Here is a 57,671-nt window from a genome sequence, read left to right on the forward strand (position 1 = left end):
GTAATAATGAATTACGTTTTTTTTGGTTTTCTATGTAAAACCATTTAGTTAACCTCAACTCGGTTTAAGAAGTTAGCTAACGGTTTGAAATATAATTAAATAAATTTAATATATTATTCTAGCTAGAAGTTTTTTCTTAATTCAAGGTAAATTAGTGCGTCAATAGCTGGTCTATTGCAAACTAATTAAACGCAGAAGTAAGGAAAAACAGCAGCTAGAAAGCAAATTGTTAAACCGAGCTGAGGTTAGTTAATTTGCATTAGTTACTTTTAACGTCCAAACATGTTCAGCAGGTAACTTACCCGGCAACAAGGTCGGCAGTTCTACAACAATACCTGACTCTGTTTTTTGATAAGACAATTCACCATTGACTCCAAGCATGGTAACTACAGTATCTTTACTTGTGTTAATATCTTTAATAATTATCTTATTAGTAGTTGGCCATGAAGGCATCATTGCATAAACATTATTATCTTTTTGTGTAAAGAACAACTCTTTAACGGCATAGCCTTTAGGAGGATTAAGCGTTACAGCAAAGACATCGTAACCACCGTGACGTCTATCACCAAAGCTTTCTTCATCATTAAACCCCGGGTTTATGCCTTCAGACCATTGTGCATCATGTTTCCACATACGAGTACCGTATATTGCTTCACCATTGACCTTCATCCATTTACCCATCTCAATTAATCGATCTTCCATAATAACAGGAATGCGGCCGTCGGCTGTTGGGCCAATATCAAGTAAAAAGTTACCACCACGGCTAACAATATCTACTAGCATAAAAACCAATTTTTTAGCCGAGTTATAATCTTCCAAGGTTTCATTTCTGTTAAAGCCAAAGGAGAAACCAATACCTCTATTTTCTTCCCACGGTCTAGTATTGTCTGCTAAACCAGCACCGTATTCTGTCGTGTAATAGCCACCGTGATTCTTACGAACCTTGCCCCAACGATCATTAAATACGACGCTGTCTTTAACCGAAGACTCTTCAGTAAGCCAATCTAAAAATTCAAGACTACGCCATTTGGAATAATCCATGATCCAATCGCCATCAGTGAAAAATACTTCTGGTTTATATTTTTCAACTACCTCATACATTTGCGGTAACATGACTTCATCTACGTACTTTTCTTTACTTTGTTCCCAAACAGGGTTAAACCAATCCCAAAGAGAATAATAAAGGCCCATTTTTACGTCTGTTTTATTAACTGCATTGGTTAATTCACCGACTAAGTCACGTTTTGGTCCCACTTCTTGACTATTCCATGGCATTCCGAAACTGTCAGACGCATGTTTATTTGGCCACAAGGTATAACCATCATGGTGCTTACTGGTTAACACCACATACTTTGCTCCAGCATCCTGAAAAACATTCGCCCAATGGTCGGGGTCAAACATTTCAGCATTAAATTCTGGTGCAAATTCAGAGTAGTGTTTATCTTTGCCATAATTTTTATCATGAAATTCATTGGTTTTGTCATGACGAAGTTGTTTTTTCTTTTTAACCGGATAGCCATCTTTATTGTGCCAATACCACTCGGAGTATGTACCTTTTATTGCATATGAAGGCACTGAGTAAACTCCCCAGTGAATAAAAATACCAAACTTAGCATCTTGCCACCAAGCTGGAATGGGGCGACTATCAATATGTTCCCAATCTTTTTCAGCACGCTGCGAATCTGCATATTTCCCGGTTTGCCCTGCTTCTTGTTTAACCTTCTCCGCTACCACAGGGGTAGAAAGAAGTACTGCTGCTAACAAAACAACTGATTTCATAATTTAAGCCTTCGTTTGGAATTTATTTTATCTATTATTCATTTTCACAAACACCAAAAGTGTTTATTATAATTAATATACACAAGTAGTTTTAATTGGTAAACTCATTATTCATTTAAATAATTAATTGTTAACTATTGACCAAATTATTTTTCCGAGTAAACTATATTGAAAATTGTTAACAATCTACAAGTAATTTATGAAACGAAATAAAACCACTATCGTAGAAATAAACACTCAGTATTATCAAATACCATTAGCTGAGGTGCTAACAGATGCAATGCATGGCGATCATACCCATTTCGAGCTATTGGTTTGCACAATAACTTGTGACGATGGAAGTCAAGGTGTTGGCTATACCTATACAGGTGGAAAAGGTGGTCGAGCTATTTATTCTCTCTTGAATGACGAATTAACCCCTTTCCTTCTTAATAAAGATGCCAACGAAATAGAAAAGTTGAATGAGCAAATGCAATGGCACTTACATTATGTTGCAAGAGGTGGTCTAGTGTCATTCGCAATATCAGCCATAGATATTGCACTTTGGGATATTCGCTGTAAAAAATTGGAACAACCTTTATGGCAAGTTGCTGGTGGAGCAAATGATCGAACCAATGCTTATGCAGGTGGCATAGATTTAAACTTCTCCAAAGAGAAGCTATTAAAAAATATCCAAGGTTATTTAGACCGAGGGTTTGAAGCAGTAAAAATTAAAGTAGGCCATCAAGACCATGCTATTGATGTAGAGCGCATTGCTGCTGTTAGAGCACTAATTGGTCCTGATAGAAAGTTCATGGTTGATGCAAACTATGCATTAACAGTAGAACAAGCAATTAAAGCCTCAAAAGCGTTCGAACCCTATGATTTAACGTGGTTTGAAGAACCAACCATTCCAGATGATTATTTAGGATTTGCTGAAATAGCAGATAATACAAATATCCCTTTAGCCATGGGTGAAAACTTACATACATTGTATGAATTTGGTTATGCCATCGCACAATCAAAGCTAGGTTTTTTACAACCAGATGCCTCAAATATTGGTGGTATTACAGGTTGGTTAGCGGTAGCAAAACTAGCCAAAGAAAATAATTTACCTATTTGTAGTCATGGTATGCATGAATTACATGTGTCTTTATTAGCATCACAAACGCATGCAGGCTATTTGGAAGTACATTCCTTTCCTATCGATAAATACACGAAAGCACCACTGAAACTTGAGAATGGATTAGCTTTAGCTCCTAATACTGTCGGTCATGGTGTAATTTTTGACCAAGAGCTATTAAACCCGTATCAAATTAACCTTTAAAAACCAAAAAAGGATAAAATAATGCAAGCCGCATTTTACATAGGTAATAAAGAATTTTCCGTGTCCTCTGGTACGGTTATAGCACCAGAAAGTGATGAAGTAAGATTAAACGTTGGCTTTGTTGGTATCTGTGGAACAGATATGCACATATACCATGGCGTAATGGACCAGCGAGTCGCTCCGCCAAAAATCATTGGGCATGAATTATCTGGCACAGTAGTAGACATTGGCAGTAATGTAAAAAATGTCAGTGTAGGCGATCGTGTTGTTGTTCGTCCTTTGGATTACTGTGGCAAATGTCCCGCTTGTGATGCTGGGCACAGTCATATTTGTCATCAATTAAAGTTTATGGGCATTGACTCTCCCGGTGCATTTCAGCAATCATGGACTATAAAATCACGCACTTTACACAAATTACCTGATGCAGTTTCACTTGAACATGGCGCATTAATTGAGCCACTCGCTGTTGCTTGTCATGATGTCGCTCGCTCTCGACTAAAACAAGGTGAGCATGCCGTTATCATTGGAGGAGGCCCTATAGGTCAATTGGTGGCTCAAGTCGCTAAAAGCACCGGTGCTCATGTATTGATTTCAGAGGTTAATGAAAGTCGTTTGGCATTTGCTAAGAAAAACGGTATTAAAACAGTAAACCCTGTATCTCAAAATCTCAACGCTGAAGTACAATCATGGACCCAAGGTAAAGGTGCGGATGTTATTTTTGAAGTTTCTGGCGTACAAGCAGCCATTGACGCAATGACCGAAATCGCTGCAGTTAGAGCCCGAATTTGTATGGTAGCCATTCATAGCGAAAAACCACAAGTCGATTTATTTCAATTTTTCTGGAAGGAACTTGAGTTGTTAGGAGCTCGCGTATATGAAGGTCAAGACTTTGAAAAAGCAATCGACCTTATTGCAACAAAAGCCATAGATGTTGAACCTTATATCAGTTCAATATCACCTTTATCAGAAATAAATAGCGCATTTGCCAATATGGCTGACAACCCACAAGGCATGAAAGCACTTGTTGCTTGTCAAAACATAGGAAAACCAGAATGATTTTAGATAGCTTTAATTTACAAGGTAAAACAGCCTTAGTCACTGGCTGTAAACGCGGTATTGGTTTTGGAATGGCTGTCGCTTTGGCAGAGGCAGGAGCTGATATCATTGGTGTTTCAGCTTCTCTCGAGTCAAAGGGATCTGATATTGAAAAGGCTGTAACTGCCTTAGGGAGAGAGTTTACCGCTTACCAGTGTGACTTCTCCCAACGTGATCAACTATATACATTTATTGATAGAGTTCAAAAAAATCATGAAAAAATCGATATCCTTGTCAATAATGCAGGAACAATTTTAAGAGATCCTGCAGCAAATCACAGTGATGAATACTGGGATACTGTCATCGAAGTGAACTTAAATGCACAATTTATTTTGTCTAGAGAGCTTGGCAAAAAAATGATTGAGCGCCAATCAGGGAAGATTATATTTACCGCATCATTATTAACGTATCAAGGAGGGATCACTGTACCAGGCTATGCAGCCAGTAAAGGAGCAGTTGGACAACTTGTCATGGCTTTATCTAATGAATGGGCAAGTCAAGGAGTTAACGTTAATGCCATCGCGCCGGGTTACATTGCTACAGATAATACCCAAGCGTTAAGGGATGATAATGAGCGTTCATCGGCTATCTTAAGTCGTATTCCACAAGGGCGTTGGGGTGAAATCGAAGACTTTAAAGGGCCTGTGGTATTTTTAGCCTCACAAGCCTCTAATTATATGAATGGTAGTACTGTCCTAGTGGACGGTGGCTGGATGGGAAGATAATCATGATCACAATTAAAAATAACGTTAACTTTATAAATGGTAAGTATATTCCATCAAAAGTAGCAGGTGAAATACAAGTATTTACACCTAGTACTGGCGAGCTATTGGGCGCAATACCTTCAGGTTGTAATGAAGATGCCCAATATGCGCTAGAAGTGGCAAAAGAAGCTCAAATCAGCTGGCGTAAACTTCCTGCACGTCAGCGTGCTGAAATGTTAAGAAAGTTTGCAGCAGGCATTCGAGCGGAAACTGAAGAACTGGCAAAATTATTGGTCAACGAACAAGGTAAGTTGCTTTCATTAGCAAGAATCGAAGTTGATGCAACAGCAACCTTTATTGAATATGCCTGTGATAACGCCTTAACAATGGAAGGAGATATTCTCCCTTCAGATAATGAAAATGAAAAGATCTATATTCATAAATACCCTAAAGGTGTGGTGGTAGGTATAACTGCTTGGAATTTCCCTTTAGCTTTGGCAGGAAGAAAAATTGGTCCAGCACTTATCACTGGCAATACCATTGTAATTAAACCAACAGCTGAAACACCACTAACTACAATGGAGTTAGGCCGAATAGCAAACGATGCTGGTATTCCTGCTGGTGTTCTTAATATCGTCAATGGTAATGGTTCACAACTAGGGAAATATTTGTGTGAGAACCCTATCACTAAAATGATCACCATGACAGGTAGTACGAAAGCAGGACAAGCCATTTACCATAGTAGTGCCGAACATCTTACTCACGTCATGTTAGAGCTGGGTGGTAAAGCACCGTTTATTGTGATGAATGATGCCGATTTAGATGCTGCTGCAGAAGATGCTTTTTGGGCAAGGTTTGCTAACTGTGGACAAGTATGTACCTGTGCTGAGCGACTGTATGTTCATGAAGAGGTTTATGATGAATTTATGGAAAAATTCTTAGCAAAAGTATCTTCATTAAAAGTTGGGGATCCAATGGATCCAACCAGTGAAATGGGTCCTAAAGTCAATCAACGTGAAATTGATTTTATTGACTCGCAAGTTAAAACAGCTATTTCAGAAGGTGCCACCCTTTCCTATGGCGGAAAACCAGCTAAAGTTGCAGGACTTGAAAACGGTGCTTGGTATGAGCCAACAGTGTTAGAAAATGTCACTCAAGAAATGACCATAGTTAAGGAAGAAACCTTTGGCCCTGTATTACCGGTGATCAAAATTACTTCTATAGAAGAAGCCATTAAACATACTAACGACAGTGAATTTGGCTTATCTGCCTATTTATATACCAATAATATGCGTTGGGTAGAACAATCAATCAATGAAATGGAAGTAGGTGAAGTTTACGTCAACCGAGGTATTGGAGAACAACACCAAGGGTTTCATTACGGTTTGAAAATGAGCGGTTGCGGTGGTGAAGACGGTAAATATGGTTTAGAGCAATATGTAGATAAGAAAACAGTCTACTTAAACCATTGTTAACAATAGACAGTTTCCGTTATAATGGCTGTGATTGCTTGTCATTAACAATAATCACAGCTTACAAGGACTATATTAAGATATGTTAGATTCAGCTCCTATCGTTTCAGTAAGAGACCAAATAGCACAACAGCTTCGTGCAGATATCATCAACGGTGTATTAATGGAAAATACTAAGTTGAAAGAACAAGAATTAGCAAAGCGTTTTGGTGTGTCAAGAGGTCCCGTTCGTGATGTATTACTGCAACTGAGCAAAGAGGGTTTACTTGTTTCTAAAAACAATTGTGGTGTTTCTGTTAACTCTTCACCTAAAGAAGAATTGCAGCCTTTAATGATAGAAACCCGTATTAATATTGAAACGTTTGCAATGAAGTTGGTGGTTAATGAACTTGATGACGATGACTTTTCAAAACTTGAGGATTTACTCAGTAAGCTGAACCAAGCGTTCACCGATGAAAATTACTTTCTTGTTACAGAAATAGATATGGCTTTCCACCGTTTTTTTGTTCATAAGGCCGGTGGCGATGACTTAGTGAATTTATGGCAACCTTTTATTTACCGGATGCGTATGAACTATAAGCGGCTAACCAATGCTCAAGAGTGTTACGACGAGCATAAAACTATTTTAGATGCGATGAAAGCCAAAGATATTAAAACGGCGATCAGCGCCCTAAAAGGGAATATTAAATAACACGTCATTGCATTTTTTATAAACGTTTGGTTTCGTTCTAACCGAATTATCAAAGGCTGGAAAATCCAGCCTTTTTTATGACTGTTAATTATATTAATACCAATCCGTATAAGCTCTATTTTCCTGTGCAATTTAACATGGCTTTTCTTCAAATTTTAAATCATCAGCCTTTTTCTTCGCTAATCAGTCGCTCTTTAACATGTGATTCTAATTGCATCGTTTCCTGAAAAAAGGTGGCTTCGTCATAACGACCTACTTGATCCCTTGGATTTTTAAAATAAGGGTCATGATGTTTTTGGTGTAAGTCACAATCAAATCGTACTAAAAATGACTGACTTTCGACCACCCGACGAGGATCGTCAGGATTTAATGTACTTTGACTAATATGACTTAACCCCCAAGTAACTCCTTGCCCATCACCGCTGTCGGTAAACGCATCTGCACAATATGGCCCGCCTGCAACAGGTGGACATGTTACTGAAGACATGATTTCAAAATTTACTCCATCAGGCGCATATTGAATGGTATTTTTCTCTGGGCCATCTACACATAACATCGCCGCTATTCCCTCTTTATAAGGAAATAGAAATGTTTCATGGCCAGAATTCAACAAGGGGTTAACGGCAGGTTTTTTAAAAGGTCCTTCAGGACTATCAGCTATCGCTACACCTTGCGCTCTAACTAACCAGTCTTTATGTTTGGTCGCAGGTTGTCCTTTATAGAACAGCCAAATTTGCCCTTTATAAACTAATGGATAAGGATCATGAATTGCTCCCCCATCCCATTCATCTTCGTTACCAAGTGATAGTATTGTGTCCTCACATCGTGTCCAAGGGCCTTCAGGGGATTCAGACCACGCCATACTCACGTCACAATGATCGCCTTTATCATTCGAGAATATTCCTGTAAATGATTGAAAATATAAATAATACTTGCCCTTGTGTACTAGAATATCAGGCGTGGTTGCCGAACGATCGCCATAATTACCTGGAGCTGCCCTTTCAACCGCTACGCCTTGTTCTTGCCAATCAAAGCCATTGGTACTTGTTGCATACCAGATCTCAGCTAAGTCCCAGTCAACCGCAGGTAAGACATCACTGCAATTGTTCATACCTACAGGTTCACATATTGTTTCTCGTCGTGTATACCAAACATAATACAATCCATCTTCTTTAATGATCTTAGTTGGATCTCGTCGAGAGACCTTTTTATCTTTACCTACGCCTGAAATGTGGGAATATTTGAAGTTGGTAAAAAACTCATTTTCTCGATCATCCTGTGCAGGCCATACGTCATACAAACGTTGCATTGCTTTACTTAGCCCTTCAGGTTTATTTTTCGGTAACTTTCCTAACATCAGTTTAACCTTTGTCATATTTCTTTGAGGTTTATACTTTTCCCTGAACATCGTCGTTATTTGCCATCGACGTGCATTAATGCACTAAAACCGAGAAGGCATGAATGCCTAAATGCAGCTATAGCATCACAACATTACCTATAAAGTTGTAGATGCTGGTGATTTATCAGGAACAAAAACAATCCCCTTTCATCATAAAGATAAAATTCCAGCCCCCTCTCGAAGACTGAAATTTTATAAAGGGAGAAATTTAATACCCATTTATTATTGTAGTTAAATGAGTATGTTGTGTCTTAAAAAACAGCTCTTACACCTAAGCGTAGCGTACGACCATTATACGTTTGATTATAATTTCTATCAGTTGGTACGTTATCACCTTTGATTAAATTACCATCAGTACGTTCAGCAGAGAAGTACTCGGTACTTTCTTCTAATAAATTACTTACGCTGCCAATAACCTCAATGCTGTCGGTTACTTGATAACTAAATGAAGCATCTAATTGACCATATTCATCACGCCAAATTGCCATACCGTCTAAGCTATTAATAGGGTTCTCTAACGACTCTGAACGCCAGTTATAAGCAACACGTACCATTAAATCATCATCTTCATAAAAGCCCATAATGTTATAAGTATCTTCTGATTGATTTTGATAAGGTAAGTCGACTGAATCGTCACCAAATGACTCTCTAAAATAATCAGCTTCACTATCAGAATAGGTATAATTAGCTTGTATACCGAAGTTTTCAAAGCCTTCAATAAAATCAAAGTTAGTTAAGAAACCAAGCTCTACACCACTAATTCTACCGCCTTCACCGTTAATCGGCATAGAGACAGATTCAAAGAACAAAGGAAATTCTTGTGGTGAAGGTAAAGCACTTTCACCCTCTAAAAAGTCTTCTTCTGTATAGAATGGTTCGCGAGTACCTATTTCTGTTTCATAACCCTCAACTTTCACCTTACCTAATTCAACAAAGTTAAAAATATAGCTTTCTATATCTTTATAGAAGATACCAGCAGAGAACATACCGGTTTCGCTAAAGTAATACTCATAAGACAGATCAAACTGATTCGCTTCATATGGATCTAACTTAACATTACCACCTACAAATGAATCTTCATCGGCAACAGTCCAATCTGGATCGTCAATGCCATCAACATCATACCATCCGTCAGTTGTAGTGCTTGCTCCTGCTTTCGCTTGGTTAAAGTTAGGTCTCGCCATCACTTTTGCCGCAGCAAATCTAAGTACCATCTCATCATTTAATTTGTAACTTAAGTTAAGGCTAGGCAAGACATTGTCATAATCATGTTCTAATGAAATTTGGTCTAATTCCATACCATGTGTTGCTTCATAATAACCACCGGTCAATGCATCACTGGTTAGGTCTGTTTGAACATAACGAACACCAACATTACCCGTTAAGTTTCCATCCATCATATCGATATTTGCTTGAAAATATAATGCCATGGTCTCTTCTTCATTATCTGCGCTACCACGTCTATCAGGTGTCATGCCCATCGCATCAAACACACTATCAAAGTCAGTAAAATAAGGTGTTGAACCATCATCGGTAAAGCCAAACAGTCTATTCATATGCGCGGTATAGCTAGTAATTGCGTTGTCAAAACTATGAATGGCATTCCAACCTGTTGGCACGCCCGAGTTTGCATTGCCGCCCATAAAATTAATCGGATCAAAACGCTCGGCATTTACATCATGAAATAACGGTTCAGCTCCCCATAAACTCCAGCCGCCATTATATTCAGGGAATGAGATTTCCCATGGGCCTAAATGTTGCGAAGCATCTAAGGTTTCTTTAGTGCGTTTATTCCAACGAGCACCAATTTCAATAGAGGTGAACATTTCACTGTCATCTAATTCGTATTGAGCATCCACTTTAAATGATACATCTTCATCGGTATTTTCAACCGGCAAACGCATAATTGGTCCTTGGTTCAATCGGTTAAGATTGAAATGAACCATACCATCTTCTTCATAAGTTTCACCGGCATGATTATCAGTTTTACTGGCATCGTAATATTCGCTTCCCCACGGTAAATAAGAATATTGGCGATCCGAACCTAGTTTAAATAATGCATCATGTTGATCGCCATTTAACCACCAATGGTCAAAGTTATATAATTGTTGAGTCAGCTCTTCAGTTTCAGCTTTAGAATAACCAGCAGCGAATGAAAGTGTCCATTTTTCTAGCTCAATTTCTGCACCTAGTTGTACAGTTAAGGTATCAATATCAGCATCAATATTTTCATCCTGCGTTGATATATATAAGTTATCAACAGCAAATTCAGTCATGGTATTAGTACTAGGATCTGTGACAATGGAGTCGGCATTTATTGCGCCAAAACCATAAGGAATCCAACTGGTAAAGGCGTGTGTAAGAAAACTATCTTCCACTTTGCTATAGGTAACGTCTAGGTAGCTATCAATATTGTCCGCTGGTTGCCATTGAAGGTTAACTAATACAGAACTACGCTCCCGTTCACGCCCTTGCGCTGAAACACCCCAACGGGTTGGATAAAAACCTTGATCAGTGCCTTCCCAACTCCAGTTTGAAATTGCATCAGTGCGTGTATCAATTTGCTCATGTGAAACTGCAGCTGCAATACCAAAGCTATCACTTAGTGGTGTCATATAAGAAAAAGTAAAAGCTGGAGAGGTTTCTTCATTGTTTTCATTATAAACAGCTTCAACAAATGCAGTGCCTTTGGCTTCACCAACATCCAAAGGACGAGCCGTTAGAATATTAATAGTTCCACCAACACTACCTTCCATATGTTTAGCCATAGGAGACTTATAGACTTCTACGGCAGAGATCATCGAAGAAGGCATGCTGCTAAAATCAATCCCTCGCCCATCACCTGCTGAAGCAACGGTTTGGCCATTGATTAAGGTAAGGTTTAAATTATCAGTAATACCACGAATAGTGACGGAAGTTCCTTCGCCATTATCTCTTGCAATACTTACACCTGTGATACGTTGCAGCGCTTCGGCAATATTTCTGTCAGGCATTTTACCGATATCTTCAGCGACAATGGTATCTGATACTACATCACTAAAGCGTTTGCGGTTGACTGCTTCCGATAAAGAGCCTCTTAGCCCTGTGACTTGAATTACTTCAATTTCATCTTTTTCTGCTTCGTTAGATTCGGCAGCATACGTGTTTACCGATGCCAATGTCATTGACGCTAATGCGCTAATACAAGCTAAAGTAAGTTTATTTCTATGGAACTTTTTCATGAAAAGGCCTTAATGTTATATTTTTTCTTAATCAACTTTAGTGACGAATCAGATTCCATAACTCGTTAAATTGTCCCACCAACACTAATCATTGATCACATGATTTCAAATTGACTCTTTATCATTAACAAGCATTAAAACATAAAATTGTTAACAATATCCAATAAACTAAACCTTAAATTTTAAATTGTCAACAATTTACAGTTATCAATATTGATAATTTTTTTAAAGATAACTAAAAACGAATATTATATTTACACAACTAAATTAGCGTGCTACATTTTGTAAATTGTTAACAATATTGATTACAGATATTAAATAGGTAATTGAATGACAGCTTCGATACAACATATAAAGTCAAGTGAATTTCCAGATTACAAACTAGGTTCCATTACAAAGTTCAATTACGGTATAGGTGATTTCGGTAACAACATTATTTGGCATACCATGGGGCTTTGGTTAGCGTATTTCTACACTGACGTATATGGGTTAAGTGCGATACATGTTGGTACTATGTACCTAGTGGTAAGAATCTTTGACGCAATTACTGATCCTTTAGTGGGCTTATGGGTTGATAGGACACGCACTAAGTATGGGAGTTGTCGACCATTTATTCTTTACGGAACAATTCCATTAGCCATTACCTTTATCATGCTCTTTTACACACCTGATTTATCAGATACTGGTAAACTTATTTATGCGTACACAAGTTATGCGCTGTTAACCCTTGCTTATACCTTAGTCAATGTTCCCTTTTCATCAATGGCTGGCTTTTTAACTCGTGATTCAGACGAAAGAACTGTGTTGCAATCTTTTAGGTTTGGTCTTGGTATGCTGGCGTCGGTATTTGTTTCATATACAACCTTATCGTTAGTTGCATCATTAGGTGAAGGAAACGAGCAACAAGGTTTTTTCTATACCGCCATTGTCTTTTCTCTTCTAATCATGGCTTGTTTATATTATTGTTTTTTTACCGTTAAAGAAGTGTACCCTGCTCCCCCTCTTGGTAATAACAATACCAAGCCAATAAAACAGTTAGTGGCAGATATTAAAGCAGCTTTTAAGAACAAACAGCTTGTCATATTATTTTTAGGCAACATTCTCTTTTTTATTACCTTAACGCTAAAAGCTACTCCTTCTGTCTATTATGTAAAAGAAGTGCTAATTAATGCAGAACACTTGCTCACAACATTTATGACGTGGGGAACAGTAGGTGCAACATTAGGCGCCGCACTTTCCGCAGTATTATGGACTAGATTTGACAAAGTTCGTGCATATAAAGCGCTAATGTTTATTTGTGGCATATTAACAGCGATCCCTTACTGGATGTCGGGCACAGACTTTTTAGCTATTTTATCTTTAGGTGTCATCGTATCTTTTCTTTCTTTGAGTATGGTACCACTCATTTGGAGCATGCTAAGTGATGTCGTTGATTATCAACTATCACTTACAGGAAAAAATATGTCGGGGCTATTCTTTGCTTTATTCCTTTTTACTTTAAAAGTGGGGTTAGGCGTTGGTGGCGCACTGTCACTTTGGATCATGGGAGAAACAGGTTATATAGCAAATATCCCACAACAAAGTGCGGAAGTTGTCGAGAGTATTAACTTTATCAGTACGTTATTGCCGGGCATTTTGTTTATTTCTGCCGGTATGATCATGATGTTCTACACATTAAATAAAGAAAAAAGAACAGAAATAAAAATTAAGCTGTATGGAGAATAAGTTGGTGAACCAATTAAATACAAACATAAGTGCTGCAATGAAACGGCACAAGGTTGATGATAGTGAAAATGAATTATATACCCGTTTTCGTTATCAACCTATTACAGGGTTAGGCTACGAACCCGGCGTTAACCGTCGAGATCCAAGCACCATTATCAAAGCCAATAAAAAATACTACATTTGGTATACCCGCAATGAATGCACACAATCAAGCTGGCTAGATGCAGATATTTGGTATGCCACTAGCGATGACGGAATTGATTGGCATGAGCAAGGTGCCGCTGTTGTTCGTGGCGCGCCAGGTTCATGGGATGAATATAGTGTGTTCACCACCGAAATTTTGGTTGCCGAAGGTAAGTACTACTTGTGCTATCAAGCGAAAAAAAACAATGATCCACTTAATGTAGTTGGCATGGCGTGGGCTGAATCACCTGATGGACCATGGCAAAAGTTAGATGACCCTATTTTAACGCCGACGCCTGATGGCAAATTAATCAACCCTACTGAGCACGGTGACTCCAACTGGGGAGCCGCAACCGAGATTGGCTCATGGGACAGTGGTGCACTGCATGATCCTGGCATCATTAAATTTAATGGTAAATATTACTTATATTACAAAGGGCACGCCATTGGCGAGAAAATGTTTACCGATTCAAAATGGGGCGTGGCAATAGCTGACAAACCAGAAGGTCCTTACATTAGACACCCTGCAAACCCAGTTTCAAATAGTGGTCACGAAACTTGGGTCTTTCCATGGAAAACCGGAATGGCTGCCATAGTGGACTGGGCTGGCCCGGAGAAAGGTACCATACAATATTCAGAAGACGGTGTTAATTTTGACATAGTCACAACATTGGAAGACATTCCTCCTGCGGGCGGTGCATATGTCGCAGATAAGTTTTTAGATAATAAAGACGGACAAGGATTTTCGTGGGGTTTAGCGCATTACGGTGGTTCAGACTGGACTTTCTTAGTTGGTTTTACTTGTGATTTGACACGAGAGGGTGATAAAGATTTAGGTTGGCATAATTTTCCTCATTACAGCACCATCAGAGATGTTTTAAAAGACCCAGAAAAATTTGGTTTGAAGCGAAATAATCTCTTTAAAGGCTGTTAATTAGCAAGTTACCTTAAGCCAAATGAAAAACAAAGTGACTCTTTTACGAGTCACTTTTTTTACTTTAAAGAAATCCACATAAAAATGAACAAACATATGTCGTTTAGTTAACCAAGAGATCACTCATACTATTCATCCGTCTTATTTTTAATACAAGAGCTAGCAAAATAAGCAACCAGAAACTAAAACTTCCTCCACTTGATGTTGAAGCATCATTTTCGTTATTTTTTTGCTGTGGAATTGAAGACGACGATAGTGGGTCACTTCCAGCTGATACTTCAGTGCTATCTGAATAACCATCATTATCATCATCACTATCAGCATTATTGCCAATACCATCGTTGTCAGTGTCGATTGATTCTGAACTATCTAAAGGAAAAGCATCTTCATCATCTAATACACCATCGTTATCATCATCATTATCAGCATTATTACCAATACCATCGTTGTCAGTGTCTAGACATTCTTGCGGATCATTTGGAAAAGCATCATCAATATTTAAACACCCATCATTATCTGAATCTTCACTGGGTAAACTTGATGGCTTATAGGAATACACGTTGGCTAAACCCAGCTCATTAATTGACATTGTTTCGCTGCCATCTTCAAGCGCAATGACACCAAAACCAGAAATTTGTGTTAAATTTGGTACTCCTTCAACAGCAAAATTAACTTCGCCTTCACCACCATTGTCAACTTGCTCCATATCTTGTATACCTTCAGAGGATTGCTCACTGCTAAGCCATGTCAATTGACTGATATTGAACGAGGTCGTTCTGGTGGAATCCCAATCATTTTTAGGAACATTTAGGGCAGAAGATCGCCACCATGTGGTGTCATCACGTATTATCATTGCCCATTGTTGCGCAGGTGATTGAGAAACATTAAAAATTAAGTTCGCATCAAGTGAAGAAATATCTAGCAATTCGTTTGGCACATTGGCGTTATTCTCTGCCGTCAACTCGGTATTTTTATCAAAACGGGTATACAATCGAGAGTTTTTTTTTGCGCCTTGCTGGAATTGAACAATACCACCCCAGTTATTATTTTGACTAATAATACCGCCCGATGAAAATGCTCCCCAAGCCCAACCTTCGCCGAAGCGATGAATTTTCTCATTATCATCACCTTGGCTGTCAAGATAAACAAATCCTTCGTTGTCAGGCAGCTCATTTTGATCAAACTTGTCAGTGATTACCACTTTAATTTTAGGAGCAAATTCAGATTTATCTGGCATCGTTTCACTCGCAAATAACTCAATCACGCCCCAATTTACTAGCTTGGGGACATTAATGGTCGCAACACCATTTTTATATTCCACACTCAGTTTAATAACCTCTTGCCCCGGCTGATTAAAACGTGCTGACAACATACTTTTACCAAATAAAGTATCAGCAACGGTGATAACAATATTATCTTTAGTATTTATTGACTTAGTGTTTTTATTAAAGTCTCGATTAACAAGGTGGATAATATGAGGTGGGTTATTATGGGGAAAATCATGATTAACCCGAGGAAAAGTAGCGACTTTATCTGCATTCACAGTGATCTCAGTTGGCACTAGTTGCTGTAGTTGCGCTAAGTTTGGCCAAGAAACAAGCTTGTCTTTATTATAATCAAGGATCTGTTGCTGTGTGGTATCTAATGCATAGCCATTAAAGGGTGTTTGAATCAATACCTGATAGTTATCAATTTGGCTTATTTGATCCGTATCCATTAGATACTTAGGCCACCAGTCATCCCCGGCAACTAACAATTTAAAAGGAATATTTTGTTCCATCAACTCCGTCGCCGCAGAAAATATATCTAACTGATTATATTGGCTTTGGCGGTAAGCTGCATGGCTATAAACAAGTCCAACTTTGGCGACAGATTCAAAATCATCAAAAAGGTAGTTGTTTTCAGCAATCCACTGATAAATATAATCATAATCACCAGTTTGAGCGTTGTAATAGCGCTGTCCTTGATTATTATATGACCACATCTGTTCCGGTGCCATAAAGACAGCACCATTTGAGTAAGCCTGAGCTATCCATGCTTTAACAAGGTCAATCGCTTCAGGATTATCAACCATGTAATTCCAGTCAGTATTAGGTTGTCCGGTAAGTGCTAATGGTTTGCCTATTGCCTCTGCTAATTTATACATTAACATCACTTCGCTACTAACGGTTTCTAATTGCCCTTTATGGTTAAACTCTTGGACATAAAAATCGAACTCATCGATTGAAGCAAAACGAATACCTTTAAAATAAGGATCTAAAATGGGTGAACTCGTCCCTACCTCAATATAATCACCGTTGCTCTTTTTGGGGTAACCTTTATCTTTTGCAACCGCATCAGTAAAGTTCACTAAATCACTAAGGTAAGTGTTATTCCATTCTTTGAGAAACAATTTAAAAAACTCTGCAAGGGGAATTTTAGCACCACTTAGCGTCGCAGCCTCATACGTTTCAACTGTATAGCCTAAAGACTGCAAATATCGCCCGTAGTGAAATTCGGCCACATCATCAACCCCAATAGATTTAAGGTCACTTTTAGAATATTTTTTAATTAACCAATCCCGAAAGTTGCTCTGCGTATTTTCACTAAAGCCACCACCTAAATGATACTGTGCAGGAGAGGTATGTTGAGAATCAAATAATAAAGCACCAACCGTGTCTGGCCCTGTAGTTTCACCATAAAAGGCAATATCTTTAATTTGCCACTTGATATAATCCTGAAATAGCGGCGCATGAGTAGAAAAGTAATAATGGCCTGGAAACCACTTTATTTCTAGGGGAGAGCCATCAAGTCGTTTAACCATTGCTGATTGGTAGTTCTGCGGATATTTGGTTGTCATTCCTCGCCAAATAACATCCCACTCGATACGAGAAACCCATGCCACCCCTGCTTCTTTATGACTTGCAAGGCCATCAATATAATTTTGCATACTCGACTCAAAATCATTTTGCGCATCAAAGTTAGGGAAAGTAGGTGGAAGAAAACCCCACATGGTAGTGTCAACTTGGTATTTACTATATTTTCCATGATGTTGAGAATTAAGCTCGTGCCACAGGGGCTGCGTGAATAACACGTCGGATTCAACTAAAAAACGCTTTTGTTCGTCGGCATTAGTCATAGTGCTACACAAAACAATAACATTAATAATGAAGACGTTAATCCAGCCAAATTTCATAGTTATTCTGCTTTTTTCATCATTTTTATCACAGTGAAGTTAATAGATATATTAAGGTGTAGATAGGAAGTATGGCCGTATTCACAGCCATACCACTTAGGTTGTACTATTGAGCTGTTTTAGTTGTTTCTATTTTATAACTAATCGCCACCTTATTTGGCGCTTTAAATGGAGCGGTAATTTCTAACCCTTGCTCTGTCACTTTCCATTTTATCTTTTCTGGTGAGTCAACAACACTTACCTTGGTAACAGATAAGCCACCTAATTTTTCTTTCGAAAGGCTTTTAATTATTACCTTTTTATGGCTTCCCGGCCAACCCATTTGAATCGCATAAATACTGTTGCCGTTGGTAGTAAAGCGAATATTTTCTTGGTTATATGCGCCGTCCATTTCTACAAAATGACCTGACGATTTAAGGCGTTTAGGGCCTTCACCATAGACTTTATATGGTCTTGTATTGTAAATAGCTTCTCCATTTGCCCTTAGCCATTTACCTACACCTAATAAAGAATCCTTTTGTGCTTGCGGGATAACCCCATTGGCTTTAGGCGAAATGTTCAATAATAACTGACCATTTTTACTGACAATATCAACCAAGGTATGAATGATTTCTTTTGAGGGTTTAATGTCTAACTCTTCAGTATACGACCAGCTTCCTGTAGTCGTCCACGTACCGGCACTGATAGTATCGTCAGTTAACCAGCTATACGAAGTTAACTCATCTAATCGCCCTTTTTCAAAATCAACTACACCAACTGATTGCGGCATATCCTCTTGTTTATAGGTGATCATCACTTCTTTGTCCCAACCTTTAGCAGCATTGAGATAATACGCTGCAAATTCTTGGCGATTTTGTTCAGGGATCCTGTCAAGCCATGAATCAAACCAAATTAAATCAGGCTGATAATTATCTATCACTTCTTCTAATTTGCCGTTCCACATCCCAAGCCATTGTTGACGTTCCATAGAACCATAAAGTTTTTGCAACTCTTCAGAGTCCTTATGGCCAGGGTTGTTGCGAAGCATATACTGCTCACGACCATAATAATGCCATTGACGTCTTTTTTTGCCCGCTTCAATGCCAAAGTCACCGCCTTTGGCGTGATGAAATGTCGTAATAAATTTCATATCACGCTTACGAATAGCTTTTGCCATTTCACCAACAATGTCTCTTTTAGGGCCAGTATCAGCAGCATTCCATGGCGTTAATTCAGAATCCCACATCGCATAACCATCATGGTGTTCAGCCACAGGACCGGCAAATTTAGCACCTGATAAATAGAATAAATCAGCCCATTCTTCTGCATTAAAATTACTGGCAGTGAACATTGGAATTAAATCGTGATATTCAAAGTCTTTGGGCTCACCAAAAGCTTGCTTGTGATGTTCATGTTCTCGAAATGTTTGAAAACCGACACCTAAGTTATAGTTTCGCTTTTGTTTGTTTTCTACCGGTTTCTTACCACTTGGGTGGCCATACATGGTACGAGGATAGTGCTCATTTCCATAAGCAGGTACAGAATAAGGTCCCCAATGAAAATAAATACCAAATTTGGCGTCTTTAAACCACTCAGGTGCTTGCTGATGAGCAGATAAAGACTGCCAATTCGCTTGATAATCATTAGCAACTAACGTCAAAGATAAAGATGACGATAAAAACAACGTTGATGCCAACAGCAATGATTGTTTATTCATAATTAATACTCTGTTTTAATTCCTTTAAGGCTAGTTACCAACTGAAGTGAAATTCAGTCTCTTCAAAATACGTTTCATGAGGTAATAAAACACTTTTTGGTGATTGGCTAATATTAGGCCCATTTGGATATTTGGACGTCTCAAAACACATGGCACGATATTGACCATATTGCTGACCGGACTCTCTTTTAAGTTCATTAGAGGTAAAATGGCCGGTATAGAACAACATGCCTGGTTCACTAGATACGACTTTCATCACCCTGCCCGATTTAGGTTCAAACACTTGTGCAACCTGATGTTTAGCATGGTATGCCTTATCAAAAACATAATAATGTTCAAAACCAAATTCGAGTTGGTCTATTGAGTTACCTAGTCGCTTTTGTTCAATGAAATTTTCTATACCAGTAACGACCTTAGTAGGACCAACCGGCACATTGGTTTCATCAGGCAGCAGTATTTGATTCGATGCAATTTGCAACTCATGCCCTTTAATATCATCGTTAAAGCCGGTTAAGTTAAAATAACTATGATTAGTTAATGACAAAGGCGTTGCTGCATCAGTTGTCGCTTTGTAACTAATTTTAAATGCATTGGTATTGGTTAAACGGTATTGAACTTCAACCGATAAATTACCGGGGTATCCTTCATCACCATCAACTGAAACGAGTGATAATGACAAACCAATCTCATCAACCTCTTCAATTATTTTTGCTTGCCAAATCTGTTTATCAAATCCCACATTGCCACCATGGAGGTGATTGGGTGCATTATTTGTGGCTAAACTATATTGCTGATCATTTAACTCAAATGAACCGTCTTTCACTCTTGCGGCATAGCGACCAATAATGCCGCCAAAGTACGGCGCATTATTGATATATTCTTCGCTGAAATAGCTCGAAAGATCGTCAAAACCACAAACAATATCATCAATATTCCCTGCAGAATCGGGCACATTAAGTGATGTTACAATGCCGCCATAATTAGTGATTTTAATCGACATGCCATTATCATTAGTCAGCTGGTAAAGTTCGACTTCGTTACCGCCAATTTTACCAAATGGTTGCTGTGTAATTTTCATTATTAATCTCCTAGTTTTGGGCTCATTTAAAAGTTATTGCCCACAGAAATGATCAAAATACCAACAACCATACTCGCTAATCCCGAGTACATGGTACGTTTAGCTTTAACTGAAGCCTGACTCCATTCACCTGTGATTATGCCACTGACTATTGCGGTCACTACACATGCGGTATTAAAAATGGCATAACCCACCGTATTACCTGAAGCACCTAATTTAAAGGCTGCATAGGCAAACACCGCAGATGCCGCATAATGGAAAAACGCCATAATAAGGATTAACAATGCGTTCTTACTAAAATGGGGGGTTTTAAAAGAGGACCACGCTTTTTTACTTGATAATTGCCAAGCAAAATAGCCCGCCATAATTAAGCCACCACTAAGAAAGATAGGAAACATAACCGCAAGAGCCGTAACCCATTCCGGATTACCTTGTGCAAGGCTCGCCTCATGAAGAGGGGGACGACCAACAGCATTAGCTAAACTAAATCCGGTCGCCAATAAGCCACCAATAACCGCAATAGCAATACCTTTTGCCATAGAAGCACTTTGTTCATTAACTTCTTCTTGGTTATCTTTTTCTCGTAGAATTCCCGCCCGACCATTTGAAATAACACCAAATAATACAAAGCTGAGCCCAAGTACTATCGCAATAAGAGCGTTGCCTTGTGGTATACCATCAACAAAAAATGGCAATAACGAGCCAACAAGAATAACCGTACCTATAAAAAGGCTAAAACCTAGAGATAGACCAATATGATGAATCGCTTTACCCCACATCATCACACCTATACCCCATAAAATACTGGCGCCAACCATGGTCATTAATACATCAGATGAAATAGCGGCAAAGACTTCATTAGCTCCCTTCATAATGCCAAAAGTAGCAATAAGTGGTACAGCGAACATAGTGAGCATGAAGAAAAGTGCCCATGTATTCTCTTCTTTAAAACCTGTGGTATATTTTTGGGGTAGAGCGTACAGGCCAAGCATTACACCTGCCATTAGCGCAAAACCAATTCCTGTTGTTAGATCAGTCATTTACATTTATCTCTTATCATTATTCTTATAAATAACAACTGGCAGTGTTTGTACTATATGCACTGCCAGTTTCATTGTTTACTTAACTTTAGATTTAATGGTGTATTCAACTACCGATAATTGACCATCTTTGTTTTTATCGCGATTAACAAAAACTTGTGTCATTTTTTCGGTATTTTCTACTTTAATTCGATGAAGAAACTCTTCTTTAGAAAGCTGACCATCAGAGTTTTTATCTAACTTAGCAAAGTCTCTTTGACCTGCATAAGTACTGAAACTTATGGCGATTAACACCATTGATATCATGATCTTATTCATATTTATTCTCTTATTGCTTATCGTTTATCTGAGTTAAATAATGCTTCTTTAGTGAAACGAATATTTTCTCGTTTTAGTTTTCTTGTTTTATGCCCGGTCAAATCAGTATCAAACCGAATCAGGTGAGGCCACGGTTGGTTTTTACGTTGAGCAACATGTGAGATCCCCCATGTGATCCCTTGACCGTCTTTAGTATTGGTGTAGGCATCAGGTACATAAGGGCCTGCCGCATCTGGTGGTAGAACAACATGTGATTTAATTTCAAAATTCACCCCGTCAGGTGACCATTGAATGGTATTTTTTTCAGGACCATTCGCAGTAACCAGTGCTGCAACCCCTGATTTATATGGCCATAGTACGACTTCATGACCACTGTTTAACACAGGGTTCTGAGGATGTTTAACAAATGGGCCAAAAGGACTATCCGCGGTTGCTAGACCACCAGAAAAATCTGGATAGGTTAGTTTTAATTTACCTGACAATCCCATTGGATGAGCTTTGTAATAAAGGTGAATTTTATCATTGAACACTAATAAGAATGGGTCATGAACTTTTAAGCTATCAAAATCCCCTTCTTTCTCTATTTGTGAACGAATAGGTTTATCCCCTTTCCATATACCACTTTTCCCTGGGGTTAAAATAGGCTCAGGATGACGGTGCCAAGGGCCTGCTGGGCTGTCAGCCCAACTCATACCAATTACATTCTTCGTTCTTTGATTATAAGGCCACTTTACGGCTTGGTAATAAAGATAATATTTCCCCTGCCACTCCAAAACACCAGGAGTGAATACACTTCTATCATCAAACTCACCTTTTGGCCCACGAGGAACAGCAAGCCCTTGCTCTTTCCATGTTTTACCATCGTTAGAAGTCGCATAGAAAATATCCGCTAGATCCCAGGTGTTTGCAGGAGTATTTTCATCTGCTTTTTGATAACCAACAGGAGGTTGATTATTTGGCATAACCACTTTGGTGTAATAAACATAATAGACACCATCTGCTTTAAGAATTTGGCTAGCATCCCGACGACTTACCCCTTCTTCCATTTCAAGACCTTTTAGGGGTTGATAGCGAAATGAGGTATAAAACTCGTTGTCATACGGATTTTTACTCTGCCAGACTTCTTGATAGCGCTTCATTGCCGCACTCGGCTCCACGATTTTCTCTTCGGCTTTGTTATTGGCACTCACCGTAGATGAACTTGCTAACAACGTAATCGCTATAGCAATGGAATATATTTTAATCATAAAATAACTCTTGTTTATTAATTAACATTGGCTAACCCCTTACAAAGGTACATTATTTATAATAAACACTCAATAACATATTTGATACCAAATTTGAGTGATTATTGAAGAATAAAACCACAAAATAAGTCGTGTGTTAGCCACTATAATTTGTCTTACTTTCTAACAACCTTGATCCATAAGTACATTCGCATCAGGTACTGCTGCTTTAAATGCATTAATTTGATCACATGATAGATTTGGGTTCTTGGTTACATTTAACTCAGTTAACCCAGTCAACGAGTGCAATGCTTCTAATGTTGTCAATTTGTTCGCTTTAATATTTAGAGTTTTTAAATCGATAAGCTCCCCAACAGTACCTAGGTCATCACCGGTTAAATTTTGGTTGGCGAGTCCAAGAAAATTCAAGTTTGTCATGGCATTGAATTTTGCATAATCCTTCATACCTGTTGCCCCACCCATGTTGAAGTTTTCCAAATAGGTCATATTTTCATGGACAAACACCATGTCATCATTATTTAAGCGCTTAAGGTTAAAAATACTCAATACTTTTAGAGAAGGGTGATCTTTTAACGGCTGGAAGCTATCGACTTTAGTTGCATTAATAATGAGGGACTGCATCGAAACTAAATTTTCTAGGCCACCAAGTGAAGTTAACTCTTTATCAGGTACCCCTGTTGTTGCGCCACAGTTCAATACTACGATATCCCCTACTGTCACTGCGTTTTCGTTACCTTTTTTATAAATACACGCCGCCATAATTGGATCTTCAAAAGGAGGTAAATCACTCAATAATGTCTCAGGTGTTATTTCACAACTTAACGGTTTTGAAATTGAAGTATTGATCAGTACCTTTCCTAACTCCCCTAATTCATCACAATCGACAGAAGTTCCAACAAGGTTTAACGTTGCCAACGAAGTGAGCTTATCTAAACCTGTCAAGTCAGTGATCTCAGGTGAATTACAAGTTAAAGAGTGAAAATCGACAACTAAGCCACTTTCAGGTGCTTGGCCATCAACACATGTTTGTACTGGTTGACTAAAAACGATGTTGTCAATCAAACAGGTAGACGGTGTGACAATATCGGTATTAGGTAATGCCGTTTGTAGATGGCTTAAATCAATACAAGGTACTGCAGTTAAACTTAGATCTAATTGAGCTAAGTTGATAAAGTTTTCTAAACCAGTTACATCATTAATTGCAGGTTCAGAACAAGATAGGTAGTTCACTTCTTCATTATTAACCCAACCATTTAATGCGACCTCTTCAGCAACACAGGCCTTTAACAGCATGTCATTAAATGCAATTTGGTTATAAAAACAACCTGCAGGTTGAATTACTTGGGTAATACTTTCATCTTCATCAACTGCCGCACGCTCAATAATTTGTGTTTGCATTTCGTCAATAGCTAAACAAGACATGTCAGCATTAGTTAAATCGAGTGTTTCTAATTGAGAAAAATAATGTAAGCCATGAACATTAGTTATTGGTACTGAACACGCTAGGTTTGTTAATTCTTTCGATGTTGTAACTCCCTGAGTGTTAATACCTTCTTCTAAACACTGTTTTAAATTATCATCAGTAAAAGGAATGGCAGCCATATATAATTCAATTGCACTTTCCATTTTGTCACTACTTGAAGAGCTATCTCCGCAACCAATTAACAAAGTAGTTAAAGTGATGAAACTCAGTAAACTTTTAATTTTCATTATGTTAAACCTCTAAAATAAGGATGCGGCTATTAATGCACCCTATTTGAACCTATTAATTTGATAGGGGATTAAAATTTTCCATTGATACCTAAACGGAATATTCGACCAGCCTGAGACATATACAGCATACGGTTAGACGGGCCATCCCCTTCCAAACTATTGCCCTCAAGTGGAGAGGTCACGTAACGCTCTTGTACTTCGTCAGTCACATTAACGACGTTGAAGCTTAGCCAGTATTTACCCAAAGAATAACCCGCAGAAAAGTCCAATTGACCATAGTCGTCATTCCAATACATATTGCCGTTAGCACCTGCAGGTGTGTATAAACTTTCAGTACGGTAGGTATACGCTAAACGAACATTGACACCTTTATCTTCATAATAAAGTGTCGCATTGGCACTATGTTTAGACTGATTAAGAAAGGGTAAATCAACTTCTTGAAGCGGAGATTCATCACCCGCTTCAAGTTTCAAATAATCGGCTTCACTGTCGGTATAGGTATAATTTACCAATGTTCCAAAGTTTGCCCATTTGCCTGGTAAAAAAGTGAAATTGGTTTGGAATGATGTTTCTATACCAAATATATCACCACCCGCCCCATTTTCTGGCATTTGTGCGCGGAAGCCTACAGGTTCGCCTTCACCATCTAACCAATACGGGTCGCCTGTCACCGGATCATGGGTGACACCTTCAGTGATTTTATTGTAATAAAAACTAGAGATGTCTTTATAGAAAGTACCTATGTTTGCCATAGCACCTTTATCGAAATACCATTCAAACGCTAAATCCACTTGCGTTGCTTCAAATGGATCTAGATGAGGGTTACCCGCCCATAGCCCGGGTCTATCAACCAAAGGAGCTGACTTCATATAAGGCGCAATTTCCCAGAAATTTGGTCGTGCCATAACTTCGGATACCGCAAAACGGATCAGTTTATCTTCACTCAATGCATAACGAAGGTTTAAGCTCGGCAATAAATTATCGTATTCCTTAACGACATTGACATCGCGATAATCAACGACGGGTAATTTAGCATAATTATCTAAGCCTTCACGGTATTCCAGCATGTTAAATTGATTACCAGCATAACCACGTGAAGTTCGCGTTGTTTCAACATAGCGTAAACCAATATCACCAACTAACCGACCATCTAGCGCATCAATAGCAAGTAAGGCATATAAAGCTTTGGTTTCAATATCTAAATTAAATGAATTACGGAAATCGCGATACTTTGAAAATGGTAGTTCATCAAAACTATTAACACCGAAAACATCTAATGCATTTTGTTGAGCGGTATCAAAATCAATCACTGACCAATCTCTGATCATATTATTAGAGCCTTGACCTGACATAAAATCATCAACAGGAAGTTGTGTAGGATTTGAAGGGTCCATGAAACTCGAACGTACTTTGTCAGCATTGTTGATATCTTCAAGCCACATTTTAATATAGGTGCTATCGTCTTCTTTAGATTTTTGACGATCAGTCCATTTAGCACCAAACTCTACGGCAGAGAAAAATTCATTATCTAATGCATAATCAAAATCAATTTGAGCAGAATAGTTTTCATCATCAACGTGACGGACATTATTTCTTATTTGTGACAGTCGATGAGGGTTGTCATATAAACCGATAGAAGAAGAACCAACTTGAGTTATTTCAATTAAATCATCTTGACCGACATTAAACCCATGAGTGATGTTTTGTGCAGCAAATAGGTATTGGCTTTCTTTGTCATTGTCCTCTTTACTTCTTGAATAACCAAATTCACCACTGATGGTTAAACGATCCATTCGATAGTCTCCACCAAAACCGACCATGAACGTTTTAGTGGTTGTTTCACCTTGTCGTTCAGATCTTGTGGTGTGCTGTTGATCAGGATACCTAGCGGCTTTTCCGATGAAGTCACCACTTAACATAGTACCCCAGGGGTCAATTGTTATGTTTTCTACTAACCCTTGGTTAAACCTGAATCGATTCCAATTTTGATAAAACGTATGCTCTTTTTCTAATTCGGAATAAGTAAAGTCTATGTGAGTATCAATATCTTCAGTGGGTCGATACTGTAGATTAAGCGTACCACCAAGTCGTGTACGCTCTTGAAGATCAAGTCGTTGACCAAATTCATCAGGATACCAACCAATACCATCTTTATCAGCGGCAATATTTTCTTTACTCTCTTGAGCTGTATCAGAGGAAAGCGCAGCATCATCAATCAGAGCTAAGTCAAAATCGCGCCAGCCACGTGTAAAATATTGATCTTGTCTAACATGTCTATTTTCATAGGAAACATTACCGGAAAAACCAAACTTGTTATCAATATTTCTGATATAAGTGAACGCTAAGCTTGGATCATATTCATCTGCTAATTCACTATAAGATTCTTTAAATTCAGCTGAAAACAGCTGATCTTTTTGAATATCTAAAGGTCTGCGTGTTTTCAGGTTAATTGAACCACCTATACTACCTTCATCATGGGAAGCACTCGGGGTTTTCACCACCTCAATTGCAGCTAATAAGTCTGCAGAAAAGCTGCTAAAGTCAACATCTCGTCCATTACCTCCTGAGGTCATCGTTTGGCCGTTAACTTTAATCTGATTAAAATCACTGCCCATACCACGAATATTGACGGATGTTCCTTCCCCCATATCACGTTGTATCGAAATACCAGTGACTCGTTGTAACGCTTCAGCGACATTTTCATCGGCCATTTTACCAATATCTTCAGCGATAATCGTATCGATAACATTTTTGCTTTCACGTTTTCTATCTAATGCTGCTGCTAGCGCATCACGAGTTCCTTGAACCTCAATGACCTCTATATCATCATTGACCTTTTCTTCTGTGCTTTTTTCTTCGTAAGCTGACACAGTTAAAGCACTTGACGCTAACATTGTAGCTAGAGCTAGAAGGCACTTTCTATGTAAACTGCTTTTTTTGAATGTTTTCATCACTTCCCCAAAACGATTTCATCTTAAACAACACTTAATCATTACTTTCTTTTATCAACTTAAATGATTACAATTAATTTGTATATAGTTTTTTGTTAACAATTTTCATTTGTGTGTGTTTTTCATTTATTAGGTACACTAAATAATGACGATTTATTGCAAGATAATTAATAAATTAGACGCAGATTTTAGCCAGTTTTGTAAAGAGAAAGTAAAAGAAACAATGATCTTAGCTGCAAAAACACTTTACCAAAAACCATTAAAACACTTATAAAACAAAGGGTAATATAAAATAATCGAATAACTAAAATGAAGAATAACTTTATGCGCTTGTTTTTTTTACTTGCATAACTTTTAAATGAGTGTACTTTATAGTTAAAAGACATTATGATGTATTGGTAATAGCTTTTCTCTATCACAAGTTATTTTTAGCAGCAGTTAACGCAATTAAGCGATTATTTACAAAACGGATGAAACAATGATGAAATCTATCGTTTGCCAAGAACCTGGTAAACTTGAATTTTCCCAAAGCAAAAAGCCTAGCCCTTTAGCCGGAGAAGTATTATTAAAAATACGTTGTATTGGTGTTTGCGGAACTGATATCCATGCCTATGGTGGAAATCAGCCATTTTTCTCTTATCCACGTGTACTTGGCCATGAACTCGCAGGTGAAATTGCCGAGTTAGGTGAAGGTGTTGACTTACCAATTGGTAGTGCTGCTTTTATTGTGCCTTATTTAGAGTGTGGCGAATGTATCGCCTGTAGAAATGGTAAACCTAACTGCTGTACTAATATTGAAGTCATTGGTGTGCATCGTGATGGTGGTATGTGTGAATATTTAGTGGTACCGGCTGATCATGTTGTTATTACCGAAGGTGTTAGTTTTGAAGAATTAGCGATTGTTGAATGCTTAGCCATTGGTGCTCACGCAGTTAGGCGTGCAAATATTAGCGAAAAAGATACTGTCATGGTACTTGGCGCAGGTCCAATCGGCCTTGGTGCCGCACAGTTTGCCCAAGTAGCAGGTGCGAAAACATTTATTGCTGATTTAAACGATGAACGCTTAGCATTTTGTGATAGTGAATTTAGTTTTGACGCTCAAATTGACAGTAAACTTGATGTAGAAAAACAATTATCAACATTAACAAATGGTGATATGCCTACGGTTATTATTGATGCAACCGGTAGTCCAAAAGCTATGGAATCAACCATAGGCTGGCTTGCCCATGGCGGAACTATTGTTTTTGTCAGTGTTGTAAAAGCAGATATTTCATTTCACGATCCAGAGTTTCATAAACGTGAAACAACACTAATGGGCAGTAGAAATGCAACAAAAGAAGATTTTGAACACGTTGTAGAGTGTATGCGAACAGGTAAAGTTAAGTCGGGTAATATGGTCACTCACAGAACTTCATTTAACGACTTTACTAAAACATTTCCTGAATGGGTCAAGCCCGATTCAGGTGTAGTTAAAGCAATTATAGAGGTTGACTAATAAGTACTATGCGTATCGATGCTCATCACCATTTATGGCAATACAATCCTGAAGAATATGACTGGATTGATGACTCTATGGTTGTCCTCAAAAAAAACTTCTTAATTGAGGAACTACAACAAACGTTAGCAAATAACCATATTGATGGCTCGATAGCTGTTCAAGCTAGGCAAAGTATAGAGGAAACTAATTGGCTTCTATCATTAGCGAATTCTAGTGCAGAAATCAAAGGCGTTGTTGGTTGGATTGACTTAAAAAGTGAGACTTTAAATCATCAACTTAAACAATGTAAAAGTCACAAAAAACTTGTTGGTTTTAGACATGTTATACAGGGAGAAACCGATCCTGATTTTATGCGTAATGATAAGTTCATCCATGGATTAAAAGCTTTAGCGGAACACGGCTACTGTTATGATTTACTCATATATGCCCACCAACTCCCTTCTGCTATCGAAATGCTAGCAAAAGTACCAGATCTAAGAGTAGTGATAGATCACATAGCTAAACCCAATATAAAAACAGGTGACGAGTTTTCTCGTTGGCAATATGGTATGAAAACGTTAGCTAAAAATCCAAATGTGTATTGCAAAGTTTCAGGTATGGTAACAGAGGCTGATTGGCAAAATTGGCAATACGAAAACTTCGTTCCCTATCTAGATACTATTTTTCAATACTTTGGGGAAAACAGAGTAATGTTTGGCTCAGATTGGCCAGTTTGTTTAGTGGCGGGTGACTACTCTAAAGTAAAACAAATCATTCATGATTATCTCTCCAATAAGAATCAACAAACGATAGGAAACGTTTTTGGTTTAAACGCCGCCAAATTTTACCAATTGGATTAACCATTAATTATCGAACAAAGTCACATTTACTTATCAATCCAAAAATTGAATTTTACCAATGCTTAGGGACAGTTTTGATAATGAAAATGTAAACTCATTTTATTAAGTGAATAAGTCATGAACGATGCTAAATTAACGATGAAATCTTATATTCGAGTACATGATGATGACAATGTCATTGTTGCACTTGAAGACCTAAAAGCTGGATTAATAATTAACCTTGATGACAATAGCTTTGAATTACTTGAAGATGTATCTCGTGGTCATAAAATTGCTATTCATGCCCTTGAAATAAACGCCGACATTGTTAAATACGGATATTCCATTGGTAAAGCAACAAGTCAAATTTTACAAGGTAACTGGGTTCACAGCCATAATTTAAAAACAGCTTTAACGGGCGATGAAAGCTACCAGTACTTACCTAAGGTAATAACAGAAGACATAAAACCCCAGGAAATTCCTCAGTTCCTAGGATACCGCCGAGATTCAGGGCTAGTTGGTATTCGTAATGAATTATGGATAGTGAATAGTGTTGGTTGTGTTAATCATACAGCTAAAGCATTAGTTGCACAGTGCAAAGAACTATATGCAGACAAAGCTGATGACTTTCTTGCAGTTACACACCCTTTTGGCTGCTCACAACTAGGCGATGATTTAAGTCAAACCAAGCGTTTATTAGCCAACCTAGCCTCAAACCCAAATGCAGGTGGCGTATTATTACTTGGCTTAGGCTGTGAAAATAATCAATTAAGTGAATTAATAAAGTCACTGCCAGACAACTTGTCTGAAAGATTTTCATACTTTAATGCTCAACATGTTGACGATGAAGAAGCTGAAGGCATGAAGCGCATTGAGTCACTGTTAGAAAAAATGCAAAACGATCAACGCGAACCTTGCCCTGTATCAGAACTTACCGTTGGAATGAAATGTGGCGGTTCTGACGGCTTAAGTGGATTAACAGCGAATCCGTTATTAGGTCGTATTACCGAAAAGTTAAGCTCGTTTGGTGCAACTGTCATATTAACGGAAACACCTGAAATGTTTGGTGCTGAACAAGTTTTAATGAATAACGCAACCAACGAAAATGTTTTCAATAATATCGTTAATTTAGTTGAAGATTTTAAACACTACTTTATAAAGAATAATCAACCTGTATACGAAAACCCATCACCAGGTAATAAAGAAGGTGGATTAACAACACTAGAAGAAAAATCTTTAGGTGCCATTCAAAAAGGTGGTAATGCCCCTGTTCAAGATGTCATTCAATATGGTGAAAAAGCCAAACATAAAAACGGCATTACTTTACTTCAAGGGCCCGGTAATGATGCTGTTTCGTCTACTGCCTTAGCAGCAAGCGGAGCAAATATGGTGTTATTTACGACAGGCAGAGGCACGCCATTAGGTGTTCCTGTACCAACGGTAAAAATTGCCTCCAATTCAAATCTTGCTTCTCGTAAAAAACATTGGATTGATTTTGATGCCGGCCAATTACTACTCATCAATAAACCCCAACAAGAGTGTATCGATGAATTTTTTCAATTGTTATTGGATATCGCCTCAGGCTTACCTACAAAAAATGAATTGAATCAATTTAAAGAAATTTCAATTTGGAAGGGTGGTGTAACTCTTTAATTAGCTTTTAAATCATTAAAACATAGTGAAATAAACATGAATTTATCACAAGAAAACTTAAAACATGTAGCGCGCAATCAAAGTATAGTAACGCCTTCATATGACAGAGAAAACACTCAAATTGGTATTGTTCATTTAGGACCTGGAGCGTTCCATCGAGCTCACCAAGCCGTTTATACAGAAAATGCTATGAACCTTTCAGGCGGTGATTGGGGAATATGTGGGGTTTCATTAAGAAGTGCGACAGCAAGAGATACTTTAGCTAAACAAGACAACCTTTATACTTTAGCCATTCTCGATAAAAACATACATTACCAAGTGATTGGTGCCATGAAGGAAGTGCTCGTTGCCAGTGAACAGTCTGAGCAAGTAATGGAGCGATTAAGTGCAGAAACAACAAAATTAGTCACATTAACCATTACCGAAAAAGGCTACTGTTTAGGTGCTGACGGCTGCCTTGATTTACAACACCCAGATATTGTTCACGACCTTAAGAATAGAAGTGAACCCATTAGTGCCATTGGTTATATCGTACAATCTTTAGGTCAACGAAAAATCAATGGAGTTGCTCCTTTTAATGTTTTAAGTTGTGACAATGTTGCCAATAATGGCGATAAACTAAAGCGTGCTGTAATTGATTATGCCGATCAGTTAGATGAAGACTTGGCGACTTGGATAAAAGTCAATGTCGCTTTTCCTAATGCCATGGTAGACAGCATTACACCTAAAACTGAAGATTATACTGTTGATGTCGTATCTAAGACTATTGGGGCAAAAGATGAATGGCCAATACAGCGTGAAGAGTTTACCCAGTGGGTTATTGAAGATAATTGGCAAGGAAGCCGCCCAGATTGGCATAAAGTTGGGGTAATATTTACGTCTGATGTTGAAGGCTTTGAAAAAGCTAAGTTACGACTTCTTAATTGCCTTCATTCCACTCTAGCATATGCTGGCTCTCTTGCAGGGTTCGAAACAGTCTTTGAAGTGACCAGTGATGACACTTTCTTTCAGTTTATTTCAAAATTAGCTGAAGAAGAAGTGATTGGTTCATTTATTCCGCCAAAAGAACTTGATGTGAAAAAATATGGACAAGAAATAATTCAGCGATTTTTAAACCCTGAAATTCGTCATTTATTATCACAAATTGCCTGGGATGGTTCTCAAAAACTACAAATGAGAGTATTACCGATCATTAGGGATAATTTGGCTTTAAACCGACCAACAAAATTGCTTTGCATGTCACTTGCTTGCTGGTTTGAATTTATTTGCCGAGCCATCAAGAATAAAGAAGAAATAGTAGACCCCTTAGCAAATGATTTCGCTAGTCTTTCAACTTTAATTGAAAATGATGTTGCCGCTATTGTTGATGACTTTTTAAACATTGAGTCAATATTCGGAAACGATTTAAAGAAAAATACTACGATAAGAAATCAGCTAATCGAGAGTTTAACTGCTTTAAGAGCAACAACATCTCAAGGCATAAACCATGTTATGGAGAAACTATGTTAGAGCAAAATTTTCAATCATTAGTAAAAAAAAGTCCTATTTTACCGGTTATAAGTTTAGACAATACTGATGACGCAATAAACGTAAGTAGAGCCCTTGCTAAAGGTGGTATTAACTGTGCTGAAATAGTACTAAGAACCCCTAAAGCACTTGATTGCATCAAAGCAGTTAGTGAGCAAGTCCCTGAAATAACTGTCGGGGTTGGTACTCTTTTGCATGAGCAACAAGTCAAAGAAGCGGTGAAAGCAGGAGCTCAATTCTTAGTTAGTCCCTCTTTCACTCCTACCCTAGCAAAGGCTATGTTAGATACGGGATTACCTATGCTTCCGGGGGTAACTTCACCGTCTGAAATTACCCAAGCAATTGAATTAGGCTTAAAAGAATTAAAGTTTTTCCCTGCTGAACAATACGGGGGGGTTAATACATTAAAAGCATTAGGTAGTGTATTTAGCCAAATTAAGTTTTGCCCAACAGGTGGTGTCGGGCCTAAAAATGCACAGGACTACTTTGCATTAAACAGTGTTTTTGCAGTCGGTGGCTCATGGATGATTAATAAAGAAATGATCCAAAATAAGCAGTGGGATGGCATTACGCAATTAAGCCAACAAGCACTTCAACTTATACAACCGTTGGAGATATGCGCATGAAAAACATTGCCGTAATGGGTGAATGCATGGTTGAGTTTGGTAGTGCTGAACTGCCACAGACATACAAGCAAGGTTTTGCCGGTGATGTATTTAACACCGGCATCTATATAAAACGTTGTGTTGAACAAAAGGCTACTGTGAACTTTTTAAGTGCCATAGGTAATGATGAACTATCGGATCAGCTCATTAAGCTCATGACTCAAGAAAACCTTAATAATGACCTACTCTATCGTTCTAATACTGAAAAAATGGGGTTATACCTCATAAACGTCGATGACGAAGGGGAACGAAGTTTTACCTATTGGCGTAAAGATTCTGCCGCAACAAAAATAATGCAGTTCATAGAATCAGAGGAAACATTTGATAAGTTTGCTCAAATAGATTCATTATTCTTTTCAGGGATCTCACTCGCTATTTTGTCTGAAAGCGATTTAACCAGCTTTTGGAGTTTCCTTGCAAGTATAAAAAACTTTGGGGTTAAAATTATTTTTGATCCTAATTACCGCCCTACGTTATGGCAAGGTGAAGAAGCTGCACGAAAGGCATTTAATATCGCTTTTAGCCTATCAGATGTTGTTTTACCAGGTGTAGAAGATCACATGGCTTTATACGGTGCTAAATCAGCTGAAGATGTTGCTGATTATCTTGAAGAATTAGGTGTTGAAGAAATAGTGATCAAAAATGGTCCTGAAAGCATCTTAATCAGTGAAAAAGGTAAAAGAGCCATCATTGACGTTATACCTGCTCATAAAGTTGTTGATACAACATCAGCAGGCGATGCATTTAACGGCGGCTATTTAAGTGCTCGTATAATGGGACGCTCTATTGAACAAGCTGCATTATTTGCAGCTAACGTTGCAAAGTGCGTTATACAACACAAAGGTGCGATCGTGGACAAAAAATCATTTTCTGAACACCTCACCAAATTTCCTATGTAATATACGTTTAAAGTAGAGAGTAAACATGAAAACCACACGACATTGTTTAGCCACTGATTTAAAAAACAACCCGGAATTAATCGCTGAATATAAGAAATATCATCAACCTGGCAATGGCTTTCCAGCGGTAGCTAAAAGCATTAGAGATGCAGGTATTGTCGAAATGGAAATTTACCTTATCGAAAACCGCCTATTTATGATCATGGAAGTTGATGACAGTTTTGATCCTGTTGCTAAAGCAAAAGCTGATGAATCAGATCCAGAAGTGCAAAAGTGGGAAACTCTTATGTGGCAATTTCAACAAGCACTCCCTTGGGCCAAAGACGGTGAAAAGTGGTTGCCAATGGAGCAAATATTTAAGCTTACTGAACAACCTTAATTTTAGTTTTAATTATTTAGATTCTATATTCCCCATTATGGGGAATAACCATTCTCAGCTTTGCTATCCAACTTCGCCCCACCTTTACAATACTTTTACACTCACAGTTTGTTATACCTATATATTTTTTTCGTTACATACTGTATGTTTACTATAAATAATATACACAAGAGATAACAATGAATTCAATAAAACCATTGTCCATAGTTTTGACCTTATTCATTCTATTAATAACAAGCGACGCAGCAAATGCTTTTGCAGAAGATACTACAAAGCCAAATATTCTTTTGATCATTACAGATGACCAGTCAATTGACACCATTAATGCATTAGGCAATAAAGCGATCAGCACGCCAAATATCGACAAGCTTGCTCATTCCGGCATGGCATTTACCCATGTTTTTAATCAGGGTTCATGGTCAGGCGCAGTATGTGCCCCAAGTAGACAAATGATCAATACGGGTCGTAACCTTCACATGACGGGATTTTCACCAAAATCTAACAAGACAAGTCATCCTCTGCTTGGTGAAACATTTAGAAAAGCTGGTTATGAAACCTTTATCACCGGAAAATGGCATGTTGGTGAAAATGCTCTTAAGCGCTCTTTTGATATTGGTAGTGCTGTTCATGAAGGTGGCATGGCACCAATTAGAAAAGGTGGTCAATGGAAGCCTTGGTTAACGGACTTTGGTAACAATATTTCCTGGAAAAAAGAACAAAAGAATCAGCATACTAGTGAAGCCTTTGCCGATGCAGCAATCAACTATATTGAGCAAAAAGGTGATAGAAATAGTCAACCTTTCTTAATGTACGTGGCATTTACTGCACCTCATGATCCTCGTCAATCACCGCAATCATATGTTGATAAATATCCTGCAGAGAATATGACATTACCTCCTAATTTTGTGCCAATGCCTGAAATTGATGCTGGAGATTACAACATTCGAGATGAAGCATTAATGACCTTCCCTCGAACAGAAAAGCAAACCAAAGAGTTTATCGGCGAATATTACGCAATGATTGAACATTTGGACCATCAAATTGGTCGTATTTTAGATACCTTAGAATCATCAAAGTACGCTGATAATACTTATATTATCTTCACATCAGACCACGGTTTAGCTGTTGGAAAACATGGCTTAGCCGGTAAGCAAAGTGTTTACGACCACAGTATCCGCGCGCCATTTATTATGGTGGGTAAAGATATCCCTAAGAATACTCAAGCCAAAGGTATGTTCTATTTAAATAGCATTTTTGCTACCATAGCAGAACTTGCCGGTATTGATGCACCAGAAACGCTACAAGGCCCAAGTATTCTTCCTATAATACGCGGTGAAAAAGATGTAATGAATGACTATATCTACGGAAGTTACCGTCACTTTCAACGTATGGCACGTTCTCATCGATACAAGTTAGTCTATTACCCGTTACTGAAAAAGAATGTCTTGTTTGATTTAAAAAATGATCCTTGGGAAATGAATGATATTTCACAGCAAGCAGGCAGTGACAAAATTATTGCTAAACTAACGACAAAGCTTGAAGAGTTAAAAGTCGTGGTGGGTGATCCATTAACCAATGACGATCCAGCCAATAGTTATCAGCCATTTACTGGTAAAGTCAGACCAGGTTTTCAAAAAGATCAAATAGGGGTCAAACAGACCGTGTTTACAGAGCACTAAATCAACAACAATTTAATGTCTTCATAAAAGGCTCTATTGAGCCTTTTTTCATTTTATATCATTATGGATTGCTGAACTTTCAGTTTGTAGGTGTGGTACTTTTAAAATGGAGTTAATCGAGACACTCATAAAAAACTAAAAGCTCGGATCGTAAAATTGATAATCTTTTGGCAATGCTAAATGTTTTATCGCTCGCTTTTTATTATCAAAATGCTTCCTACCTCTAATCATTGCTTCTGTTGAAGACCATGCAGGATGATTAAAATCATCTGGTAGGGTATGTGGTTTAGCGTCTAAGTATGTTTTAAATTTTGCTTTTACATCTGCGTATTTTGGGTTATGAGTAATATTTTCATAACCACGGCCATCATGACTACCATTGGTTTTATACAAGCGACCTTCTGGTTTACCGTAAATTGGCGCAACTGCTTCAAGTAAATAGTCTTTCGTCCTCACTAAGGTTGCAGGGCCAGGAAAAGCATAAATAACCTCTTTAGTTTCATCACTCTTTCCGGTTAAAAAATTCGCCATACTTTGACCGTCAACATTAAAATGTTTTGGAATAGATGTACCAGCAAGCTCTGCCAATGTGGGTAATAAATCAGTGAAGTCCATTAACTCCTCCGTCATGCCACGCTTCTTAACATCTGCACCAGCAGCAATAAAAGGCACGTGTACACCGTATTCCACTGCTTTGCTTTTCGCCGATGCAGTCGTACCATTGTCTGATGAAAAAATAATATAAGTATCGTCAGTGATGCCTAACTCATCAATTTTGTTGACAATTTTACCCACTAATTGATCAGCGTAATTTACCTGAGATAAAAAGTATTTCATGCCTTGTTGGCTGCCTTTACGAAAATGCTTATTAGAAGGCGTTTTGCCTTTAGCAACTTCATTAGGCGTCACTGTATGCGAGCTATGTGGAAGCACCATAGTGTAATACGCTAAAAATGGCTTATTCGCTTTTGTTTGCTGTTCAATAAAGTTAATAATTTCAGTAGTGAAAATATCAGGCCCATAATCATTCATGGTTGTTGGGATCACTTCACCATTTTTTATAATGCCAGGTTTCCAATATCGAGAAATAATCGGCTTATCAGAGATAGCACTTCGCTCCCAGGTTTCATCAGGAAGCAACTTTCGACCAAGTATATTTTCATAGTCTGTAGGCGATGAAGACCAAGTAGTATAACTATCAACCCCTAACTCTTTGCTATTTTTTACTAAGTCATAACCTGCAGGGTTATGCCATTTACCTGAGACAGTTACCGCATAGCCTGCATCTTTTAACACCTTGGTGAATGATGGCAATCGGTCTTTACGCTTATAATCTCGTTTATCTGCTAAATAATAAATTTTGTTGTCATATGCCCCGGTATTGATCGCATAATTTCCAGACAATAGCATTGAACGTGAAGGACCACATATAGCTTGTGTCCATGCATATTTAAACGCAACGCCTCTGTCTGCAAGTGCGTCAATATTAGGGGTATTCGTTGGAACACCTTTCTTGACTTTATAAAGCCCAAACTCTTCAAAACCTGCATCATCAGAAAGAATAACTACAATGTTTGGTTGCTTCGACGCTTGAGCTTGATTTGAAATAAACATTAAGCTCAAAAACAAAATCGTATACTTCATATTATGTTCCTCTTTAACGATGTGTTAAATACACCACCATTAATGACTATTACTTATAAAAATCATATTAAAGATATTTAAAGAAATTGCATAGCAATTTACTTATCTTTACATAAAAAGTAGCGAGGTATTAGGAATTGTAATTGTGGTTTAGTGCAAAAAAAAGATTATCTTTTGTTGGAATATTAGGGTCATCAGTTAAAGAGCAGACAATAACAAAACCTACTCTTTAAACTAATACCAATCCGTATAAGAAAGTGATCGCTTAACGAGAGTTTAAAGGCTTAGAGGCAAGGCATTGATTGAAGAGAATGGTTATTCCCTTGTCAAGTTCAATAACGCAGCATATAAGCCTTTAAAACTCGCCCTTCGGGAACAAATGAGCACCATGATAATTGCACAAAACTTTCTTGATGTAGAGTAACTATATCTTCATAAATTTTGATTATTCTAATGTCGCTCATGCTGTTCTAAGTGACCACTTCTTTATGCGGAATGGTATAAGCAGAATCGTAGTTAATTAAGGTTAAGTGAAATCAACCCTTTGGCTTTCATAGCCTGCCAAAAGGCTTGAGGAACTTTAGCTTCCGTTAATAAAATATTACTTTTAACACGTTTTGGTGAACTTGAATTTAATGCAATAGATACAACTTCTTCAAATAAAAATGAAAACTGAACACAGACTTCTGCTGGCTTTATTGAATATTCGTCACAAAGTGCATTAAACTCATCACGCCATGCAAATTCTTTAGGGTGAGTATCACGATTAATTTTTTTATAATCAAAATTATCACTGCCCAATAAAAATCCGGCATTAAACACAGCAGAGTTAATCACTTTTACCTCTTGCCTCCCTAATTTATTTAGTAACTTAATGGTCGACACTTCATGTGTATAAGGAGTAACAGCACAAGCAAACATTGCCCAGTCGAGTTGTACATGATCACTAATAAAATCAATAACACTGACATCTTTAGCACCAACACCAACAGATTCAACTAAACCGGCATCACGTAACTCCATTAAAGCTTTATAGGCATCAAGAATATCTTGTTCTCGCTTAGCTAAATCAGCTTCATCTGAAGCTGCAGCGAGGTATTCATCTGGGTCATGAATAGAAACAATACTCGCTTGGTAATCTCCAAGAAGTTCATTGCCTTGATGGTAACAGTCTAAAATTCCTTGATAAGAAATATCTTGAATAGCATCGTGTTTAAGGTTGATCCAAGCGCCTGGCTCAAATGTTGGCTCTTCTCCTTCTAAGGGAACTCGCTTCCAACCAAGTTTATTGCTAATTTTTACCTCACTAGGTGCAACATTAAGCGCACTCAAAGCTGTGCCTAGTGACTCTAAAGCAAGCCCTGCTCCATATTTACCCGCACTATCAAATACTGGCATATCAGGTGTATTCTCAACAGCTGCTTGAACAAGCTCAACTTTTGTTTCCTGATCCAATTCAACAAAAAGGTTTCCTAGACTGCTGGTACCAAAAATCACCTTTGGTAATGAATGCGACTCTTTCATAATAATGCTCTGTTATTCATTCAATAAACTTATAAATTTGATCTTATTAGTCTAAAACCTTAATGATCAACAAGCAATAAGTTTATTGACTTTTAAATATAAAAAACACGCAATATTAAAATAACATTAATTAATTTAATGAAATAAGCTCAATTGTTTCTATCTCTATATTCATTGAACGATAGCGCATATCTTGCGCTTTAAAGTCCTTCATAAGGGTTTTAAGCTCAAATGGTTGCCCTTGCTTTAACATCACTTGCTGAATACCTGATTTGCTAAAAGTTAATTCGCCTATAGTAGTTTGTAAAAATTGTCCGGTATTATTTTTCTTATTATCCGTTTTTTCATTACCATCAAATGCTTGTACTACCTCCACCTTATCCCCCTTACCTTTTAGGTTAAAAGCAAGTTCATTAGCATTATTCACTAATATAAAGTCTTTATCTTGGTAGCGCATTTTATAAGTGATTTTTACTTGGTATTTCCCTGCTTTAGGTACATCAACATACCAACTTCGAGAAAAGTCTTTTAACATTGAACGATAGCTTTCTTTACCAAACTTACCATGCTTAGTTGCTTGAACACCTGCTAAAACAATATTTCCTTGTGCATTAGCTTTACTGTGTCTTGGAATAACGGTTAACTCGCCAGAATAAACAAGTTTTACTATCGTTAAGTAAGCGTCTTGCTCAACGGATGACAAGTCAATCACTGTGTTACCGTTTGATTGAGTAACGGGCAAATTATTCTGACGGTTCGTTAGTGGCGTTACCTTTTTAACATTATTCACTAAGCCTGGAATAACAAGTTTATTGTCTTTAGGCCATTGGTGAACATGTAAATATAACGCGCCTTTTCTGGTAGAAACTTGTCCCCAATCCATTTTTAGAAATGGGTTTAGTCCAGTTTCAAAAATTGCTTCAGCGTTTTTATTTACCCATTGACCCACGCCCTTTAATACATCCTCTTCATAAGCAAGAATGCTACCGTCACCTTTAGGGCCAATGTTCAGTAAAAAATTACCACCCATGCTGGCTATGTCAGAAAGCTTTCTAATTTGAACGCCAATTTGCTGTTTAAGCGGTAAGCCTTTAACCCAAGATTTGTACCCCCAAGTATGATAAAAAGTACCGGGGGTTTCCCATGGATAATCAGTAATGGGTGAATCTGGCACGTGATTATCAGGCATGGTGAGAAAATCCCCTTGATTATTCATCACTCGCCCATTAATCAGTGCATTAGGCTGATATTTTTTTACCACATCTCTAAAGCGTTTACTTTGCGCTAACGTGGGCTCGCCCATATCAAAAAACACTTCAACAATATCGCCATAGTTAGTCATCAACTCTTCAAGTTGCGCGACTTGATAATCTTCATTGGCTTTGCTTACTTTGCCAAATACAGATATTTTCCCATCTTGTGGGTTACGTTCAGGAGATGGGCCGTTAAAGTGCCAGTCTGGGGTTGAATAATAAAGCCCTAACTTTAAACCGTGGCGTTTGGTTGCATCGCTTAGCTCTTTTAATAAATCTTTTTTATACGGGGTGTAATCTACAATATCAAAGTCTGTATGTTTGGAGTCAAACAAAGCAAAACCGTCATGGTGCTTAGTCGTCAGTACGATATAACGCATGCCTGCTTGTTTAGCGAGTTTAACAATGGCATCGGCATCAAAGTTCTTTGGGTTAAAGCGTTTAACCACTTCTTGATAATCCTCTTGTGATATATCCGCATGACGCTGAATTTGCTCACCCAGTTTTTCAATTTGTTTTCCTTGCCAAACGCCTGCCAAATCTGCATAAGCACCAAAGTGAATAAACAAACCAAAACGCATAGCTTGCCATTGGGTAATAGCAACATTATTTTCTTTTTGAATTAATTCGGCATTGGTTTGTGCTAACGCATTTGCAGATAAAAAAGCTGTAGAAAGAAAGCAACTCAGTACGACTCGTTTTGAAAAATTAGCTATGCTAACCATATAAATTTCTACCTTATTATTCTTAACTAAAAGTTTGTATAAACACATTTCACCCAACACGGTGATATTGCTCTTTTAGGCATTAAATCTTGTGGTGTTTATTAGGGGTTGCTTATCAATTTATTTTTATAAGCGAGTACGTGAGGAAAAACATGATTTAATTCTTCATCATTAAACTGCCAATGTTGCGCTAATATAGTGCCCAACCAAGCAAAACTATCCGTTGTTGGCATTAAATCCCTTTGTTCAAATAATTGATGATCGGCTAAGCCAGGCCAATTTCCTTCAACTTTTCCTCCATCTATCGCTCCACCAGCTAAAAATAATGCGCTAGCTGTACCGTGATCTGTGCCGCCAGTACCATTTTCTTTGGCTGTACGACCAAACTCTGTCGCAACCACAACAACGGTATTATTCCACTCTTGCCCTAAACCCTGTTTCAATTGAGCTAAGCCGTTATCAAGTTCCGTTAGCTTGTTATCTAAACGGTTTGCTTGGTTGTTATGAGTATCCCACCCTCCAAGTTCGAGCATCGCACAATCAACTCCTTGCTCACCGCTCATAAGTTTGGCGCATGCTTTAGACAGATTGACAAACTTACCCTGTTTTTTGTTTGTGCCGCTTTCAACTACTTTCCCCCTTAACTCAAGACCTTTTAATAAAATACTTTTGAGTGTTTCATCATGTTGATAAAGTTTAGCTAAAGCTTGGTAGATATCCTCATCTGCTGATTTTAATTTAGACGGATACCAAGTATTTACCCCTTCACTTTCACGAAGGCTAATAGGCGTTGAACGTGCTAGCGCAAGTGCACGTTTTTTCTTTATATTAATAGCCCTTGCAAGCCAACCGTTGTCATAGTCAATTTCCCCAAGACCTGTTTCTAAAAAATCTTGTCCATCAAAATGCGAACGCCTGTCATAACCTGACGACACAGCAACTATTGGCATAAAATCTTTATTTTGATACCACTGATATAGATTTTTTAATGAAGGATGAAGTGAGAATGATTTATTTAATGCGAGTAAGGGCTCTTTAAAGCTAGACGATAATTTAGGTCGTAATTGTTTATATTCGGTGTCTGCTGTAGGGATAATCGTATGTAATGAATCCAATGCACCGCGCAATACGACCCAAACAATTTTGGGCTGTGTTTTATTGGTATTAGCTAAGGCGCTGATACTTGTCATAGGCGCAGATAAAAGAGTTAAGCTTGCCCCCGCCATTTGAACAAACTTTCTTCGAGATAAAGTTAAAGATTCAACACTACTTTTTTTAGTTTCTACGAAGAGCTGTTTTTTATTACATTCTTTCATCATTATCTCCGTTGAAATTCAGGACTCATGAAAAGTAAAATAAGCGCTTGTTTACGACTTTCTGCACGTAACACCGACTGATAGGTCAATTCACTGACCGTATTTCCTAGCACTGATTTCATGATAGTTTCAGCATTTACTCTTTTTCTGTAACTCGCAACTCGACTAACCCAATCGATACGTGCCATTAATGCACTTGCTCCCAACCAGTCATTCTCTTGATCGCTATAACCTGCTGGCGAGCCCGAATTAAAAGGCTGTTGTCCTAATGATATTAAGGAATTAAACAACAGTTTGTCGGCTAATGGTTTTGACGCTAACGCCCGCAGACTAGAAATTAAGAGTTCTCGGGGTGATTTAAACTTTTGAGGTTGTTCTACCCATGATTCTGGCGCTTCAAACAAAGTAAACATCACTTGTTTAATATTGCCCTTGGTTTTATGCCACGTCGTTTCCATTCTTTTAAGTAATGTCTGCTCTGGCTGCTCTGAAACAAAGTGATGAGCAAGTTTAAAACAAATGTATTTAGCGGTAGCAGGGTCAACAGCAATATCTCTCAACATTTGCTCACCTTGGTTAATACCTCCAGCTTGATATTTTTTCCCTAGTAACTTTCTATTTCCTGGTTCATGAGCAAATGAACGAAACTTAAAGCCACTTCCTTGTTCTCGTTTTAAATTAACAACACTCCAACCTGTAATGGCTTTAGCAAGCTCAGTTACATCATGTTGTCGATAAGGCCCATTGACTCCAAGCGTATGCAGCTCCAATATTTCTCGAGCTAAATTTTCATTGAGTCCCGTTTTTCTTTTTTTTCCTAAGCGGGAGTTTTCACCGAATGATCTTTCATTATTAAGATAAATAAGCATTGCAGGGTGTTGCTCAACAGCGATCAATAAATCTTCGAAACGTCCTAATAAGTTTGGTGCAATTGCTTCTCTTTCAAGAGTCGCCGCGAGCCCTGTCATTAACCTGCCATTAGCACTCACACTAAAGTGATTTGAAAAAAAATCGAGTAACTTCCAACTAACACTATTGGAACTATTAATCGTTCTCATAATAGTATCAGCCGACATATCAACTAATGCCTTTCTAGCGTAGTTTTTTGACACCTTATTGATTGTTTTACGTTTACTATTTTTGTTTTGTGTGAATTTAAAATGTTGCTGTAGAATCTCTTCAGATGTTGGAAATTCATCACTAAAGGTAGGTGGCTGTAATTGTGATTTTAACCAGTTAATTGGAGCAACACTTGCTAGTATTACTTCATCACGACAAGCACCATAGCCAAATCTATTAGCAGCTATAACACCTTGATTTATAAATTTTTTCAAAATCACATCCATTATTGCACCTGACTTTATCAATAATTCACATACATTGAAGTTATATTAAGACTTTTTGGCATACTAGAATATTTACATAGATTTACGCTAATAATTTACTCTATGAAATAGAAGAAAAGAGGATTGAAAGGCAAAATTTAATTTTGCCTTTCAATATAGGCTTTAAGCTTACTTAAAGCATACTAATGCACATTCTTTTTCACACCTTCTAAACCGCCATGAAGTAAGGTTTCACCGCCCCACTGCATAGTATCTCGGTCTAATTTCAGCAAGTGCTTTGGATAATCTTTAGTAACACCAAAAGAGTCTAAACTAACATCAAATGGTTTAAAGCCAGTTTCAAGTGCTTTAGCGCCTTCAACTAAACGGTAGTCTCTATTGGCAACGTCAACAAATTGCTGTTGCACTGTGGTTACTGAATTTAGCTCAACACCGTTTTCTTGATGAGGTTTTAAAAACTCATCAGCACCTTCAAATGCGAAGGTATTGTTATCTAGCAAATATTCATATGGGATCATTTTTGTGCCTTTTTTAGTAGCAAAAAATTCTGCAGTATTCCATAAGTCTCTTGCTCCGTATGGGTCTCTTCTTCCTTTAGTAAAAATATTGTGCTGAATGATAGATTCAGGTTTGAAGTATTGACGTGGAAAAGCACGCATACGGATGGCTTCACCGTTAGTATTGATAAAAATATTATTCGTAATGTGGTTGTAATCTTTATGGACTATCCCCGTACCGGCATTTTCAAAAATGTTTTGCGTTGTAGTAGTGCCACGTTGCCAATCATCAGTACGTGCACCAATATAATCAACATCATAGATGTAGTTATGGCGAATAATATTACCTTCACCTGCTCCTGAGATATTAATTGAGGCGCCGTCATGGAGCTGTAATAAGGTTTTCGTTACTTTGTTATTTTCGATAATGTTATTTTTACTGTGAAGATACGGCATAAAGTGCGCTTGGGTATCGTCAGTCCATTCAACATCTAAGTCCATTTCATTCCAACGAATGGTTTTAGCGGCTTCATCAAAGTCTTCATGCTTTTTCATCAATATTTGTATACGTGGTGAAGCAACACCTACCGCTTTACGTGGCACATGATGTATCCAATTATTTGAAATGGTATTGCTACCACTTTGCCAAGCAAATACCGCATGTCCGTGCCAGATAATCTCGCCTACATGATGAATAATATTGTTGGTAATTGTATTGTGATGGTTAACATCTTTTGTACCTGGGCCGTATCCTGCAAGTAAAACGCCCATATGACCAACATAGTCAATTAAGTTATCTTTGATGGTAATATTTTGTGCATGTAAGTCTAAACGAATCGCTGAGCCTGCTGAATTAGTAAAGTGGCTGCCAATTACTTTCATATTTTCAGCACCACGAAAACGCAACATTGCATTACCCGTATCAAAGGTATCCCAATCATGTTGAATCCCCCAGCCTTTATGATCTTCATGCCATGTAGAGCGCTTTGCTTGAGTAAATGTGATACCTTCAAAACTGATATTTTTAACTGGTTTATCAACTGGGCCATCGTAATCTATGTCACCTTCAATCCTTACCAACTCTTTTAATTGAGGAATAGTAATATCATGAGGTTTTTGGTTATCATGTGGCCAATAATATAGTTTTCCTGTTTGGCTATTATGAGCCCATTCGCCTGGTTCATCGATAAAATCAACAGCATTCTCAATAACCGCCCAAGGGTTCTTTTGAGAGAAAGCTGGCGCATTCGCTTCGTATTTAAGTGTTAATAAACGTGCATCTAAATCAATTGACTCTAGCGGTAAAAAGTTAAGTGCCCAAGGAACCGGGTTAAAGAACACTTCAATATCATCAAGGTTTTTCCAATCACGAATTGGCGCACCTTCTACATAACGTATTTCCCGTAATAAATGACGATCTTTTTTGTGCATCACATTACGTGAGTCTGCTATTTCATACCCTGTTGGTTTCACACCATCAAAACGATCACTACGTGCTCTATTAAGACGTTTATCACCAGCAAACATTGCAGTAAATCTACCGTACTCTTCACGTGTGACATCTGCTACCCAGATATTGCCTTTAGCTATTTCAGGTAATCCTTCAAGTTCTGTCTCTAATTGTTTCCAATCATTTACTGCTTTACCACTTGAGATAATAGGTGTTTCATTCTCGATTGCACGGTAATGAACAAAGTGCTCGCCGACACCACCATCTTGACGGTTTAATACCAAGGTATCGCTTAACGTATATGTACCACCGTCAAGCCAAACCGTTATGTCTTGCTGACGTTTAGCATCATCTAAAGCGCGAATGGCATCACGCGCTGTAGCTAAGTTAGCAAAAGGTGAGCTCTCAGTCCCTTTATTGCCGACTTGTCCTTGAGGAGAGACATAAAATTCAACTGCTTGACTTTGCTGCTTAACAACATCAATGCTTGATGATTTTTCAGTGGCGTTATCACCACATGCCGATAACACTAAAACACTGCATGTAACTAACATACAAGCACTGTGATTGAAGTAATTCTTCATATTATTTTTCCAACTTCTTCTTAATAAAATTTTTCAATTTATAAGTGGTATTGATACTCCGCTTTATTGCTCTATAGCACAAAACCTATATTCAACAGTTAATATAAAAGCGATGCTAAAATGTAAAACAACAGGTGTATTTTGTAAAGAATAAACACAATAAAATTCATCGATAGATAAAGATACATCTCATATAAAATTTAAAATCAACAGGGATTAACTTTATTAATCAAGCTGTTAAGAAAACCAAAGGGTTATTGCAAATAAAAATAAACTCATAGCTTTATACATCGGTAAAATCTAGGATTCTTAGTAGTTAATAATAGATAATTAATAGATTTCGGTGCATACAAGTCGATTATACATTGACAACAACAGCATCAATCGACAATAGTGTACTTTATAAGCAAAGCACAATAAAAGGATTGGATAATGCTAAAAGTAAAGCACTTACTCAAGGTGAGTTTAAGGCTTTGTAGTTTATTAGCTCTTTCGTATACCGCTAATGCAACAGAAAATAAAAACACAAGTAACCAACCTAACATACTCTTTATCCTTGCTGACGATATGGGAAAAGAATGGGTCAGTGCCTACGGAGCTGAAGATATTAGTACACCAAATATTGATAAACTTGCTGATAAAGGTATTCGATTTGATAATGCTTGGTCTCATCCACAATGCACACCATCGCGGGTATCTTTAATCACTGGGCAATACCCACACCGAAATGGTTGGGTTAATCACTGGGATACACCTCGTTGGGGACAAGCCTATTTAGATTGGAGCCAAAACCAGAGTGTCGCCAAAGTAATGAAAAATGCGGGTTATGCTACGGTTGCCGCAGGAAAGTGGCAGGTAAATGATTTTCGCGTTGAACCCCAAGCCATGACTAAACATGGTTTTGATGATTACGCCATGTGGACTGGTTATGAAACTGGCAATGAACCTAGTGCTGAACGTTACTGGGACCCTTACATTCATACTAAAAAAGGCAGTAAAACCTATAAAGGTCAATTTGGTGAAGATATATTTTCAGACTTTATTCTAGATTTTGTTGATGACAATAAAGCTCAGCCTTGGTTTGCCTATTTCGCGATGAATTTACCTCATTCTCCCTATGTAACAACCCCGCATAGCACTAAAGTTGAAAGCAAAATGGACAAACATAAAGCCATGGTAGAATATGCCGATTTAATATTAGCCAAAATGGTCAATCGTCTTGAAGCTTTAGATGAACTTGAAAACACCATCATTATCTGGACAACCGACAACGGCACTAATAGAAGCATCAAAGGGCGTATGAACGGTCGAATGGTTAGAGGCGGAAAAACTAAAACCACAGAAAACGGTATAAACTCCCCTTTTATTGTCAGTGGTCAAGGTTTAGTACCTAAAGGCGTTGTTAGTGATACGTTAATTGATTTTACTGATATTTTACCGACATTTGCCGACTTGGCTAACACCGATATACCGAAGCATTACACGTTAGATGGAAAGTCTTTTGCTGATTACTTATTAGCTAAAACAACTGATGGTAAGCGTTCTTCTATTATGTCTATGGGTGGACGAAACGAAGCAAGAGTATCTGAAAATGGTGTTGAAAATAAGTTCGTATTTCGTGATAGAGTGATTAGAGATAAACGATACAAATTATATGTAAAATCATCGCCAGAATACGGCTATGAAAAGCTCGTCGATTTACACAATGATCCCGAAGAAAAAATAAACTTAATTAATAGTACCAAGCCTGAAATTGTTGCCGCTAAAAAAGCCCTTATAGCTTTCGCTAAAACACAACCCGCCAAAGATAACGATCCTAAATACCGCAAGAGACAGGCGCTTGAATGGGATAAACCAGTAACGGTTACCAGTCAAAAGTGGAAACAATAGGGTCAATATGAAATTAATTAAAATCACTCTAGCCAGTATTGCATTACTCATTTGTCACTCAATATCTGCTGCAGATAATCGGCCCAATATCGTCTTAATTCTAGCTGACGATGTAAGCCCAGACATGTTCACTACTTACGGTCAAAAAGGCGCGGCAAATACCCCTAATATAGATTTACTTGCTGAGCGTGGCGTTAAATTTAAAACGGCATATGCAACGGCAAAATGCGCTTCATCTCGCGTGGAAATAATGACGGGGCGTTATGCAACAACTACAGGTGTATACACCAATGAAATATGGACAGGAGACTCTAGAGAAAATGTATACAATGACAATATTTCATTTGGCCGAATTTTAAAAGATGCCGGTTATGCCACAGCAATCACAGGTAAATGGCATGCGGGGATGCAGATGCCTTACGATAAAGCATTAGCATTCGACGAATATGCGTTATGGGAAGGACCGAAAGAAATAGCTAAATTAACCGGTTCTCCAAAATTTACCGGACTCATGGAGGATAAAAAAACCACGTCTCGTTACTGGCACCCCAGTTACGTTAAAAATGGCAAGTTGATGGATACAGGCCCTCAAGATTATGGCCTTGATATCGAAGCTAACTTTATCATGGAGTTTATTGAGAAAAATGCAAAATCCGGTAAACCATTTCTCGCCTATTGGCCAACTGTTGCTCCCCATGGTACTCGTACAGGTATGCCTACAAATCCATTAAGGGGTAATCCTGGTGACTTAGGTAATAAAAAAGCGAGAAAATCAAAACATGCACAACAAGAAAATCAAGCTCGATTCAAATCACTAATTGAGTACCTTGACCTAAAAGTTGGCCAAGTAGTGACTAAAATAAATGATTTAGGTATTGCTGATAATACTGTGATCATATTTTTATCTGACAATGGCACAGCTGTGACAGCAAAAACTCGAGGTGTAGAACGTGGCTCTCATGTTGTTCATATAGCGGCAGGTGCGGGCATAAAAAAACGTGGTCCTACTGATGAATTATCTGATTTTTCAGATATCACCCCTACCCTCATTGACTATGCGAACGCTTGGCAATATGTCCCTAAAGGATACCGGTTTGATGGTAAAAGTTTAGTGTCTTTTTACACTGGAGCAACAGAAAGTCACAGAGAATGGATATATGGCTACGCAGCCGCATCACAATTGTTACGTACTAAAAATTACATGTTAGAAGTGGTAAATCATATAATGCACATGCCTCGGGGTCGTTTTTACTTTACTGGGGAAAATCGTTTTGGTTATGGTTATGAACTAGTAGACGGCAAACCAAAATATGCAAAAATGCGAAAGAAGTTTGATGAATTATTGAAAAAATTACCACCATTGACCAAAGATAACCCTCACTGGAAAACAAAGTCTGGAAAAAAAGTGTTGAAAAACTTAGGTAAGGCCAAAAATATCAAAAAGCATTTATATAACCATAAAGATTACAAACGTTATGATGAAACTTATCTTGGCGGATAATTACTAATAACACAATAAAGTCAGTGTTAAAATTATTTCAGGCTAGATAACGATATTCATCTGCCCATAATCAAACGAAAAAGCCTTATAATGACCAAGGTAGACACTTTTCTGTGTTAATTAGTACGAGTGTCTATATAACTTTTTGACGCCCCTCTCCATAGAAAATATCGTTGATCTAACCCTTCAAGATTTTTGTTTTCTAATTCAAGAACCTTTCGATTTAATATCTTGAATTTTTTTAGTTTTTCTAAAAAGGTATTATCCATTAATTGTTCTAAACTACCATCCTGATACGCTAGAGTTAGCCCTGTATATATCCTTTCTATCGCTGCGCTATTTTTTTTTGCCGAGACAAAAAATCGCGGAGATAAATAGAACAACATTACGTTTGGGTTGACAATAACTTCTCCCCCTCTTGATTTGTCTACATCGACCAACGAACTAAAATACAAATCTGCCCTTTTAAAGCTGATCATTTGGCCAATTGATCGAGATGGAACTTCCATAACTGAATGAAAACCGTTCATTCGTAACACATCACTATCAAACCATCCTTCCCCCTGCACAACATCTAACGGTTGGAGCTGCTCTAATGTTGTTTCATGCGAAAAATGTCCAGAGTTGTCTTTATGATGTAACAGAAAGCGAAAACCTAATAAGCCTAAATCGTTTGGGAATGGAGAATAGGCAAACTGACTAAAGGTATTTTTGTCACCTACTATAGAAATAATAAAATTAGGGTGAGTATTTTTTAACGCTTCTATTCTCCTGCGCTTTTCGTTCATTTGGTATTGAATGTAATTCATTGAAAAAGGGCCATGAGTTTTAACCGTTTTTTCGAGTGCTAATAATAACAATTGGTGATTATAACTTTTGTAAATTCCTTGATTATTTGCAACATACGGATAGCTAAAAACAGTGACTTCATTACTTGCTTTAACATTAATTGATAGTAAAACTGATAGCAATCCACACAGCAAAAAACTGTACCTATGTCCTCTATTGAGAAGTATATTATTCAAACCACTTCCTCTACTTGGCTCTGTTGATTGACTAAAATCATTTACCCTATGCAATATTATTGAAGGCATCAGAGACGTCTTTCCCTATGTATAACAATAGACACAAAAGACGAAAATTCAATTTAGAAGTAGAAATAGTGGGAATCTGGAACATCAGTCAATATCAAGAAAGACTGATGCTCTTTTATAAAATGATTTAATATTACTTGAGGCCGCTTGCTGAACCTAACAATGTCTCTCTAGCAGTATTAAGATGTTTCTCCATCGCATTAAGTACACCTGAGGTATTGTGAGCAAGTAAATGGGTAAGGATCTCTATATGCTCATTTAACGCGACAAAGTTTCTTTCATGCTCGTCATGTTTATCCCATTGATAATGGTAATGACAAATAAGTGAAACCACATCGAAAAACTGCATAAAAAATCTATTCTCTGATGCTTCTTGAATAATATAATGTAAACGACTGTCAAGCTTACTAAATTCAAGGTATCTATTATCAAAGTCAGCTAAGACCTCTTTATGATCATCTAATAGCTCACTTAATTGCTTCCATGCAGGATCACTTTGTGGCTTAGCAATAAGTTTGGTAATTGAATTCATTTCAAGAATACGACGAAACTCTACTAATTCAGTGGCAAATTTCTCGTCGAATTCTACCATTTGCCATTTAGCTCTTGGTTTTTTATCAATTAAGCCAAAACGAGAAAACTTGATTAAAAACTCTCGAACGGTAATGGTGTTACAACCAGAAGCTTTGGCTAATTCTAGTTCAGAAAATTTATGGCCGGGTAATAATTTGCCTTTATTGATCAAATCAAGGAAATATTTTTCGATGATTTCTTCTTTTGTTGAAACTTGATCACTGATATCAAAATAATCAGACGCTTCAGGCAAACGAATAACCGTTTTAATACTTCCATCAACTTGGATAATCTCCAGTTTTTCTAATTCTTGGATAGAGGTTCTAATTGTGGTTCGGCTAACATTAAACCGCTTAGCTAAGGTATTCTCTTTCAATACTACAGAAGCACCATTTAAAGTATCAGGTAAGCTAGACAATATATTATTGACCGTTTCCTGAATTAAAAAACTTTGACCACTCATCAATCTATATCCTTGTTATGAAATGAAGATTATTAATAAAAACACATTAAAATTAATCAATAACCTTATGATACCTGCTTTTATCAACAAATAAACAATTAACCATCACTTTCAGGTAATAATTGCCAAACATCACCCTTAATCCACTTATCATTTACTAAGGCATCAACTCGCCAATAATAACGATCAGTTTTATTAATATTTATAGGATGAATATTTGATTTAACTTTTTCAGCGACAAACCACTTTTCATTTGGGTTTTGGGCAAGTAAAACATCTTTGTCAGTAGCAAGGTACACTCTATGTTTGACCGCACCATAGGCCTCTCGCCACATAAGGTCAACACGATTACTTTTTATGACCGAGCCATTAGCAGGTATTGGATGTGAAGTTTTTACTAGCCTTTGTCCCGGTATCCAATAATAATTGATATTGGCCGGGTAAACTCCCGCATAAGCTTCTTCCTTAGGGTAAAGCCACTTAATATCAGTATCATCAAGCTTATCAGCAGCAACGATATCTTTAGCGTTCTTGACTCTAAAGTCTCTATTGTCAGCATCAACAAGCAAGTCTTCAATCGCTTGTTTTGTTAGGTGGCCATCAATATTTTTACCTAATATTCCTGGTACTGCCGCTGGCTTTTTTCGATGGCCAGAAATTGAGTCCGCGATATTGTTTTTGGTGATTGTTCTTTTATTGCCACCACCAAATATAGTACCGGGTTTAAATTTCTTTTTCTGTAATTGCTTTTTCGTCACTTTGTCTTTCAAAATAATAATATCACTGCCGTCATTATCAAATGCAAGATTTTGATAAATTCGATGATCTGTGCCTTTGATCATCATGCCTGCAGTATTCCATAAGACATTATGATGAACTAAACCGAACTTTCCCCAGCGAACAGCAGGTATGGGTGCGTCAAAACGCAGTGCTAATTTAGAGGAATCATGAAACCAGTTATAACGTATGATCACGCCATTTTGCATAGGAATGTGCCCTTGGATCATACTGCCATCCGTTTGTGCAAAACCTGTTTTAGACATGTCATTAAATTCTGCAATTAACGTATTATAAGGACGTTTTCCTTTAATTATTTTTGGACTCGAGAGTGCTAATGTTGCTGAATTCCCCGAATTAATATTGGTATTAAAACGATATTGCACACCTATACCACTAAGCGCTATATCACTACCAGGTCGGTGCGCTTCAGTCACCGCATAATCCGTATTTTCAAAGTGACAGTTTTCAACTATAGAATAATTACCATGTACAACAATAGCTTGTGAGTCAGTATCTGTAATCCGACAATTTCTGACAATAAAGTGACCTTTACCTTTTTTACCTGAAGATAAACGTATCATATCGGCAGGGGTTGCCTCTTCACCAAGCATACGTCGTGACACACCAGCATATTCAAAATTTACATTTTCAAGTGTCACATAAGCGCAATTAACACATTGAATCGGTGCTGCAAAAAAGTCGATATTCTTTATTACAACGTGTTGCCATTTTTTCACATCAAAAGAAAACGCTCTTACCTTCCCTTTTACTGGTAAATTACTGATATCTTTTTGTTTAGGTTTTAAATAAAGTGATTGTTGCTCTTTATGATAAAACCACTCAGTTTGTTCATCCAGAAAGTCGAGTTTTCCTTCGAGATAATAATTAAAGTGTTTGCTTTTAATACTCGGCGTTTTGGTATGCTTAAAGTTATCAGCACCTTTTTCATGCTGTGTGACTTTTCGAGTCCAAGTTGTATAACTACCTGTGTTAGCAATGACTAAAGCACCTTCGATATTTAAACCACTTACTGCTAAATCATGCTTTGAGGGGTCATCCACCAAATGACCATTTGAACTAGGTTTTACTAGTGCTTTTGACCAGACATCTTCACTATATACACTACCCGTATCAAAACGCGCATTTGGCCATCGTGCCGGCATCATCTGTTCATTATCAACAAATAATTGCCAAACGTCTTGATTCACTTTCGCTTTAAAAATCCCTTTTTCATAAGGTTGCCAGCTTAACTTCAAGTCATCCGTTCCATCAAAAATTACTTTTTCATTTTGATATGCCGAGATAACAACAGGGTGTTCTTTACTTCCTTTAATACCACTAACTTTTACCTGTTCTTGATATTCGCCGCCCCTCAACCAAATATTCGTGCCTGCTAGTGCATTTTTTAATGCATACGAAACTGTTTTATATGGGCTTCGTATTGAACCTAATTGCTTTTTACTGTCGACACCATTTGGCGCAACAAAAATATCATCATTATTTGCAAAACAACTTAATGAAGTAAACGCTATAACAGCAACTATTAGAATATTTTTCATACTTTAACCAGATCTACCCTCAAAAATGAATATTATTTATAACATACATCATATGTAATAATTAAAACTTTACATTACTTTGCATAGAATTACTATTTAACCTGTACATTATACAAAATCCGCAGTAGGTTTAGTATAAATAATAAACACAAGAGCGCGATATGAGTTTTATTAAGTTTTTATCTTTACTTATTATTACTATTGTTAGTTTTCATCACCAACAAACTTTTGCTGACTTATACGATAAAAATGTTATTACTACCAAACCTAACATAATCATCGTACTTACCGACGATCAAGGGTATGGCGACCTTTCATTACATGGCAACCCTATTCTTAAAACTCCTCACCTAGATTCTTTAGGTAAACAAAGCACACGTTTAACGAATTATCATGTTGCACCAACCTGCTCTCCCACACGTGCAGGGCTTTTAACAGGCCGTTGGAATAATAGAACTGGTGTATGGCACACCATAATGGGCCGCTCTATGTTAAGGGAAAATGAAAAAACACTGGCAGATTTACTTAAAGTCAACGGCTACCAAACGGCAATGTTTGGTAAATGGCATTTAGGTGATAATTACCCTTACCGCCCTCACGATAGAGGCTTTGACTTTGCATACTACCATGGTGGTGGCGGTGTAGGCCAAACTCCAGATTACTGGGACAACGCATATTTTGATGACGTATACATGAGAAACAATAGCAAAGAAAAAGCTACAGGTTTTGTCACTGACGTACTATTTAATGAGGCGATTAACTATATAGAACAAGCAAAAGATAAAGACCAACCATTTTTTACTTACATTAGTACCAACGCACCTCACGGCCCCATGCATGCGCCTAAATCGTATGCAGATAAATACGCTAATAAAGGATTAAAAATAACTACTCAACACTTTTTTGGCATGATCACCAATATCGATGACAATGTTGCCAAGCTTCGAAATTATTTAACAGAAAATAATTTAGCTGAAAATACCATTTTTATTTTTACTACCGATAATGGCACCTCTGCTGGTGATAAAATATTTAACGCTGATATGCGCGGTAAAAAAAATAGTGAATATGATGGCGGTCATCGCGTGCCTTTCTTTATTCATTGGCCTAATGCAGGATTAAATAAAGAATTTATCCAAAATAAAATCACTTCATTTGTTGATGTTGTACCAACGTTACTAGCGTTAACTGATTCGAAAAACACTTTAAATGTGCAATTTGATGGTCAGTCTATCAAAGCTCTACTAACTCCAAACAAGTCATTAAATTGGCCAGATAGAACCTTATTTACGGATTCTCAACGTGTACTTAATCCAATAAAATGGCGTAAAAGTGCGGTGATGACAAATCAATGGCGTTTGATTAATGGCCGGGAGCTTTATGACATACAAAAAGACCCGAGTCAAAAACTCAATATTGCCTACGAAAATCCTAATGTCGTTAATAAATTAAGAGAGAGATACCAACAATGGTGGACAGACATCAGTGCAAGCTTTACGGAGCCTACTGCAATTCATATAGGTGCACAGCATGCTAATCCAGTACAGCTCACCAGCCACGACTGGCTAGGAGACAATGCGCAAGTACCGTGGCAGCAAAGACAAATCAGGCAAGCGATTAGAGAGAAAGATGGATCACATAAAGGCTATTGGTTCTTAGATATAAAATCTTCTGGCACTTACCGTTTTAAACTTAGCCGTTGGCCATTATCAACTAACAAAGCTATATCAAGCAGTATGGCTGCTGGTAAACCCTCTACTGGTCAAGTTGCATTTAGAGAGGCTAAAGGAATTGCTTTTAAAGCTGTTACTGCGAAAATTAACATTGCAAACTTATCCAAGTCAGCACCAGTTTCACAAAGCGATAAATACATAGAATTTACACTTGAACTACCCGAAGGAAAAACAAAACTATCGGCAATCTTTACAAATGAAGAACAGCAAGAAATTGGTGCTTATTTTGTTAACGTTGAAAAGCTTTAACTCTAATAAGGTAGTTGAAGTTATAAAGTATGATTGCCATGAGTATCATACGTAATTAGAAAAAGTACGCCGTCATTCCATCTTGCTTTTGGATGTTATCTCTCGTAATTTCGTAGCGCCTCTAATGACACTTAAGTACTAATAACATAAGTATATAAACAACGTCATTCCCGCGAAGGCGGGAATCTATGATATCGTCAGCTTTTGCCATTACCCGTCATTCACTACAATTTGCTAAGACCATGATAAAGACCTACAATAAGACCTAAATAAAAACCTTTAAGAGGTCTTGTAATGACTACCCGTATATTAACAGAAATAGCAGCAAGTATTACAGAGTTAAAATCTAACCCTATGAAAGTCGTATCTAGTGCACACGGTGACCCTATTGCAGTGCTAAATCGGAATGAACCGGCTTTCTATTGTATTCCTGCAAAGGCCTATGAACTATTAATGGAAAAACTTGAAGATCTAGAGTTATTAGCTTTAGTGGAAGAGCGCAGAAATGAAGCTTCGATAGCGGTTAGCATCGATGACTTATAAACTTGAATTTAAAAAATCAGCTTTAAAAGAGTGGAAAAAATTAGGTGCTACACTCCAAACTCAGTTTAAAAAGAAACTAATTGAGCGTCTATCTAACCCTCA

General features: G+C 37.6%; 40 protein-coding genes (1 of these 40 only partly in view). 20 read left to right on the forward strand and 20 right to left on the reverse strand.

The window, feature by feature from the left end; translation table 11 throughout:
• Positions 1 to 249: 249 nt before the first annotated feature.
• A complete protein-coding gene (locus ABXH06_RS06765) occupies positions 250 to 1,779 on the reverse strand; it encodes an alpha-L-fucosidase (protein ID WP_353517709.1) in 1,530 nt (509 codons plus the stop codon).
• Between the two features lie 199 nt (positions 1,780 to 1,978).
• Here ABXH06_RS06765 and ABXH06_RS06770 point away from each other — a divergent pair, with 199 nt between their 5' ends.
• The 5 genes from ABXH06_RS06770 to ABXH06_RS06790 all read left to right on the forward strand — a co-directional run bounded on the left by ABXH06_RS06770 (position 1,979) and on the right by ABXH06_RS06790 (position 7,047).
• Entirely contained in the window at positions 1,979 to 3,085 is a 1,107-nt protein-coding gene (locus ABXH06_RS06770) for a mandelate racemase/muconate lactonizing enzyme family protein (RefSeq protein ID WP_353517710.1), read from the forward strand.
• Between the two features lie 21 nt (positions 3,086 to 3,106).
• The gene (locus ABXH06_RS06775; protein ID WP_353517712.1) at positions 3,107 to 4,141 is read left to right on the forward strand and encodes a zinc-dependent alcohol dehydrogenase; all 1,035 of its coding nucleotides are present in this window, start codon (positions 3,107 to 3,109) and stop codon (positions 4,139 to 4,141) included.
• Positions 4,141 to 4,905 (forward strand): SDR family oxidoreductase, encoded by a 765-nt coding sequence (locus tag ABXH06_RS06780; RefSeq protein ID WP_353517764.1) that lies wholly within the window; start codon positions 4,141 to 4,143, stop codon positions 4,903 to 4,905. The genes ABXH06_RS06775 and ABXH06_RS06780 overlap by 1 nt, the downstream gene beginning before the upstream one ends.
• Before the next feature lie 2 nt (positions 4,906 to 4,907).
• Positions 4,908 to 6,359, forward strand: coding sequence for an aldehyde dehydrogenase (gene aldA / locus ABXH06_RS06785; protein ID WP_353517713.1), 1,452 nt, complete (start codon positions 4,908 to 4,910; stop codon positions 6,357 to 6,359).
• 79 nt (positions 6,360 to 6,438) lie between these two features.
• The gene (locus tag ABXH06_RS06790) at positions 6,439 to 7,047 is read left to right on the forward strand and encodes a GntR family transcriptional regulator (protein WP_353517714.1); all 609 of its coding nucleotides are present in this window, start codon (positions 6,439 to 6,441) and stop codon (positions 7,045 to 7,047) included.
• A gap of 163 nt (positions 7,048 to 7,210) precedes the next feature.
• On the opposite strand, the gene ABXH06_RS06795 is transcribed toward ABXH06_RS06790, so the two are convergent.
• Together ABXH06_RS06795 and ABXH06_RS06800 are read right to left on the reverse strand one after the other, a co-directional pair.
• Positions 7,211 to 8,404 (reverse strand): glycoside hydrolase family 117 protein, encoded by a 1,194-nt coding sequence (locus tag ABXH06_RS06795; protein WP_353517716.1) that lies wholly within the window; start codon positions 8,402 to 8,404, stop codon positions 7,211 to 7,213.
• A gap of 293 nt (positions 8,405 to 8,697) precedes the next feature.
• Positions 8,698 to 11,667, reverse strand: coding sequence for a TonB-dependent receptor (locus tag ABXH06_RS06800; protein WP_353517717.1), 2,970 nt, complete (start codon positions 11,665 to 11,667; stop codon positions 8,698 to 8,700).
• Positions 11,668 to 11,997: 330 nt separating this feature from the next.
• On the opposite strand from ABXH06_RS06800, the gene ABXH06_RS06805 reads away from it, so the two are divergent.
• Complete coding sequence (locus ABXH06_RS06805; protein WP_353517718.1) at positions 11,998 to 13,392, forward strand: glycoside-pentoside-hexuronide (GPH):cation symporter; 1,395 nt, start codon at positions 11,998 to 12,000, stop codon at positions 13,390 to 13,392.
• Between the two features lie 37 nt (positions 13,393 to 13,429).
• Positions 13,430 to 14,509, forward strand: coding sequence for a glycoside hydrolase family 117 protein (locus ABXH06_RS06810; protein ID WP_353517720.1), 1,080 nt, complete (start codon positions 13,430 to 13,432; stop codon positions 14,507 to 14,509).
• Between the two features lie 103 nt (positions 14,510 to 14,612).
• Here ABXH06_RS06810 and ABXH06_RS06815 read toward each other — a convergent pair whose 3' ends face one another.
• The 8 genes from ABXH06_RS06815 to ABXH06_RS06850 all read right to left on the reverse strand — a co-directional run bounded on the left by ABXH06_RS06815 (position 14,613) and on the right by ABXH06_RS06850 (position 27,727).
• On the reverse strand, positions 14,613 to 17,684 hold the full coding sequence (locus ABXH06_RS06815) for a thrombospondin type 3 repeat-containing protein (RefSeq protein ID WP_353517721.1): 3,072 nt from the start codon (positions 17,682 to 17,684) through the stop codon (positions 14,613 to 14,615).
• Positions 17,685 to 17,790: 106 nt separating this feature from the next.
• Positions 17,791 to 19,380: an alpha-L-fucosidase gene (locus tag ABXH06_RS06820; RefSeq protein WP_353517722.1), complete on the reverse strand. Its 1,590-nt coding sequence runs from the start codon at positions 19,378 to 19,380 to the stop codon at positions 17,791 to 17,793.
• A gap of 34 nt (positions 19,381 to 19,414) precedes the next feature.
• A complete protein-coding gene (locus ABXH06_RS06825; RefSeq protein ID WP_353517723.1) occupies positions 19,415 to 20,458 on the reverse strand; it encodes an aldose epimerase family protein in 1,044 nt (347 codons plus the stop codon).
• Between the two features lie 26 nt (positions 20,459 to 20,484).
• The gene (locus ABXH06_RS06830) at positions 20,485 to 21,498 is read right to left on the reverse strand and encodes an L-rhamnose/proton symporter RhaT (RefSeq protein ID WP_353517724.1); all 1,014 of its coding nucleotides are present in this window, start codon (positions 21,496 to 21,498) and stop codon (positions 20,485 to 20,487) included.
• Positions 21,499 to 21,576: 78 nt separating this feature from the next.
• Entirely contained in the window at positions 21,577 to 21,816 is a 240-nt protein-coding gene (locus tag ABXH06_RS06835) for an EF-hand domain-containing protein (RefSeq protein ID WP_353517725.1), read from the reverse strand.
• Positions 21,817 to 21,833: 17 nt separating this feature from the next.
• Positions 21,834 to 23,063 (reverse strand): glycoside hydrolase family 117 protein, encoded by a 1,230-nt coding sequence (locus ABXH06_RS06840; protein WP_353517726.1) that lies wholly within the window; start codon positions 23,061 to 23,063, stop codon positions 21,834 to 21,836.
• Between the two features lie 162 nt (positions 23,064 to 23,225).
• Entirely contained in the window at positions 23,226 to 24,773 is a 1,548-nt protein-coding gene (locus tag ABXH06_RS06845; RefSeq protein WP_353517727.1) for a leucine-rich repeat domain-containing protein, read from the reverse strand.
• Between the two features lie 71 nt (positions 24,774 to 24,844).
• A complete protein-coding gene (locus ABXH06_RS06850) occupies positions 24,845 to 27,727 on the reverse strand; it encodes a TonB-dependent receptor (protein WP_353517729.1) in 2,883 nt (960 codons plus the stop codon).
• A gap of 478 nt (positions 27,728 to 28,205) precedes the next feature.
• Here ABXH06_RS06850 and ABXH06_RS06855 point away from each other — a divergent pair, with 478 nt between their 5' ends.
• The 8 genes from ABXH06_RS06855 (at position 28,206) to ABXH06_RS06890 (ending at position 36,845) form a co-directional block, all read left to right on the forward strand.
• Positions 28,206 to 29,222: a zinc-binding alcohol dehydrogenase family protein gene (locus ABXH06_RS06855; protein WP_353517730.1), complete on the forward strand. Its 1,017-nt coding sequence runs from the start codon at positions 28,206 to 28,208 to the stop codon at positions 29,220 to 29,222.
• A gap of 8 nt (positions 29,223 to 29,230) precedes the next feature.
• Positions 29,231 to 30,064: an amidohydrolase family protein gene (locus ABXH06_RS06860; protein WP_353517731.1), complete on the forward strand. Its 834-nt coding sequence runs from the start codon at positions 29,231 to 29,233 to the stop codon at positions 30,062 to 30,064.
• Between the two features lie 117 nt (positions 30,065 to 30,181).
• On the forward strand, positions 30,182 to 31,696 hold the full coding sequence (locus ABXH06_RS06865) for a UxaA family hydrolase (protein WP_353517732.1): 1,515 nt from the start codon (positions 30,182 to 30,184) through the stop codon (positions 31,694 to 31,696).
• 36 nt (positions 31,697 to 31,732) lie between these two features.
• Positions 31,733 to 33,205: a mannitol dehydrogenase family protein gene (locus ABXH06_RS06870; protein ID WP_353517733.1), complete on the forward strand. Its 1,473-nt coding sequence runs from the start codon at positions 31,733 to 31,735 to the stop codon at positions 33,203 to 33,205.
• Positions 33,199 to 33,849 carry a bifunctional 4-hydroxy-2-oxoglutarate aldolase/2-dehydro-3-deoxy-phosphogluconate aldolase gene (locus ABXH06_RS06875; protein ID WP_353517734.1) on the forward strand — a complete coding sequence of 217 codons (651 nt, stop codon included), beginning with the start codon at positions 33,199 to 33,201 and terminating at the stop codon, positions 33,847 to 33,849. The genes ABXH06_RS06870 and ABXH06_RS06875 overlap by 7 nt, the downstream gene beginning before the upstream one ends.
• Entirely contained in the window at positions 33,846 to 34,787 is a 942-nt protein-coding gene (locus tag ABXH06_RS06880) for a sugar kinase (RefSeq protein ID WP_353517736.1), read from the forward strand. Before ABXH06_RS06875 ends, ABXH06_RS06880 begins: the two co-directional genes overlap by 4 nt.
• 25 nt (positions 34,788 to 34,812) lie before the next feature.
• The gene (locus ABXH06_RS06885; protein ID WP_353517737.1) at positions 34,813 to 35,166 is read left to right on the forward strand and encodes an L-rhamnose mutarotase; all 354 of its coding nucleotides are present in this window, start codon (positions 34,813 to 34,815) and stop codon (positions 35,164 to 35,166) included.
• A 179-nt stretch (positions 35,167 to 35,345) separates the two neighbouring features.
• Positions 35,346 to 36,845, forward strand: coding sequence for a sulfatase family protein (locus ABXH06_RS06890; RefSeq protein WP_353517738.1), 1,500 nt, complete (start codon positions 35,346 to 35,348; stop codon positions 36,843 to 36,845).
• A gap of 135 nt (positions 36,846 to 36,980) precedes the next feature.
• On the opposite strand, the gene ABXH06_RS06895 is transcribed toward ABXH06_RS06890, so the two are convergent.
• The 6 genes from ABXH06_RS06895 to ABXH06_RS06920 all read right to left on the reverse strand — a co-directional run bounded on the left by ABXH06_RS06895 (position 36,981) and on the right by ABXH06_RS06920 (position 47,184).
• Positions 36,981 to 38,489: a sulfatase-like hydrolase/transferase gene (locus ABXH06_RS06895; RefSeq protein ID WP_353517739.1), complete on the reverse strand. Its 1,509-nt coding sequence runs from the start codon at positions 38,487 to 38,489 to the stop codon at positions 36,981 to 36,983.
• 516 nt (positions 38,490 to 39,005) lie between these two features.
• The gene (locus ABXH06_RS06900; RefSeq protein ID WP_353517740.1) at positions 39,006 to 40,013 is read right to left on the reverse strand and encodes an aldo/keto reductase; all 1,008 of its coding nucleotides are present in this window, start codon (positions 40,011 to 40,013) and stop codon (positions 39,006 to 39,008) included.
• Positions 40,014 to 40,143: 130 nt separating this feature from the next.
• Positions 40,144 to 41,991 carry an alpha-L-fucosidase gene (locus ABXH06_RS06905; protein ID WP_353517741.1) on the reverse strand — a complete coding sequence of 616 codons (1,848 nt, stop codon included), beginning with the start codon at positions 41,989 to 41,991 and terminating at the stop codon, positions 40,144 to 40,146.
• Between the two features lie 101 nt (positions 41,992 to 42,092).
• The gene (locus ABXH06_RS06910; RefSeq protein WP_353517742.1) at positions 42,093 to 43,310 is read right to left on the reverse strand and encodes a DUF1501 domain-containing protein; all 1,218 of its coding nucleotides are present in this window, start codon (positions 43,308 to 43,310) and stop codon (positions 42,093 to 42,095) included.
• Positions 43,310 to 44,641, reverse strand: a complete 1,332-nt coding sequence (locus tag ABXH06_RS06915) for a DUF1800 domain-containing protein (protein WP_353517743.1) — start codon at positions 44,639 to 44,641, stop codon at positions 43,310 to 43,312. The genes ABXH06_RS06910 and ABXH06_RS06915 overlap by 1 nt, the downstream gene beginning before the upstream one ends.
• A 194-nt stretch (positions 44,642 to 44,835) precedes the next feature.
• Positions 44,836 to 47,184, reverse strand: a complete 2,349-nt coding sequence (locus tag ABXH06_RS06920) for a right-handed parallel beta-helix repeat-containing protein (protein WP_353517744.1) — start codon at positions 47,182 to 47,184, stop codon at positions 44,836 to 44,838.
• 432 nt (positions 47,185 to 47,616) lie between these two features.
• Between ABXH06_RS06920 and ABXH06_RS06925 the strand changes: the two genes are divergently transcribed.
• Positions 47,617 to 49,074, forward strand: coding sequence for a sulfatase family protein (locus tag ABXH06_RS06925; RefSeq protein WP_353517745.1), 1,458 nt, complete (start codon positions 47,617 to 47,619; stop codon positions 49,072 to 49,074).
• A 7-nt stretch (positions 49,075 to 49,081) separates the two neighbouring features.
• Complete coding sequence (locus tag ABXH06_RS06930; RefSeq protein ID WP_353517746.1) at positions 49,082 to 50,575, forward strand: sulfatase-like hydrolase/transferase; 1,494 nt, start codon at positions 49,082 to 49,084, stop codon at positions 50,573 to 50,575.
• Between the two features lie 116 nt (positions 50,576 to 50,691).
• Here the strand turns inward: ABXH06_RS06930 and ABXH06_RS06935 are convergent, their stop codons facing one another.
• From ABXH06_RS06935 to ABXH06_RS06945, 3 genes are all read right to left on the reverse strand, one after another.
• Positions 50,692 to 51,600: a hypothetical protein gene (locus ABXH06_RS06935; RefSeq protein WP_353517747.1), complete on the reverse strand. Its 909-nt coding sequence runs from the start codon at positions 51,598 to 51,600 to the stop codon at positions 50,692 to 50,694.
• A gap of 202 nt (positions 51,601 to 51,802) precedes the next feature.
• Positions 51,803 to 52,705 (reverse strand): GntR family transcriptional regulator, encoded by a 903-nt coding sequence (locus tag ABXH06_RS06940; RefSeq protein WP_353517748.1) that lies wholly within the window; start codon positions 52,703 to 52,705, stop codon positions 51,803 to 51,805.
• A 98-nt stretch (positions 52,706 to 52,803) separates the two neighbouring features.
• Complete coding sequence (locus tag ABXH06_RS06945) at positions 52,804 to 55,044, reverse strand: hypothetical protein (RefSeq protein WP_353517749.1); 2,241 nt, start codon at positions 55,042 to 55,044, stop codon at positions 52,804 to 52,806.
• Positions 55,045 to 55,205: 161 nt separating this feature from the next.
• Here ABXH06_RS06945 and ABXH06_RS06950 point away from each other — a divergent pair, with 161 nt between their 5' ends.
• The 3 genes from ABXH06_RS06950 to ABXH06_RS06960 form a co-directional block, all read left to right on the forward strand.
• The gene (locus tag ABXH06_RS06950) at positions 55,206 to 57,026 is read left to right on the forward strand and encodes an arylsulfatase (protein ID WP_353517750.1); all 1,821 of its coding nucleotides are present in this window, start codon (positions 55,206 to 55,208) and stop codon (positions 57,024 to 57,026) included.
• 294 nt (positions 57,027 to 57,320) lie between these two features.
• Complete coding sequence (locus ABXH06_RS06955; RefSeq protein ID WP_353517751.1) at positions 57,321 to 57,569, forward strand: type II toxin-antitoxin system Phd/YefM family antitoxin; 249 nt, start codon at positions 57,321 to 57,323, stop codon at positions 57,567 to 57,569.
• Positions 57,559 to 57,671, forward strand: partial view of a type II toxin-antitoxin system RelE family toxin gene (locus tag ABXH06_RS06960; protein ID WP_353517752.1) — the beginning only. 175 nt of this gene lie beyond the right edge of the window; 113 of the gene's 288 nt are visible here — the first part of the coding sequence; it begins with the start codon at positions 57,559 to 57,561; its stop codon lies beyond the right edge, outside the window. The genes ABXH06_RS06955 and ABXH06_RS06960 overlap by 11 nt, the downstream gene beginning before the upstream one ends.

It is taken from the genome of Thalassotalea sp. SU-HH00458 (genome assembly GCF_040362795.1).
Classification (GTDB): domain Bacteria; phylum Pseudomonadota; class Gammaproteobacteria; order Enterobacterales; family Alteromonadaceae; genus Thalassotalea_H; species Thalassotalea_H castellviae.

What these genes read in the sequence shown, in the direction of transcription:
- ABXH06_RS06765 (WP_353517709.1), bottom strand. Translation starts at nt 1,779, where the DNA reads ATGAAATCAGTTGTTTTGTTAGCAGCAGTACTTCTTTCTACCCCTGTG.
- ABXH06_RS06770 (WP_353517710.1), top strand. Translation starts at nt 1,979, where the DNA reads ATGAAACGAAATAAAACCACTATCGTAGAAATAAACACTCAGTATTAT.
- ABXH06_RS06775 (WP_353517712.1), top strand. Translation starts at nt 3,107, where the DNA reads ATGCAAGCCGCATTTTACATAGGTAATAAAGAATTTTCCGTGTCCTCT.
- aldA (WP_353517713.1), top strand. Translation starts at nt 4,908, where the DNA reads ATGATCACAATTAAAAATAACGTTAACTTTATAAATGGTAAGTATATT.
- ABXH06_RS06790 (WP_353517714.1), top strand. Translation starts at nt 6,439, where the DNA reads ATGTTAGATTCAGCTCCTATCGTTTCAGTAAGAGACCAAATAGCACAA.
- ABXH06_RS06795 (WP_353517716.1), bottom strand. Translation starts at nt 8,404, where the DNA reads ATGTTAGGAAAGTTACCGAAAAATAAACCTGAAGGGCTAAGTAAAGCA.
- ABXH06_RS06800 (WP_353517717.1), bottom strand. Translation starts at nt 11,667, where the DNA reads ATGAAAAAGTTCCATAGAAATAAACTTACTTTAGCTTGTATTAGCGCA.
- ABXH06_RS06805 (WP_353517718.1), top strand. Translation starts at nt 11,998, where the DNA reads ATGACAGCTTCGATACAACATATAAAGTCAAGTGAATTTCCAGATTAC.
- ABXH06_RS06810 (WP_353517720.1), top strand. Translation starts at nt 13,430, where the DNA reads ATGAAACGGCACAAGGTTGATGATAGTGAAAATGAATTATATACCCGT.
- ABXH06_RS06815 (WP_353517721.1), bottom strand. Translation starts at nt 17,684, where the DNA reads ATGAAATTTGGCTGGATTAACGTCTTCATTATTAATGTTATTGTTTTG.
- ABXH06_RS06820 (WP_353517722.1), bottom strand. Translation starts at nt 19,380, where the DNA reads ATGAATAAACAATCATTGCTGTTGGCATCAACGTTGTTTTTATCGTCA.
- ABXH06_RS06825 (WP_353517723.1), bottom strand. Translation starts at nt 20,458, where the DNA reads ATGAAAATTACACAGCAACCATTTGGTAAAATTGGCGGTAACGAAGTC.
- ABXH06_RS06830 (WP_353517724.1), bottom strand. Translation starts at nt 21,498, where the DNA reads ATGACTGATCTAACAACAGGAATTGGTTTTGCGCTAATGGCAGGTGTA.
- ABXH06_RS06835 (WP_353517725.1), bottom strand. Translation starts at nt 21,816, where the DNA reads ATGAATAAGATCATGATATCAATGGTGTTAATCGCCATAAGTTTCAGT.
- ABXH06_RS06840 (WP_353517726.1), bottom strand. Translation starts at nt 23,063, where the DNA reads ATGATTAAAATATATTCCATTGCTATAGCGATTACGTTGTTAGCAAGT.
- ABXH06_RS06845 (WP_353517727.1), bottom strand. Translation starts at nt 24,773, where the DNA reads ATGAAAATTAAAAGTTTACTGAGTTTCATCACTTTAACTACTTTGTTA.
- ABXH06_RS06850 (WP_353517729.1), bottom strand. Translation starts at nt 27,727, where the DNA reads ATGAAAACATTCAAAAAAAGCAGTTTACATAGAAAGTGCCTTCTAGCT.
- ABXH06_RS06855 (WP_353517730.1), top strand. Translation starts at nt 28,206, where the DNA reads ATGATGAAATCTATCGTTTGCCAAGAACCTGGTAAACTTGAATTTTCC.
- ABXH06_RS06860 (WP_353517731.1), top strand. Translation starts at nt 29,231, where the DNA reads ATGCGTATCGATGCTCATCACCATTTATGGCAATACAATCCTGAAGAA.
- ABXH06_RS06865 (WP_353517732.1), top strand. Translation starts at nt 30,182, where the DNA reads ATGAACGATGCTAAATTAACGATGAAATCTTATATTCGAGTACATGAT.
- ABXH06_RS06870 (WP_353517733.1), top strand. Translation starts at nt 31,733, where the DNA reads ATGAATTTATCACAAGAAAACTTAAAACATGTAGCGCGCAATCAAAGT.
- ABXH06_RS06875 (WP_353517734.1), top strand. Translation starts at nt 33,199, where the DNA reads ATGTTAGAGCAAAATTTTCAATCATTAGTAAAAAAAAGTCCTATTTTA.
- ABXH06_RS06880 (WP_353517736.1), top strand. Translation starts at nt 33,846, where the DNA reads ATGAAAAACATTGCCGTAATGGGTGAATGCATGGTTGAGTTTGGTAGT.
- ABXH06_RS06885 (WP_353517737.1), top strand. Translation starts at nt 34,813, where the DNA reads ATGAAAACCACACGACATTGTTTAGCCACTGATTTAAAAAACAACCCG.
- ABXH06_RS06890 (WP_353517738.1), top strand. Translation starts at nt 35,346, where the DNA reads ATGAATTCAATAAAACCATTGTCCATAGTTTTGACCTTATTCATTCTA.
- ABXH06_RS06895 (WP_353517739.1), bottom strand. Translation starts at nt 38,489, where the DNA reads ATGAAGTATACGATTTTGTTTTTGAGCTTAATGTTTATTTCAAATCAA.
- ABXH06_RS06900 (WP_353517740.1), bottom strand. Translation starts at nt 40,013, where the DNA reads ATGAAAGAGTCGCATTCATTACCAAAGGTGATTTTTGGTACCAGCAGT.
- ABXH06_RS06905 (WP_353517741.1), bottom strand. Translation starts at nt 41,991, where the DNA reads ATGGTTAGCATAGCTAATTTTTCAAAACGAGTCGTACTGAGTTGCTTT.
- ABXH06_RS06910 (WP_353517742.1), bottom strand. Translation starts at nt 43,310, where the DNA reads ATGATGAAAGAATGTAATAAAAAACAGCTCTTCGTAGAAACTAAAAAA.
- ABXH06_RS06920 (WP_353517744.1), bottom strand. Translation starts at nt 47,184, where the DNA reads ATGAAGAATTACTTCAATCACAGTGCTTGTATGTTAGTTACATGCAGT.
- ABXH06_RS06925 (WP_353517745.1), top strand. Translation starts at nt 47,617, where the DNA reads ATGCTAAAAGTAAAGCACTTACTCAAGGTGAGTTTAAGGCTTTGTAGT.
- ABXH06_RS06930 (WP_353517746.1), top strand. Translation starts at nt 49,082, where the DNA reads ATGAAATTAATTAAAATCACTCTAGCCAGTATTGCATTACTCATTTGT.
- ABXH06_RS06940 (WP_353517748.1), bottom strand. Translation starts at nt 52,705, where the DNA reads ATGAGTGGTCAAAGTTTTTTAATTCAGGAAACGGTCAATAATATATTG.
- ABXH06_RS06945 (WP_353517749.1), bottom strand. Translation starts at nt 55,044, where the DNA reads ATGAAAAATATTCTAATAGTTGCTGTTATAGCGTTTACTTCATTAAGT.
- ABXH06_RS06950 (WP_353517750.1), top strand. Translation starts at nt 55,206, where the DNA reads ATGAGTTTTATTAAGTTTTTATCTTTACTTATTATTACTATTGTTAGT.
- ABXH06_RS06955 (WP_353517751.1), top strand. Translation starts at nt 57,321, where the DNA reads ATGACTACCCGTATATTAACAGAAATAGCAGCAAGTATTACAGAGTTA.